At 71.6% G+C, this 48,986-nt stretch carries 39 protein-coding genes, 1 tRNA gene and 2 pseudogenes; 30 read left to right on the forward strand and 12 right to left on the reverse strand.

Going from position 1 to position 48,986, the window contains the following annotated elements; all coding sequences use genetic code 11:
* From FDO69_RS39875 to FDO69_RS39930, 12 genes and pseudogenes are all read left to right on the forward strand, one after another.
* Positions 1–320: pseudogene (locus FDO69_RS39875) on the forward strand (hypothetical protein); the annotation flags it as partial.
* Between the two features lie 349 nt (positions 321–669).
* Positions 670–2,871, forward strand: a complete 2,202-nt coding sequence (locus FDO69_RS39880; RefSeq protein WP_104788910.1) for a bifunctional polysaccharide deacetylase/glycosyltransferase family 2 protein — start codon at positions 670–672, stop codon at positions 2,869–2,871.
* On the forward strand, positions 2,868–4,157 hold the full coding sequence (locus tag FDO69_RS39885) for an acyltransferase family protein (protein ID WP_104788912.1): 1,290 nt from the start codon (positions 2,868–2,870) through the stop codon (positions 4,155–4,157). The genes FDO69_RS39880 and FDO69_RS39885 overlap by 4 nt, the downstream gene beginning before the upstream one ends.
* A gap of 102 nt (positions 4,158–4,259) precedes the next feature.
* A complete protein-coding gene (locus tag FDO69_RS39890; protein ID WP_104788915.1) occupies positions 4,260–5,267 on the forward strand; it encodes a hypothetical protein in 1,008 nt (335 codons plus the stop codon).
* 156 nt (positions 5,268–5,423) lie between these two features.
* Positions 5,424–6,809, forward strand: coding sequence for a nitrate/nitrite transporter (locus FDO69_RS39895; RefSeq protein WP_104788918.1), 1,386 nt, complete (start codon positions 5,424–5,426; stop codon positions 6,807–6,809).
* Positions 6,810–6,926: 117 nt separating this feature from the next.
* Positions 6,927–8,075, forward strand: coding sequence for a uroporphyrinogen-III synthase (locus FDO69_RS39900; RefSeq protein WP_104788920.1), 1,149 nt, complete (start codon positions 6,927–6,929; stop codon positions 8,073–8,075).
* A 281-nt stretch (positions 8,076–8,356) separates the two neighbouring features.
* On the forward strand, positions 8,357–8,947 hold the full coding sequence (locus FDO69_RS39905) for a CGNR zinc finger domain-containing protein (protein ID WP_104788922.1): 591 nt from the start codon (positions 8,357–8,359) through the stop codon (positions 8,945–8,947).
* Between the two features lie 352 nt (positions 8,948–9,299).
* Positions 9,300–9,821 carry a sigma-70 family RNA polymerase sigma factor gene (locus FDO69_RS39910; protein WP_010039908.1) on the forward strand — a complete coding sequence of 174 codons (522 nt, stop codon included), beginning with the start codon at positions 9,300–9,302 and terminating at the stop codon, positions 9,819–9,821.
* The gene (locus tag FDO69_RS39915; protein WP_104788925.1) at positions 9,821–10,654 is read left to right on the forward strand and encodes an anti-sigma factor family protein; all 834 of its coding nucleotides are present in this window, start codon (positions 9,821–9,823) and stop codon (positions 10,652–10,654) included. Before FDO69_RS39910 ends, FDO69_RS39915 begins: the two co-directional genes overlap by 1 nt.
* Positions 10,655–10,753: 99 nt before the next feature.
* On the forward strand, positions 10,754–13,078 hold the full coding sequence (locus FDO69_RS39920; RefSeq protein ID WP_420878585.1) for a HelD family protein: 2,325 nt from the start codon (positions 10,754–10,756) through the stop codon (positions 13,076–13,078).
* A gap of 352 nt (positions 13,079–13,430) precedes the next feature.
* On the forward strand, positions 13,431–14,864 hold the full coding sequence (locus FDO69_RS39925; RefSeq protein WP_104788930.1) for an NAD-dependent malic enzyme: 1,434 nt from the start codon (positions 13,431–13,433) through the stop codon (positions 14,862–14,864).
* 330 nt (positions 14,865–15,194) lie between these two features.
* A complete protein-coding gene (locus tag FDO69_RS39930; protein WP_003990598.1) occupies positions 15,195–15,476 on the forward strand; it encodes an HU family DNA-binding protein in 282 nt (93 codons plus the stop codon).
* 589 nt (positions 15,477–16,065) lie between these two features.
* On the opposite strand, the gene murA is transcribed toward FDO69_RS39930, so the two are convergent.
* Positions 16,066–17,406 carry a UDP-N-acetylglucosamine 1-carboxyvinyltransferase gene (gene murA / locus FDO69_RS39935; RefSeq protein WP_104788933.1) on the reverse strand — a complete coding sequence of 447 codons (1,341 nt, stop codon included), beginning with the start codon at positions 17,404–17,406 and terminating at the stop codon, positions 16,066–16,068.
* A 253-nt stretch (positions 17,407–17,659) separates the two neighbouring features.
* Between murA and FDO69_RS39940 the strand changes: the two genes are divergently transcribed.
* The 10 genes from FDO69_RS39940 (at position 17,660) to FDO69_RS39985 (ending at position 30,762) form a co-directional block, all read left to right on the forward strand.
* Positions 17,660–18,232 (forward strand): YqgE/AlgH family protein, encoded by a 573-nt coding sequence (locus FDO69_RS39940; RefSeq protein WP_167526778.1) that lies wholly within the window; start codon positions 17,660–17,662, stop codon positions 18,230–18,232.
* A 29-nt stretch (positions 18,233–18,261) separates the two neighbouring features.
* Positions 18,262–18,543 (forward strand): DUF3039 domain-containing protein, encoded by a 282-nt coding sequence (locus FDO69_RS39945; RefSeq protein ID WP_104788937.1) that lies wholly within the window; start codon positions 18,262–18,264, stop codon positions 18,541–18,543.
* Positions 18,544–18,754: 211 nt separating this feature from the next.
* The gene (locus FDO69_RS39950; RefSeq protein WP_104788940.1) at positions 18,755–20,053 is read left to right on the forward strand and encodes an extracellular solute-binding protein; all 1,299 of its coding nucleotides are present in this window, start codon (positions 18,755–18,757) and stop codon (positions 20,051–20,053) included.
* Positions 20,054–20,058: 5 nt separating this feature from the next.
* Positions 20,059–21,057 carry a carbohydrate ABC transporter permease gene (locus FDO69_RS39955; RefSeq protein ID WP_420878583.1) on the forward strand — a complete coding sequence of 333 codons (999 nt, stop codon included), beginning with the start codon at positions 20,059–20,061 and terminating at the stop codon, positions 21,055–21,057.
* Positions 21,054–21,899, forward strand: a complete 846-nt coding sequence (locus FDO69_RS39960) for a carbohydrate ABC transporter permease (RefSeq protein ID WP_104788943.1) — start codon at positions 21,054–21,056, stop codon at positions 21,897–21,899. Before FDO69_RS39955 ends, FDO69_RS39960 begins: the two co-directional genes overlap by 4 nt.
* Before the next feature lies 1 nt (position 21,900).
* Complete coding sequence (locus tag FDO69_RS39965) at positions 21,901–23,523, forward strand: beta-N-acetylhexosaminidase (protein WP_104788946.1); 1,623 nt, start codon at positions 21,901–21,903, stop codon at positions 23,521–23,523.
* A gap of 259 nt (positions 23,524–23,782) precedes the next feature.
* Complete coding sequence (locus FDO69_RS39970; RefSeq protein ID WP_053669840.1) at positions 23,783–24,676, forward strand: FAD binding domain-containing protein; 894 nt, start codon at positions 23,783–23,785, stop codon at positions 24,674–24,676.
* Positions 24,673–26,985, forward strand: coding sequence for a (2Fe-2S)-binding protein (locus FDO69_RS39975; RefSeq protein ID WP_104788948.1), 2,313 nt, complete (start codon positions 24,673–24,675; stop codon positions 26,983–26,985). The genes FDO69_RS39970 and FDO69_RS39975 overlap by 4 nt, the downstream gene beginning before the upstream one ends.
* Positions 26,982–29,300, forward strand: coding sequence for a xanthine dehydrogenase family protein molybdopterin-binding subunit (locus FDO69_RS39980; RefSeq protein WP_104788950.1), 2,319 nt, complete (start codon positions 26,982–26,984; stop codon positions 29,298–29,300). Before FDO69_RS39975 ends, FDO69_RS39980 begins: the two co-directional genes overlap by 4 nt.
* A gap of 295 nt (positions 29,301–29,595) precedes the next feature.
* Positions 29,596–30,762 carry an SUKH-4 family immunity protein gene (locus FDO69_RS39985; RefSeq protein ID WP_104788953.1) on the forward strand — a complete coding sequence of 389 codons (1,167 nt, stop codon included), beginning with the start codon at positions 29,596–29,598 and terminating at the stop codon, positions 30,760–30,762.
* 100 nt (positions 30,763–30,862) lie between these two features.
* Here FDO69_RS39985 and FDO69_RS39990 read toward each other — a convergent pair whose 3' ends face one another.
* Positions 30,863–32,089 (reverse strand): LPXTG cell wall anchor domain-containing protein, encoded by a 1,227-nt coding sequence (locus tag FDO69_RS39990; RefSeq protein ID WP_234388308.1) that lies wholly within the window; start codon positions 32,087–32,089, stop codon positions 30,863–30,865.
* 224 nt (positions 32,090–32,313) lie between these two features.
* On the opposite strand from FDO69_RS39990, the gene FDO69_RS39995 reads away from it, so the two are divergent.
* A complete protein-coding gene (locus FDO69_RS39995) occupies positions 32,314–32,802 on the forward strand; it encodes a DUF6083 domain-containing protein (protein WP_104788988.1) in 489 nt (162 codons plus the stop codon).
* A 180-nt stretch (positions 32,803–32,982) separates the two neighbouring features.
* On the opposite strand, the gene FDO69_RS40000 is transcribed toward FDO69_RS39995, so the two are convergent.
* Entirely contained in the window at positions 32,983–33,714 is a 732-nt protein-coding gene (locus FDO69_RS40000) for a DUF4365 domain-containing protein (RefSeq protein ID WP_104788990.1), read from the reverse strand.
* A 226-nt stretch (positions 33,715–33,940) separates the two neighbouring features.
* Positions 33,941–34,012: transfer RNA gene (locus tag FDO69_RS40005), tRNA-Cys, on the reverse strand.
* 271 nt (positions 34,013–34,283) lie between these two features.
* On the opposite strand from FDO69_RS40005, the pseudogene FDO69_RS43205 reads away from it, so the two are divergent.
* The 4 genes and pseudogenes from FDO69_RS43205 (at position 34,284) to FDO69_RS40030 (ending at position 39,586) form a co-directional block, all read left to right on the forward strand.
* Positions 34,284–35,551: pseudogene (locus FDO69_RS43205) on the forward strand (MFS transporter).
* 259 nt (positions 35,552–35,810) lie between these two features.
* Complete coding sequence (locus FDO69_RS40020) at positions 35,811–37,610, forward strand: DEAD/DEAH box helicase (RefSeq protein WP_104788958.1); 1,800 nt, start codon at positions 35,811–35,813, stop codon at positions 37,608–37,610.
* 340 nt (positions 37,611–37,950) lie between these two features.
* Positions 37,951–38,592, forward strand: a complete 642-nt coding sequence (locus FDO69_RS40025) for an IclR family transcriptional regulator (RefSeq protein WP_104788961.1) — start codon at positions 37,951–37,953, stop codon at positions 38,590–38,592.
* Positions 38,593–38,794: 202 nt separating this feature from the next.
* Positions 38,795–39,586 carry a S16 family serine protease gene (locus FDO69_RS40030; RefSeq protein WP_104788964.1) on the forward strand — a complete coding sequence of 264 codons (792 nt, stop codon included), beginning with the start codon at positions 38,795–38,797 and terminating at the stop codon, positions 39,584–39,586.
* Here the strand turns inward: FDO69_RS40030 and FDO69_RS41495 are convergent.
* From FDO69_RS41495 to FDO69_RS40060, 7 genes are read right to left on the reverse strand one after another with little or no spacing between them, the layout of a single operon-like run.
* Positions 39,583–39,753 (reverse strand): hypothetical protein, encoded by a 171-nt coding sequence (locus FDO69_RS41495; protein WP_167526779.1) that lies wholly within the window; start codon positions 39,751–39,753, stop codon positions 39,583–39,585. The two genes, FDO69_RS40030 and FDO69_RS41495, sit on opposite strands and share 4 nt — an antisense overlap.
* A gap of 11 nt (positions 39,754–39,764) precedes the next feature.
* Positions 39,765–40,340 carry an ArsR/SmtB family transcription factor gene (locus FDO69_RS40035; protein ID WP_104788966.1) on the reverse strand — a complete coding sequence of 192 codons (576 nt, stop codon included), beginning with the start codon at positions 40,338–40,340 and terminating at the stop codon, positions 39,765–39,767.
* A 51-nt stretch (positions 40,341–40,391) separates the two neighbouring features.
* Entirely contained in the window at positions 40,392–41,354 is a 963-nt protein-coding gene (locus tag FDO69_RS40040) for a glycine betaine ABC transporter substrate-binding protein (protein WP_104788969.1), read from the reverse strand.
* Positions 41,351–42,151, reverse strand: coding sequence for an ABC transporter permease (locus FDO69_RS40045; RefSeq protein WP_420878584.1), 801 nt, complete (start codon positions 42,149–42,151; stop codon positions 41,351–41,353). The genes FDO69_RS40040 and FDO69_RS40045 overlap by 4 nt, the downstream gene beginning before the upstream one ends.
* On the reverse strand, positions 42,148–43,407 hold the full coding sequence (locus tag FDO69_RS40050; RefSeq protein WP_104788971.1) for a betaine/proline/choline family ABC transporter ATP-binding protein: 1,260 nt from the start codon (positions 43,405–43,407) through the stop codon (positions 42,148–42,150). Before FDO69_RS40050 ends, FDO69_RS40045 begins: the two co-directional genes overlap by 4 nt.
* The gene (locus tag FDO69_RS40055; RefSeq protein WP_104788973.1) at positions 43,400–44,047 is read right to left on the reverse strand and encodes an ABC transporter permease; all 648 of its coding nucleotides are present in this window, start codon (positions 44,045–44,047) and stop codon (positions 43,400–43,402) included. Before FDO69_RS40055 ends, FDO69_RS40050 begins: the two co-directional genes overlap by 8 nt.
* A 19-nt stretch (positions 44,048–44,066) precedes the next feature.
* Positions 44,067–44,537 carry an Lrp/AsnC family transcriptional regulator gene (locus FDO69_RS40060; protein WP_104788976.1) on the reverse strand — a complete coding sequence of 157 codons (471 nt, stop codon included), beginning with the start codon at positions 44,535–44,537 and terminating at the stop codon, positions 44,067–44,069.
* 123 nt (positions 44,538–44,660) lie between these two features.
* Between FDO69_RS40060 and hppD the strand changes: the two genes are divergently transcribed.
* Positions 44,661–45,806: a 4-hydroxyphenylpyruvate dioxygenase gene (hppD, locus tag FDO69_RS40065; protein WP_104788978.1), complete on the forward strand. Its 1,146-nt coding sequence runs from the start codon at positions 44,661–44,663 to the stop codon at positions 45,804–45,806.
* Positions 45,807–45,948: 142 nt separating this feature from the next.
* Entirely contained in the window at positions 45,949–47,364 is a 1,416-nt protein-coding gene (locus FDO69_RS40070; protein ID WP_104788981.1) for an FAD-binding oxidoreductase, read from the forward strand.
* 11 nt (positions 47,365–47,375) lie between these two features.
* On the opposite strand, the gene FDO69_RS40075 is transcribed toward FDO69_RS40070, so the two are convergent.
* Complete coding sequence (locus tag FDO69_RS40075) at positions 47,376–47,786, reverse strand: SsgA family sporulation/cell division regulator (RefSeq protein WP_104788983.1); 411 nt, start codon at positions 47,784–47,786, stop codon at positions 47,376–47,378.
* A 246-nt stretch (positions 47,787–48,032) separates the two neighbouring features.
* Between FDO69_RS40075 and FDO69_RS40080 the strand changes: the two genes are divergently transcribed.
* On the forward strand, positions 48,033–48,986 hold a 954-nt coding region (locus FDO69_RS40080), incomplete at its 3' end, for a DUF2510 domain-containing protein (protein ID WP_138430294.1).

The raw sequence follows: 48,986 nt of genomic DNA on the forward strand, positions 1-48,986 counted from the left end.
GCCCCAGCGCCGCGGCGCCCGCCGCCGGCGTCGACCCCGGCACGCGCCCCGGCGCGTCCGCCAAGCCCTCGCCGACCGCGACCCGGACCACCCCGAAACCGGGCACCAAGGCCACCGACCCGGCCCCGACCCAACCGGCGGACCCGCCGAGCACGCCGGTCACCGACCCGACACCCACGGGCGAGGCCACCCCCAAGCCCACCGAGACGACGGGCACCGGTGGCGACGGCGGCACCGTCGCGGAAGGGCCGGCCGAGCCGCAGCCCGTCGCGGAGGCCCCGGCCGAACCGCAGCCCGCCGCCGAGACGCCCGCCGCCTAGACCGCGTCGCCGTCCGGGTCGCGTCGTCGCCTGAACCGCGTCGCCGCCCGGGCCGCGTCGCACGTGCGGCGCCCGCCGCTCCGGGCGCCGCACCACCGCTTCCGGCCGGGCGCACCTCTCCCACCGGATTCCGCCGGCCCGGAGGAAGTCGAGTCCTCAGGGCCGGAATCCTCGCGATCAGCCGCTCCATCGGTCCCGCCCCGCTCACGCGGCGAGAGGCCCCTTGAGGACGTCGCGGACACCGCGCGCAGCCGCGACGGCCCCGCCCGGCCCGGCCCTGCTCGCCACACCGTCCGCCCGCCCCGTCCCCGTGCCATCCCATCCCGCACCACCCGGAGTACCACCACTCATGGCATCCCGTACTCGCCGTTTTGGGCCCGCGTCCCGAGCCCCTGGCGGCTCCAGGCGCCGGCGCCTGCCCATGCGTCTGTTGCTGCCCCTGCTCGTGCTCGTCGCGCTGGGGGCGATGCTCATGCTGCGCGGATACGTGCACAGCGAGATCCTCGCCGACCACCGGGTCAGGCCGCCCGCCGCCACCGACCGGGTGCCGGAGGAGATCATGAGCGGCGGGCCCGTCATCGATGCCCGCAGCGGCCGCACCGAGAGCATGCGTGTGCCCGACCACCACCTGGTGCTCACCTTCGACGACGGCCCCGACCCGATCTGGACGCCGAAAGTCCTGGACGTTCTGAAGGAGCACGACGCACACGCGGTCTTCTTCGTCACCGGCACCATGGCCTCGCGCTACCCCGACCTGGTCCGGCGTATGGTCGAGGAAGGCCACGAGGTCGGTCTGCACACCTTCAACCACCCCGACCTGTCCTACCAGTCCAAGAAGCGCATCGACTGGGAACTGTCCCAGAACCAGCTCGCCCTCTCGGGCGCGGCGGGCATCCGTACCTCCCTCTTCCGGCCGCCGTACTCCTCCTTCGCCGACGCCATGGACGACAGGTCCTGGCCGGTGACCGAGTACATCGGCGAGCGCGGCTACATCACCGTCGTCAACAACACCGACAGCGAGGACTGGCGCAAGCCAGGCGTCGCCGAGATCGTCCGACGTGCCACGCCCAAGGGCGGCAAGGGCGCGATCGTCCTGATGCACGACTCCGGCGGCGACCGCCACCAGACCGTCGAGGCACTGGACCGCATGCTGCCCGGCCTGCGCGAGCAGGGCTACGAGTTCAGCAACCTCACCGAGGCCCTCGACGCCCCGAGCGCGCACTCCCGGGTCACCGGCCTCGACCGGTGGAAGGGCGCGGCGTGGATCTTCCTGGTCCAGGCCTCGGAGCACCTCACCGACGGGCTGGTCGTCGGACTCTCGATCGTCGGCACCCTCGTCATCGGCCGTTTCGTGCTGATGCTGCTGCTCTCCGGGGTGCACGCACGCCGGGTGCGCCGCCGCGGCTTCCGCTGGGGAGCGCCGATCACCGAACCGGTGTCGGTTCTCGTCCCGGCGTACAACGAGGCCAAATGCATCGAGAACACGGTCCGTTCTCTCGCCGACAGTGACCACCCCATCGAGGTCCTCGTCATCGACGACGGCTCCTCCGACGGCACGTCACGGATCGTCGAGGCCATGGGCCTGCCGAACGTCCGGGTGGTCCGCCAGCTCAACGCGGGCAAGCCGGCCGCGCTCAACCGCGGTGTGGCCAACGCCCGGTACGACCTGATCGTGATGATGGACGGCGACACGGTCTTCGAACCGTCCACCGTGCGCGAACTGGTGCAGCCCTTCGGCGACCCGCGCGTGGGCGCGGTGGCGGGCAACGCCAAGGTCGGCAACAAGGACACCCTCATCGGCGCCTGGCAGCACATCGAATACGTGATGGGCTTCAACCTCGACCGCCGGATGTACGACGTACTGCGCTGCATGCCGACGATCCCCGGCGCGGTCGGCGCCTTCCGCCGCAGTGCGCTGGAACGGGTCGGCGGCATGAGTGACGACACGCTCGCAGAGGACACCGACATCACCATGGCCCTGCACCGCGACGGCTGGCGCGTGGTCTACGCGGAGAACGCCCGTGCCTGGACCGAGGCGCCGGAGACGGTCCAGCAGCTGTGGTCCCAGCGCTACCGCTGGTCCTACGGCACGATGCAGGCCATCTGGAAACACCGCCGGGCCCTGGTGGACAAGGGCCCCTCGGGCCGCTTCGGCCGCGTCGGCCTGCCCCTGGTGTCCCTCTTCATGGTCCTGGCGCCCCTGCTGGCCCCGCTGATCGACGTGTTCCTCGTCTACGGCCTCGTGTTCGGCCCCACCCAGAAGACGATCATGGCGTGGCTCGGCGTCCTGGCGATCCAGGCGGTCTGCGCGGCCTACGCCTTCCGGCTCGACCGCGAGCGCATGATCCACCTCGTCTCGCTGCCTCTGCAGCAGATCCTGTACCGCCAGCTGATGTACGTCGTACTGCTCCAGTCCTGGATCACCGCCCTCACCGGCGGCCGGCTGCGCTGGCAGAAGCTGCGGCGCACCGGTGTGGTCGACGCGCCCGGCGGCGGCCCCGTGCCGCGCCAGCGGTCCCAGAGCAGCTCCGAGCGGAGGCCGGTGGCATGACCCACGGAAACCCGATCCACACGTCATCGGCGGCGTCCGGTATGCCGGGGGCGTCCTACGGCATGCCACAGCAGCGCACGACCGACCCCGCACCGACGGGCGGAACCGCCACCGCGACCGCCCCCGCCGCGGCGGCGCGCCAGGGCGGCGGCCGTGACCGCTACCTCGACCTGCTGCGCTCGATCGCCCTGGTCCGTGTCGTCGTCTACCACCTGTTCGGCTGGGCGTGGCTGACGGTGCTGTTCCCGTCGATGGGCGTGATGTTCGCGCTGGCGGGCTCCCTGATGGCGCGCTCGCTGGACCGCCCGGCCCTCGGTGTGATCCGGGGCCGGATCCGCCGGCTCCTGCCCCCGCTCTGGGTGTTCGGCGTGGTGGTGCTGGCGATGATGTTCGCGGCCGGCTGGAATCCGCTGAAGGACCCGCACCACGGCGGTGCCTGGGGCCTCGTCGATCTGGCCAACTACTTCTTCCCCGTCGGCGCCCCGCCCTTCCCCTGGCACCTCGGAGCCAAGTCCGGCCTGCTGGAGGAGACCTGGGCGGTGCAGGCGGCCGGTCCCCTGTGGTACCTGCGGGCTTACCTCTGGTTCGTCATCGCCTCCCCGCTGTTGTTGTGGGCGTTCCGCCGGGCACCCTGGCCGACGCTGCTGGCACCGCTGGGCCTCACGGCGGTCGTCGGCACGGGCCTGGTGAAGATCCCCGGCGAGACGGGCAACGCGGTGACCGACTTCGCGGTCTACGGCGGCTGCTGGGTCCTGGGCTTCGCCCACCACGAGGGCCTGCTCAAGCGAATCCCCCGCTACCTGGCGATCTCCTGCGCGGCCCTGCTCATGGCCTTCGGCCTGTGGTGGGCGTCGGGTCATCTGGGCCCCGACGGCTGGGACCTCAACGACATCCCCCTGGCCCAGGCGGCCTGGTCCTTCGGCTTCGTGGTGATCCTGCTCCAGTACTCCCCGTCCTGGCGCGAACTCCCTGGCCGCCTGGCCAGGTGGGACAAGCTCGTGACCCTCTCCAACAACCGCGCCGTCACGATCTACCTCTGGCACAACCTCCTCATCATGGCCACCGTCCCGATCCTCGACCTGTTGTACGAGCTGCCGTTCCTCCAGAGCGACAGCGCGGTGTCCGCCCTGGACAGCACCTACACCCTCTGGATGTTCGCCCTGGTCTGGCCGCTGATCGGCGCGGCGATCCTCATGTTCGGCTGGGTCGAGGACATCGCGGCGAAGCGATCGCCGCGGTGGTGGCCGAACGGGCGAGGCGGCAAGAGCCGGAGGCGCCGGCGGTAGGGGGTGGGCCGGCGCGGGGGAGGGCCCGTTCCCCGGGGTTTTGCGCGTGTGCAAAACTGCCCGAGTTGCGTCTGTGAACGGGTGGCCCGGGGGAGCGGTGGAATGAGCAAGCGGCAGACACAGAAGATGCTTCGGCTGATGGCGAGCGGGGAACCGGTCGAGCTGACCAGCCCGATGGCGTCCGTGAAGAAGCTCGCCCGGCTGGCCTTCGTGGCCCAGCAGTTCGGCTACGAGTACGCCGACGTCCGCCAGAGCAGCGGCCGCAACGGCGCGCTCATCATGCTGCTCGTGCCCGACCCGAGCCCGCAGGCCCGGGCCCGGGCCGGGCAGAACTGGGCGCAGTATCCCAACGCGGCCGACGGCGTCTCCCTGCCGCCCCTCGTGCCGGACGCGTTCGAACTCCTCAAGGCCCGTATCAACTTCGACCTCACCGGCAAGAGCGCCGAGAAGCGCATGGGGTACGGGGCTCTGGGCGTCACCGTCGGCTGTGTGATCCTCGCCTTCCGTTCCGGGGGCGAGTCCACCGACTTCGTCGCGGCCGGTGTGGTGTGGCTGCTGCTCATGGCGGTCTTCGGCATCGGTTTCCTGGTGACGCGCAAGCGCAACGCCAAGTTCGCGGCCCGGCTGCGGGCGGCGGGCTTCATGCCGGTGAACGACGAGACCGGGCGGCTGCGCTATCTGCCGCCGGGGGCGCAGCAGCCCGGGCAGGGCAACCCGTTCGCGGGTGGGCCGTACGGGGCCGCGCCCGGCCAGCCCGGTCCGGCGATGGGGGCGCCGGCGGCCTACGGGCAGCAGACGCCCGGCCCGTACGCCCAGCCGGCACCCGGCCCGTACCCCGGCCAGCCCGCGCAGGCTCCTTACGGCGGCCAGCCCGCGCAGGCTCCTTACGGCGGCCAGCCCGCACAGGCTCCTCACGGAGGCCAGCCCGCGCAAGCCCCGTACCCCGGTCAGCCCGCGCAGGGCCCCTACCCCGGTCAGCCCGCGCAGGCCCCGTACCCGGGTCAGCCCGCGCCCGGCCCCTACGGTGGGCAGCCCCCGGGCCCGTACGCCCAGCCGTACCACCAGCCCCACCCCCAGCAGAACCCCCACGGGCAGCCCCCGCAGCGCTGAGCGGAACCCCCCGGAACCTCTCATCCCGCCCGAGCCCGGGGTGAGAGCGAAGTTCCCTCGCGGTCACTCGGTGCCACACGGCAGGAAACGCGTCCTCCCTACCTTCGGGATCAGTCAGTCGGAGTACGACAGAGCCCGGAGCACAGTGGAGGCGTCATGACAGGTCCTGGCACAGCACCCGCACCCCCGAGCAAGGGCGGACGCTGGATCCGGCACTGGGACCCGGAGAACGAGACGTTCTGGAAGGAGACCGGGGAGAAGGTCGCCCGCCGGAACCTCTTCTTCTCCGTGCTGTCCGAGCACATCGGCTTCTCGATCTGGACCCTGTGGTCCGTGCTGGTGCTGTTCATGGGTCCGGAGTACGGGCTGACCCCCGCCGACAAGTTCATGCTGACCTCGATGGTCACGCTGGTCGGCGCCGTCGTCCGGGTCCCCTACACCTTCGCCGTGGCGATCTTCGGCGGACGGAACTGGACGATCATCTCCGCGACGCTCCTGCTGGTCCCGACGGTCGCCGCGTTCGTCGTGATGGAGCCGGGGACCTCCTTCTCCACGTTCCTCCTGGTCGGCCTCCTCGCCGGCATCGGCGGCGGCAACTTCGCCTCGTCCATGACCAACATCAACGCCTTCTTCCCGCTGCGGAAGAAGGGCTGGGCCCTCGGCCTGAACGCGGGCGGCGGCAACATCGGCGTGCCGGTGATCCAGCTGGCCGCTCTCGCGATCATCGGCGCCGGCGGCGGGCCGCGTGTGCTGCTCGGGATCTACATCCCGCTGATCCTCGTCGCCGCCGTCATGGCCGCGCTCTTCATGGACAACCTCGAGCACGTGAAGAACGACACCGGTGCCGCCAAGGACGCCGCGCGGGACGCCCACACGTGGATCATGTCCTTCCTCTACATCGGCACGTTCGGTTCGTTCATCGGCTACAGCTTCGCCTTCGGCCAGGTCCTCCAGAACCAGTTCGGACGCACCCCGCTGGAGGCGGCGTACGTCACCTTCATCGGCCCGCTCCTCGGCTCGCTGATCCGGCCCCTGGGCGGCTGGATGGCCGACAAGTACGGCGGGGCGAAGATCAGCCTGTGGAACTACGTCGCCATGGGCGTCGCCACGGCGGTCCTGATCGGCGCCTCCATGGAGAAGTCGCTGGCACTGTTCACCGGGGCGTTCGTGGTGCTGTTCGTACTCAGCGGGCTCGGCAACGGCTCGACGTTCAAGATGATCCCGGGCATCTTCCAGAACAAGGCCCTGGCCAAGGGCTTGGAGGGCGAGGAGGCCGCGGCGTACGGGCGGCGGCTGTCCGGGGCCTCCATGGGCCTGATCGGCGCGGTGGGCGCGCTCGGCGGCGTCGGCATCAACCTCGCCTTCCGCCAGTCCTTCCTCTCCTACGGTTCGGGCACCGGGGCGTTCGTCGCCTTCCTCGCCTTCTACGCGGTCTGCTTCGCGGTCACCTGGTCCGTATACCTTCGTCGTACGGCCCCCCGGGTAGCCGCCACCACGGCGGCCTCGGACGCGGAGCCGCAGCTCAGCTACGCCAAGGTCTGACGTAACACCAGCGACATCACGCCGATCCGAGCCTGTCACGAGCCGTTGACAGGCTCGATCGGCATGTAGGTACGCCGTACCCACGAAGTACGACGACTCGAGTGCGGGACGAGAGCCATGTACGAAGAACAGCGACCGGACCACGGGCCCCTGGCGGGTTTCACCGTGGGTGTGACGGCCGCGCGCCGGGCCGACGAGCTCGGGGTGCTGTTGCAGCGACGCGGTGCCGCCGTCCTGCACGCCCCTGCCCTGCGGATCGTGCCGCTCGCCGATGACAGCGAGCTGCTGGCCGCGACGAAGGACATCATCGAGCAGGTGCCGGACATCGCCGTGGCCACGACCGCGATCGGCTTCCGGGGCTGGGTCGAGGCCGCCGACGGCTGGGGGCTGGGGGAGGAGTTGCTGTCGCGGCTGGGCGGCGTACGGATCCTGGCGCGCGGGCCGAAGGTCAAGGGCGCGGTCAGGGCGGCCGGGCTGACCGAGGAGTGGTCGCCGTCGTCGGAGTCCATGGCGGAGGTACTGGACCGGCTCCTGGAGGAGGGGGTCGAGGGGCTGCGGATCGCGATCCAGCTGCACGGTGAGCCGCTGCCCGGGTTCGTGGAGGCGCTGCGGGAGGGCGGCGCCGAGGTGGTCGGGGTGCCCGTCTACCGCTGGATGCCACCGGAGGACATCACCCCGGTCGACCGTCTGCTGGACGCGACGGTCGCCCGGGCCCTGGACGCGGTCACCTTCACCAGTGCCCCGGCCGCGGCCTCCCTCCTCTCCCGGGCGAAGGACCGCGGACTGCTCGACGAGGTGCTGGCGGCTCTGAGCCACGACGTCCTGCCGGCCTGCGTGGGACCGGTCACCGCCCTGCCCCTGCAGTCCAGCGGCATCGACACGATCCAGCCCGAACGCTTCCGGCTCGGCCCTCTGGTGCAGCTGCTGTGTCAGGAACTGCCCGGGAGGGCCCGCTCGCTGCCCGTCGCCGGGCACCGCGTGGAGATCCGCGGCCACGCCGTCGTGGTCGACGATGAACTCAAGCCCGTTCCGCCCGCCGGCATGGCCCTCCTGCGCGCCCTCTCGCGGCGCCCCGGCTGGGTCGTCGCCCGCGCGGACCTCCTGCGGGCCCTCCCCGGCTCCGGCCGCGACGAACACGCGGTGGAGACCGCCATGGCCCGCCTGCGCACGGCCCTCGGCACCCCGAAGCTGATCCAGACGGTGGTCAAGCGGGGCTACCGCCTGGCCCTGGACCCGAGCGCGGAGACGAAGTACGCGGACGCGTGAGCCCGCCCGGGGGTTGAGCCGGAATCCGCCTCTGCCGGCCCGATCCTGAGCGGGACGCTTCGCAGTGGCCCGGCGGGCCCCGGCAGGAGCCCGACGGCCGGCTCCGGTGGCGGACCGGTCGTGCGGCGCGGCCGGGACACCCGTCGCGTCGGCGTGTGCGCGGGGGGTTTCCGGAGCCGTGGCGGGCAGGCACTGTAGGGGGGAGCGGTCCACCGGCCCTCTCACCGGCGTCTCACCGAAGCCCTCGCGACCGGGGTGAACCCCTAGGCGGTGACAGGCACATGGCACTGAGTACGGCCACGCCCAACGAGCTGCGCTTCGACACCGGGCGGATCTGTCTGGACCTGCTGACCACCACGCACCCCGAGGAACGGCTCGACTCCGTGGACGTGTTGCGCGCCTGGATCACCGGCTCCGGGCTCGTCCCGGCGGACACCGCCCTGGCCCACGCCGACACCGGCTGGCTGCTCGCCTTCCGTGAACTGCGCGCCCAGGTCGACCGGTTGGTGCGCTGCCGGCCGAGACCCGGAGTCGCGACGTACGACCTGGCCCTCGCCCGTGTGAACGACCTGGCCCGCACCGCACCTCCGGCGCTTCGCGCGGTCCGCGGTGAGGACGGCCGGCTGCTGCGACGGCTGGACGGCCCGCCCTGCTGCGCCGCCCTGCTCGCGGCCGTCGCCCGGGATGCCGTGGACCTGCTGACCGACCCCGTCGCCCGCGCGGCCCTGCGCCAGTGCGAAGGGGACAACTGCCCCATCGTGTACCTCGACACCTCCCGCGGACGCAGGAGGCGCTGGTGCTCCAGTGAGGTCTGCGGGAACCGCGAACGTGTCGCCCGGCATCGCCGCCGCGCGGCACTCGCCCGCGCGTGAAACGGAATTGAGTGGTCCGTGCACTCAATCTCCTTGTCCTAAATGCTACTTCTGCGACCACGTCGGCAAAGTGATTTCGGTTACATGCCGTTTACCTACGCCACCGTAGGGAAGGCCTGGCTTGATCTTGCCGATGTGGCGGAAATGTAAAGAACGCGGGGTGGGAATGTGACCTCATGTCCCGCTCGTCACGTCATCTTGAAGAAAACTGTCGGGTCTCTTTGAACGCCCAACCGCTCGTTTCCGTACGGCATGTGGAGCGACCGACTGGGGGAACCCCCGGACACCGGAGGTGGGCGTGCGCAAGGATTCCGTCGTGGCCAATGAACGTGCACCGAGGGCCCGACATCGCATGTCCCAGCCCTCGGAACCCGATGAGGAGCTGATGCGTGCGCTCTATCGCGAACACGCCGGACCCCTGCTCGCATACGTCCTGCGCCTGGTCGCCGGAGACCGGCAGCGCGCCGAGGACGTCGTGCAGGAGACGCTCATCCGTGCCTGGAAGAACGCCGGTCAGCTCAACAGAGCGACCGGATCGGTACGCCCCTGGCTGGTGACGGTCGCCCGGCGCATCGTCATCGACGGCCACCGCAGCCGGCAGGCCCGGCCGCAGGAGGTCGACCCGTCGCCGCTGGAGGTCATCCCCGCGGAGGACGAGATCGACAAGGCGCTGTGGCTGATGACTCTCTCGGACGCACTCGACGACCTGACCCCCGCCCACCGGGAGGTGCTCGTCGAGACGTACTTCAAGGGGCGTACCGTCAATGAGGCGGCCGAGACCCTGGGCATACCCAGCGGCACCGTCCGCTCCAGGGTGTTCTACGCCCTGCGTTCGATGAAGCTGGCACTGGAGGAGCGGGGGGTGACGGCGTGATGAGTGTTTACGGGGGTAACCAGGGGTTCGGTACGGGAGGCATGGGTATGTCTGGTCCCATGCAGGAATCTCCGGTGCCGAACGAGCACGAGACCGTCGGCGCCTACGCTCTCGGCATCCTCGACGACGCCGAGGCGACCGCTTTTGAAGCCCACCTCGCGACCTGCGAATGGTGCGCCCAGCAGCTCGACGAACTGGCCGGCATGGAGCCGATGCTCGCCGCCCTCGCCGATCTGCCCGGCTCGGGCAGCACCCCCGCGATCGGCGAGTCGCTGTCCGCGAAGCCCCGGCCGCGCCTGGTGGAGAAGCTGGTCGACGAGGTCGCCGACCGCCGCGCCCAGAAGCGCCGCCGCAGCTTCTACATGGTGGCCGCGGCCGGTGCGCTGATCATCGGCGGCCCCTTCGTCGCGGTCGCGACGAACGGCGGCGACGGCGGCAGCGGTGGCGCCGAGAACCGCCCGCTCGCGGCGAGCCCCGCGAAGGCCGCCTTCGAGGGCATCTCCGACAAGATCACCGCCACCGACCCGAACACCAAGGTCTCCGCCACCGTCGCCCTCCAGAAGAAGGACTGGGGCACGGGCATGGTCCTTGAGCTGAAGAACGTCAAGGGCCCGCTCAAGTGCGCCCTCGTCGCGGTCGGCAAGAACGGCGAGCGCGAGACCCTGTCCTCCTGGTCCGTCCCGGAGTGGGGCTACGGCCTCCCGGACGCCAAGTCCGACAAGGCCAAGGAGCCCCTGTACGTCCAGGGCGGCGCCGCCTTCGAGCCGAACGAGATCGACCACTTCGAGGTCGTCACCTTCGACGGCAAGCGGCTGGTCGAGGTCGACGCATAGGACTGTTCGGCCGTACGGCGGGCGCCATTGGGGCAACAGGTCCCGCGCCTGCCCGCCGGCCCGTAGCTTCCAGGGGTCCCCTTCGCGTACGGTTGACGGCTGCCCAGCACGTCAGAAGGGGGCCCGGTGGCCGTTCAGGCTCACAGACAAGGCGCGGTCGGTTCGGTGCACGATTCGGTTCGTGACCGGGAGATCAGCGTCGAACAGGAACACCTGGACCGGGTGTACCGGCGCCTCGAGGAGAAGATCCACGAGGCGGAGTTCCTCATGCAGGACGCGGCCCGGCGCGGCCAGGTCGGCACCCCCGGCGCACTCGCCGAGCGGGACGCCCAGGTCTTCCGCGCGGGCGTCCACCTCAACCGGCTCAACAACGAGTTCGAGGACTTCCTCTTCGGCCGTATCGACCTGCTGACCGGCAAGGACGGCAAGAAGGGCCCCGACGGGGCGTACACCGCCGTCGAGCCGGCGGAGGGCGCCGTACGCCCCGACAGCACCGCCGACATCGCCGAGACCCTGCACATCGGTCGCATCGGCGTCCTCGACCAGGACTACACGCCGCTGGTCATCGACTGGCGGGCCCCGGCCGCCGCCCCGTTCTACCGCTCCACCCCGGTCGACCCCGGCCGTGTCGTCCGGCGCCGCGTCATCCGCTCCAAGGGCCGCCAGGTGCTGGGCGTCGAGGACGACCTGATGCGCCCCGAGCTGACGGCGTACCTCGACGGCGACGAGCTGCCCGTCATCGGCGACGGCGCCCTGATGGCCGCGCTCGGCCAGGCCCGCAGCCACACCATGCGCGACATCGTCGCCTCCATCCAGGCCGAGCAGGACCTGGTCATCCGCGCCCCCGCCGCCTCCGTGACGTACGTCGAGGGGGGCCCGGGCACCGGCAAGACCGCCGTGGCCCTGCACCGCGCCGCCTACCTCCTCTACCAGGACCGGCGCCGCTACGCGGGCGGCATCCTGATCGTCTCCCCGACCCCGCTGCTCGTGGCCTACACCGAGGGTGTGCTGCCCTCCCTCGGCGAGGAGGGCCAGGTCGCCATCCGTGCCATCGGCTCCCTGGTCGAGGGCAGCGAGGCCACGCTCTACGACTCGCCGTCCGTGGCCCGCGCCAAGGGCTCCTCCCGCATGCTCCGGGTGCTGCGCAAGGCCGCGCGCGGCGCCCTGGAGCTGAACGATCCACCGGCCCGGCTGCGCGTGGTCGCCTTCGGCCGCCGCCTGGAGCTGGAGGCCCGGGAGCTGGACGGCATCCGCCGCTCCGCCCTCGGCGGCACCGCTCCCGTGAACCTGCTGCGCCCGCGCGCCCGCAAGCTCCTCCTGGACGCCCTGTGGGAGCAGTCCGGCGCGGCCGGCCGGCACTCCGATCCCGAACTCGCGGCCGAGCTGCGCTCCTCCTTCGACGAGGACATCACCTCCGAGGACGCCTTCATCGCCTTCCTCGACGCCTGGTGGCCGGAGCTGACCCCGGCGGCCGTCCTGGACGCCATGGCCGACGAACGCCGCCTCGGCCGCTGGGCCCGCCGGATCCTCAACCCCGGCGAGGTCCGCAAGGTCGCCCGCTCCTTCAAGCGCGAGGGCCGCTCGGTGCACGACATCGCCCTGCTCGACGAGCTCCAGGCCGTCCTCGGCGCCCCGGCCCGCCCCCGCAGGAAGCGCGAACTCGACCCGCTCGACCAGCTCACCGGCCTGGAGGAGCTGATGCCGGTGCGCGAGGAGTCGCAGCGCGAGCGCGCCGAACGCCTCGCCCAGGAACGCGTCGAGTACGCCCACGTCATCGTCGACGAGGCACAGGACCTCACCCCGATGCAGTGGCGCATGGTCGGCCGCCGCGGCCGGCACGCCACCTGGACGGTCGTCGGCGACCCGGCCCAGTCCTCCTGGTCCGACCCGGACGAGGCCGCCGAGGCCCGCGACGAGGCGCTCGGCACCCGCCCCCGCCGCCGCTTCGAGCTCACGGTGAACTACCGCAACCCGGCCGAGATCGCCGAGCTGGCCGCGAAGGTCCTCGCCCTCGCCATGCCCGGCTCCGTGTCGCCGAAGGCGGTCCGCTCCACCGGCGTCGAACCCCGCTTCACCGTCGTGGAGGACACGCTGGGCGCCACCGTCCGCGACGAGGCCGCCCGGCTGCTGGAGCGCGTCGACGGCACGGTCGGCGTGGTCGTCGCCATGCAGCGCCGCGAGGAGGCCCGCCGCTGGCTCGCCGGTCTCGGCGACCGGGTCGTGGCCCTCGGCAGCCTGGAGGCCAAGGGCCTGGAGTACGACGCGACGGTGGTGGTCTCCCCGGCGGAGATCGCCGACGAGTCCCCGGCCGGCCTGCGCGTCCTCTACGTCGCGCTGACCCGCGCCACCCAGCAGCTCACGGTCGTCTCGGCCGACCGGGACGAGCCCGACGCGGCGGGAGTTCCGGATCTCCTCAGGGACTGAGGCCCGATACCCACTTGCCGGCGAAATGAACTACCGATACGGGAATGGCCTTACGGGATCTGTTTGTTAGCCTGGATGTGGCACCGGCTCGATCCAAGCCCCCGGGCCCAACCTTCGTCGCTACGAGCGACCACTTGCCGCGAGGCGAGCATGGCGGGTCGGTGCCACTTCTCTTCGAAGAGACCCACGTCCACGTGACGTGGGTCTCTTTTGCTGGCTTCCTCCTGGCCCTTTCCGCGCCCTTTCCGCGAACAAAACGTTCGCAATCGAGGGCGGCTACCTGCTACTCAGCGGTAGGTGCGACGATCGGACGGCACAACTCAGGCTCAGGTGAAAGCAGAGGAAGTCGGCCATGGCAACGGCGCCCAGCGTCTCCTACTCGATGACGGTCCGGCTGGAGGTGCCCGCGAGCGGAACCGCCGTCTCGCAGCTCACCACCGCCGTGGAGTCCTCCGGAGGCTCGGTGACCGGCCTCGACGTCACCGCTTCCGGTCACGAGAAGCTCCGCATCGACGTCACCATCGCGGCGACGTCGACCGCGCACGCGGACGAGATCGTCGAGGAACTCCGCGGCATCGAGGGCGTCACCCTGGGCAAGGTCTCGGACCGGACCTTCCTCATGCACCTCGGCGGCAAGATCGAGATGGCGTCCAAGCACCCCATCCGCAACCGTGACGACCTGTCCATGGTCTACACGCCGGGCGTGGCGCGGGTGTGCATGGCGATCGCCGAGAACCCCGAGGACGCCCGCCGCCTCACCATCAAGCGCAACTCCGTTGCGGTCGTGACGGACGGCTCCGCGGTGCTGGGCCTGGGCAACATCGGCCCCAAGGCCGCGCTGCCCGTCATGGAGGGCAAGGCGGCCCTCTTCAAGCGGTTCGCCGGCATCGACGCCTGGCCGATCTGCCTCGACACCCAGGACACCGACGCGATCGTCGAGATCGTCAAGGCGATCGCCCCGGGCTTCGCGGGCATCAACCTCGAGGACATCTCCGCCCCGCGCTGCTTCGAGATCGAGGCCCGGCTGCGCGAGGCCCTCGACATCCCCGTCTTCCACGACGACCAGCACGGCACCGCGATCGTCGTCCTCGCCGCCCTGACGAACGCCCTGCGCGTCACCGGCAAGGCCATGGAGAACATCCGCGTCGTCATGTCCGGCGCAGGCGCTGCCGGCACGGCCATCCTGAAGCTGCTGCTCGCCGCGGGTGTCAAGAACGCCGTCGTCGCCGACATCCACGGTGTGGTGCACGCGGGCCGCGAGGACCTGGTGGATGCCGCCCCCGATTCGGCGCTGCGCTGGATCGCCGACAACACCAACCCCGAGGGCCTCACCGGCACCCTCAAGGAGGCCGTGCGCGGCGCCGACGTCTTCATCGGCGTCTCGGCCCCGAACGTCCTCGACGGCGACGACGTGGCCGCCATGGCCGAGGGCGCCATCGTGTTCGCGCTTGCGAACCCGGACCCCGAGGTGGACCCGGCGATCGCCCGCCAGACCGCGGCCGTTGTCGCCACCGGCCGCTCGGACTTCCCGAACCAGATCAACAACGTGCTGGTCTTCCCGGGTGTCTTCCGCGGTCTGCTGGACGCGCAGTCCCGCACGGTCAACACCGAGATGATGCTGGCCGCCGCGACCGCCCTCGCGGACGTGGTGACCGAGGACGAGCTGAACCCGAACTACATCATCCCGAGCGTCTTCAACGACAAGGTCGCGGGCGCGGTCGCCGGTGCCGTGCGGGAGGCCGCGAAGGCGGTCGGCGCGACGGCGGGCAGCCCGTCCGGCGTCTGAGGCCGAGGCCGGGCCGGGCCCCGACGGGGCCCGGCCCCCGGACTGTGAGTAACCCCACGGCCGCCGGGAACCCGGCGCGTCGCAAGACCCCTGTCAGCAGCGCAGCTATCGTGGCGCCAGGCTCAGGCCCTCTTTTCGTGTGACTCCCCAAGGGTGTTCTCACGACTCCTGCGGGTGCCGGATTGGCTTTCCCGCCGCAGGTAGGGGCAGGATGCGTCCCTGGGCGCGAGGGTCTGACGACGGACCCGGGTCCGGGGACTCATCGAGGACCCTGGCAGCATCGGCTTCGATCTGACGCCTCAACGGCAAGATGAACACGGGAGTAAGAACATGAACCGCAGTGAGCTGGTGGCCGCGCTGGCCGACCGCGCCGAGGTGACTCGCAAGGACGCCGACGCCGTGCTGGCCGCGTTCGCCGACGTCGTCGGCGACATCGTCTCCAAGGGCGACGAGAAGGTCACCATCCCCGGCTTCCTGACCTTCGAGCGCACCCACCGTGCCGCTCGCACCGCCCGCAACCCGCAGACCGGCGAGCCCATCCAGATCCCCGCCGGCTACAGCGTGAAGGTCTCCGCGGGCTCGAAGCTCAAGGAAGCGGCCAAGGGTAAGTAAGCGGCCCGTTGCGTGCGCCGTGGGCAACTGCGGGCCGCCTGTGGCCGGTCGCGCAGTTCCCCGCGCCCCTTCGGGGCGCGCCAAGCAGAGCCGCATGAAACGCCGAGGGGCGGCCACCTGATCCAGGTGGCCGCCCCTCGGCGTGTTGCGGTGTGGGACTACCCGAGCGGCCAGCCGGACGGGCGGGGCCGCGGGGGCCGGGATCAGCCGAGCGCCTTGCCCGGCAGCTCGACCTTCGCGCCGGGCTCCACGAGTTTCTCCATGCTGTGCCTGCCCGGGGGATGACCCCCGGACCCCCAGCCGGACGGGCGGGGCCGCGGGGGCCGGATCAGCCGAGCGCCTTGCCCGGCAGCTCGACCTTCGCGCCGGGCTCCACGAGTTTCTCCATGCTGTGCCTGCCCGGGGGATGACCCCCGGACCCCCAGCCGGACGGGCGGGGCCGCGGGGGCCGGATCAGCCGAGCGCCTTGCCCGGCAGCTCGACCTTCGCGCCGCCTTCGCGCCGGGCTCCACGAGTTTCTCCATGCTGTGCCTGCCCGGGGGATGACCCCCGGACCCCCAGCCGGACGGGCGGGGCCGCGGGGGCCGGATCAGCCGAGCGCCTTGCCCGGCAGCTCGACCTTCGCGCCGAGCTCCACGAGTTTCTCCATGAAGTTCTCGTAGCCGCGGTTGATGAGGCCGATGCCGTGGACGCGGGACGTGCCCTGGGCCGCCAGGGCCGCGATCAGGTACGAGAAGCCGCCGCGGAGGTCGGGGATGACCAGGTCCGCGCCCTGCAGCTTGGTCGGGCCCGAGACGACGGCCGAGTGCAGGAAGTTGCGCTGGCCGAAGCGGCAGTTCGAGCCGCCCAGGCACTCGCGGTAGAGCTGGATGTGCGCGCCCATCTGGTTCAGCGCGGACGTGAAGCCGAGGCGGGACTCGTAGACCGTCTCGTGGATGATCGACAGGCCGGTGGCCTGGGTCAGGGCCACGACCAGCGGCTGCTGCCAGTCCGTCTGGAAACCGGGGTGCACGTCCGTCTCGAGCGCGATGGACTTCAGCTGGCCACCGGGGTGCCAGAAGCGGATGCCCTCGTCGTCGATCTCGAAGGCACCGCCCACCTTCCGGTAGGTGTTCAGGAACGTCATCATCGAGCGCTGCAACGCGCCGCGGACGTAGATGTTGCCCTCGGTCGCCAGCGCCGCCGACGCCCAGGACGCGGCCTCCAGGCGGTCCGGGAGAGCGCGGTGGTTGTAGCCGCCGAGCTGGTCCACACCCGTGATGCGGATCGTCCGGTCGGTGTCCATCGCGATGATCGCGCCCATCTTCTGCAGTACGCAGATGAGGTCCTCGATCTCCGGCTCGACGGCCGCGTTGGACAGCTCCGTGACGCCCTCCGCGAGGACGGCCGTCAGCAGCACCTGCTCGGTCGCGCCGACGGACGGGTACGGCAGCGCGATCTTCGTACCGCGCAGCCGCCGGGGCGCCTCCAGGTACTGACCGTCCGCCCGCTTCTCGATCTTCGCGCCGAACTGCCGCAGCACCTCGAAGTGGAAGTCGATGGGCCGGCCGCCGATGTCGCAGCCGCCGAGACCGGGGATGAACGCGTGGCCGAGGCGGTGCAGCAGAGGCCCGCAGAACAGGATCGGGATACGGCTCGAACCGGCGTGGGCATCGATGTCAGCGACGTTCGCGCTTTCCACGCGCGTCGGATCCATCACCAGTTCGCCGGGCTCGTCACCCGGACGGACCGTCACACCGTGCAGCTGCAGCAGACCCCGCACGACCCGGACGTCGCGGATGTCAGGAACGTTGCGCAGCCGGCTCGGAGCGCTGCCCAGCAGCGCTGCGACCATGGCCTTCGGTACGAGGTTCTTCGCACCGCGGACACGGATCTCGCCCTCCAGCGGGGTTCCGCCGTGGACAAGCAGGACATCGTCGTTGACGGTCATGAATCTCGCGTTCCATGGAGTCGGGCAGGGGCCAGAAGGGAAAGGGTAATCGCCCACCACCCCCCTTCTGTAAGCCTGAGTGAGACCCAGCCACGTCACCGCTCTGTCACAACACGAACCGTTCCGGGCCGGGCACATGGGGTCACGGCCGGTTTCGTGCGCGTGGGACGCTTCGGTGCGCCCTGAGCTGCGGCCCCCGCCCCGTGCCGCATTGCCTCCCCACGCGCGGGGAGAATGCGGGATCATGTCTGCCATGACCGAGGTGTCCTCGCTCACAGGGCGGTTGCTCGTGGCCACCCCCGCCCTGGCGGACCCGAACTTCGACCGTGCGGTGGTGCTGCTCCTCGACCACGACGAGGAGGGCTCGCTCGGCGTCGTCCTCAACCGCCCCACCCCGGTGGACGTGGGGGACATCCTGGAGGGCTGGGGGGATCTCGCCGTGGAGCCGGGTGTCGTGTTCCAGGGCGGCCCGGTGTCGCTGGACTCCGCCCTCGGGGTGGCGGTCGTCCCCGGCGGCGCCTCCGGCGAGGCCGCCCCACTGGGCTGGCGCCGGGTGCACGGCGCGATCGGCCTGGTCGATCTGGAGGCCCCGCCGGAGCTGCTGGCCTCCGCCCTCGGCTCCCTGCGCATCTTCGCCGGGTACGCCGGCTGGGGCCCGGGTCAGCTGGAGGACGAGCTGGCGGACGGCGCCTGGTACGTGGTCGAGTCGGAGCCCGGTGACGTCTCGTCCCCCTCTCCCGAGGGGCTCTGGCGCGAGGTGCTGCGCCGCCAGCGCAGCGAGCTGGCGATGGTGGCGACGTACCCGGACGACCCTTCGCTCAACTGATGCGTGTGAGCTTCAGTACCCTTGGCCCTATGAGCACTCTCGAGCCCGAGCGCGGGACTGGTACGGGGACCCTCGTTGAGCCGACGCCGCAGACCTCCCACGGTGACGGTGACCACGAGCGCTTCGCCCATTACGTCCAGAAGGACAAGATCATGGCGAGCGCCCTCGACGGCACCCCCGTCGTGGCGCTGTGCGGCAAAGTCTGGGTACCGGGCCGCGACCCGAAGAAGTACCCCGTTTGTCCCATGTGCAAGGAGATCTACGAGTCCATGAGCTCCGGCGACGACGACAACGGCAAGGGCGACAAGTAGGCCTGACCCGCGGGGCGTGAGGCCCCCAGGGTGCGTTTCGCGCGCCCTGGGGGCTTTTGTGCTGTCCGGGCGTTGCGCAGGGTGCTCCTGCCGGTCACAGAGTGGTTGAGACCTCTTGTGGGCGTGTTCATGAAGTCCCTAGCCTCCAATGTGTTGTGCACAGCGAAACCCCCATTGCGCATGTTGCAACGCTCCCTCGGAGGATCACTTCATGAAGCTGTCCGTCCGTGGTGCCGGGCTCACCGCCCTCGCCGCTCTCCTGGCCACCGCCTGCGTGCCCCAGACCTCCTCGAACTCCTCCTCCGGCAAGGACGAGAAGACCGGCACACTGCGCGTGTGGCTCTTCCAGGAGGTCGGCAACGCCCCCAAGGAGAAGGTCGTCGACTCCGTCGTCGCCGGGTTCGAGAAAGCCCACAAGGGCACGAAGGTCGAGGTCGAGTACATCCCGGTCGAGACCCGCGCCCAGCGCGTCAAGGCCGCCTTCAACGACCCCGGCTCCGCGCCCGACGTGATGGAGTACGGCAACACCGACACGGCCGGCTATGTGAAGGACGGCGGACTCCTCGACGTCACGAAGGAGTTCGGCGACTGGACCGAGGCGAAGGACACCGACCCGACGGCGAAACAGTCGGTGACGGTGGACGGCAGGCTCTACGGCGCCCCGTTCTACGTCGGCGTCCGCGCCCTGTACTACCGCACGGACGTGTTCGAGGAGCTCGGCCTGTCCGCCCCGAGGACGATGGACGAACTCGCCTCCACCGCCCGGAAGATACGCGCCGCGAAACCCGAGCTGTACGGGCTGGCGGTCGGCGGTGCCTACACCTACGGCGCGATGCCGTTCGTCTGGGCCAACGGCGGTGAACTGGCCAACGGCAAGAGCGGCTCGTACGCGTCCGGCATCGACAGCCCCGAGGCCCGCAAGGGCATCAAGGCGTACACGTCCCTCTTCGGTGACGACAACTGCCCGGCCGCCAAGTGCGCGGGCATGGGCGGCAACGACACCGTCAGCGCCTTCGCCGCCGGCAAGGCGGGCATGGCGATCGGCGGCGACTTCAGCCACACCGCCGTCGAGGCCGGGAAGGTCAAGGGCAAGTACGCCGTCGTCCCGCTGCCGGGGGTCACGTCCGGCTCCATCGCTCCCGCCTTCGCGGGCGGCAACAACATCGGCGTCCTGAAGAGCACCTCGCACCGCACGCTCGCCGTCCGGCTGATGGAACAGCTCGCCTCGAAGAAGACGCAGGGCGAACTCTTCGACGCCATGGGCTTCCTGCCGACCTTCACGGACGTCCGGACGCAGGCCGCGGCGAATGAGCCGTTCGTGAAGCCCTTCGTGCGGACCCTCTCCGCCGGAACCAGGTTCGTGCCCGCCTCACCCGCCTGGGCCCAGATCGACTCCTCCCTCGTCCTGCCGACGATGTTCCAGGAGGTCATCAGCGGCAAGAAAGACGTCACGAAGGCCTCCGAGGACGCCGCGAAGAAGATGAACTCGGCGTTCGGCTCCGCGGGGTGAGCCGGGTGAACGACCGCGGTTTCGTGAAAACCCCCGCGGCCGCCACGGCACCGACCGTGCCGTCCCCCCGGCCCCCGCGCGAGGCCACCGACGATCAGGGCGGCCGCACCGCGCGCCGGGCCGCCCGTGGTACCGGCGGCTGGACCCCCTGGCTGTATCTCGCGCCCGCGCTGGTCGTGCTCGGGGGACTGCTCGTGTACCCGATCTGCCAACTCGGCCTGATCTCCCTCTTCCAGTACACCCAGGCGCAGGTCAGTGGCGGTGAGCCGGCCACCTTCGAGGGGTTCGGGAACTACGCCCGCCTGTTCGGGGACCCGCAGTTCTGGCAGGTGCTGCTCGCCACCGTGCTGTTCGCGGCGGCCTGTGTCGTCTCGACGCTCGCCGTCGGCTGCGCCCTGGCCGTGCTCCTCACCCGCGTCCGGGCCGTACCGCGGCTCGCGTTGATGCTGGCCGCCCTCGGCGCGTGGGCGACCCCGGCCGTCACCGGCTCCACGGTGTGGCTGTTCCTCTTCGACCCGGACTTCGGCCCGGTCAACCGGATGCTGGGCCTCGGCGACCACGCGTGGACCTACGGCCGCCTGAGTGCCTTCTTCCTGGTGCTGCTCGAAGTGGTGTGGTGCTCCTTCCCGTTCGTCATGGTGACCGTCTACGCGGGGATCCGCGCCGTACCCACCGAAGTGCTGGAGGCCGCCTCCCTGGACGGCGCCTCACAGTGGCGCATCTGGCGTTCCGTGCTCGCCCCGATCCTCCGGCCGATCCTGGTCGTCGTCACCATCCAGTCGGTCATCTGGGACTTCAAGGTCTTCACCCAGATCTACGTCATGACGAACGGCGGCGGCATCGCCGGACAGAACCTGGTCCTGAACGTCTACGCCTACCAGCAGGCCTTCGCGTCCTCGCAGTACGGCCTCGGCTCCGCGATCGGCGTCGTGACGCTGCTGATCCTGCTCGCCGTCACGCTGGTGTACCTGCGGCTGCTGCGCCGGCAGGGGGAGGAACTGTGAATCCGCTGCGCGCCGGTGTGCGCCGTCCGGGCCGACTGGCCGCCGAGGCCTGCGCCCTGCTGATCGCGGTCGTCGTCGCCTTTCCCCTCTACTGGATGGTCCTCAGCGCCTTCAAACCGGCCGGGGAGATCGAGTCGAGCGAACCCCGGCCCTGGACGCTCGCGCCCTCCCTGGATTCCTTCCGGCGTGTCTTCGGGCAGCAGGAATTCGGCCGCTACTTCCTCAACAGCCTCGTCGTGGCGGGCTGTGTCGTGATCGCCTCCGGGCTGATCGCGTTTCTCGCCGCGACCGCCGTCACACGATTCCGCTTCCGCCTCCGGACCACCCTTCTGATCATGTTTCTGGTGGCCCAGATGGTGCCCGTGGAAGCCCTGACCATCCCCCTCTTCTTCCTCCTGCGGGACGCCGGTCAGCTGAACACGTTGGGCTCGCTGATCCTGCCCCACATCGCCTTCTCACTGCCCTTCGCGATCTGGATGCTGCGAGGGTTCGTGAAAGCCGTCCCGGAGGCGCTGGAGGAGGCCGCGTACATCGACGGGGCGAGCCGGGCGCGATTCCTCTGGCAGATCCTTTTCCCGCTCGTCCTGCCGGGTCTCGTGGCCACCAGCGTGTTTTCGTTCATCTCCGCCTGGAACGACTTCCTGTTCGCCAAGTCGTTCATCATCAGCGACACCTCGCAGTCGACGCTGCCGATGGCCCTGCTCGTCTTCTACAAGCCCGACGACCCGGACTGGGGCGGAGTCATGGCCGCCTCCACGGTCATGACGATCCCGGTCCTGGTCTTCTTCGTACTCGTACAGCGGCGCCTGGTCTCCGGACTGGGCGGAGCGGTGAAGGACTGACGTGACCGAACTGATCCCCGCGCCCCGCAGTGCCGTCGCCGGTTCCGGCGAGGTGCGGCTGACACGGCACTCCCGGCTCTACGCCGACCCCGCGACGGAAGGCGTCGGCCACTGGCTGAGCGCGGCACTTCGGCAGGCCACCGGCCTGCCGCTGCGCGAGGGGCGGGAGCTCGACGAGGCCGAGGGCGGCATCGGGCTGCAACTCGACCCCGGCCTCGGCCCCGAGGAGTACCGCCTCGTCAGCGACCACTTCGGCGTCCTCATCGAGGGCGGCGACGCGGCCGGTGTCTTCTGGGGCGCCCAGACCCTGCGGCAGCTTCTCGGCCCGGACGCCTACCGCAGGGCCCCGCTCGATCGCGACCGCGTCTGGAGCGTGCCGTACCTCAGGATCGAGGACGCCCCCCGATTCCGCTGGCGCGGCCTGATGCTCGACGTCGCCCGGCACTTCACGCCCAAGGAAGGCGTGCTGCGTCATCTCGATCTGATGGCGGCGCACAAACTCAACGTCTTCCACTTCCATCTGACGGACGACCAGGGCTGGCGCATCGAGATCGAGCGGCATCCACGGCTGACCGAGATCGGCTCCTGGCGCGCCCGCACGAAAACCGGCCACCGTGCCTCGCCGTTGTGGGAGGACAAGCCGCACGGCGGCTACTACACCCAGGACGACATCCGGGAGATCGTCGCCTACGCCGCCGAGCGGCATATCACCGTCGTCCCCGAAATCGACGTACCGGGCCACTCGCAGGCCGCCATCGCCGCCTACCCGGAACTCGGCAACACCGACGTCATCGACACCACCGCCCTCTCCGTCTGGGACACCTGGGGAATCAACCCGAACGTACTCGCCCCCACTGACAACACCCTGCGCTTCTACGAGGGCGTCTTCGAGGAAGTGCTCCGGTTGTTCCCCTCGGAGTTCGTGCACATCGGCGGCGACGAATGCCCCAAGGACCAGTGGCGGCACTCGGAGACGGCCCAGGCGCGCATCAGGGAACTCGGGCTCGCGGACGAGGACGAGCTCCAGTCCTGGTTCATCGGGCACTTCGACACCTGGCTCGCCGCGCGCGGACGGCGGCTGATCGGCTGGGACGAGATCCTGGAGGGCGGTCTGGCGAAGGGCGCGGCCGTGTCGTCCTGGCGCGGTTACGCCGGAGGCATCGCCGCCGCCCGGGCCGGCCACGACGTGGTCATGTGCCCCGAGCAGCAGGTGTACCTGGACCACCGTCAGGACCCGGGCCCCGAGGAGCCGGTACCGATCGGGTGGGTGCGCACCCTGGAGGACGTCTACCGGTTCGAGCCCGTTCCACCGGAGCTGACGCCCGAGGAGGCCCGGCACGTGCTGGGCACCCAGGCCAACCTGTGGACCGAGGTGATGGAGGACCCCGCACGCGTGGACTACCAGGCCTTCCCCCGCCTCGCTGCCTTCGCCGAAGTCGCCTGGAGCGCCCTGCCCGCCCCGGCGGAACGGGATTTCGCCGAGTTCCAGCGCCGTATGACCGCCCACTACCGGCGGCTCGACGCCCTGGGCGTCGCCTACCGGCCTCCGGCGGGCCCGCTGCCCTGGCAGCGGCGCCCCGGGGTACTGGGCCGCCCGAAGGACGGTCCGCCGCCCAGCCGGTAGCGCCGGCCGCCCCGACCGAACAGCTCGAACAGGCCACGGAAAAAGCGCACAAGGGTCACCGAAAGTGCCAATCGGCATGCATTGGCGAACCCGTGCGAAAACGGACCATCTCGCCGATGAGGTGGGCGAATGCCTCCTAGCGGACCCGTGTCTTCGGCTCTCGCCAAGATGTGCCAGAGTTGCCACGTCCGCCCTGTCAGCACGTACCGTACGGCAGCACAGGTGGGACCAGGTGGGGCAGCGGGAAGGGGTAGCCGGTTTGACCACGCACGCACCGCAGGCGGCGCAGGCCGTCACGCTGCCCACGACGCTGGACGAGGCCGTCGCGGCGCTCACCGCCGTGCCCGCCGCCGTGCCCGTCGCGGGCGGCACCGACCTGATGGCCGCCGTCAACTCCGGGCAGCTCAGGCCCGCCGCGCTGGTGGGACTCGGCCGGATTAGCGAGATCCGCGGCTGGCAGTACCTGGACGGTCACGCGCTGCTCGGCGCGGGCCTCACGCACGCGCGCATGGGCCGCCCCGACTTCGCGGCCCTGATCCCGGCGCTCGCCGCCGCCGCGCGCGCCGCGGGCCCGCCGCACATCCGCAACGCGGGCACCCTGGGCGGCAACATCGCCTCGGCCGCCCCCACCGGCGACGCGCTGCCGGTGCTGGCCGCCCTGGAGGCGACCCTGATCATCGCGGGACCGGGCGGAGCCCGCCGGGAGATCCCCGTCTCGCACCTGCTGGCCGGGATGGACATGCTGCGCGCCGGCGAACTCATCGGCTTCGTGCGCGTGCCGCTGCTGCACGCCCCGCAGGTCTTCCTGAAGGCGACCGGCCGGACCGGCCCGGGACGCGCGGTGGCGTCCGTGGCCCTGGTCCTGGACCCGGCGCGCCGGGGTGTGCGCTGCGCGGTGGGCGCCATAGCGCCGATGGCGCTGCGGCCCCTGGAGGCCGAGCAGTGGGTGGCCGGCCTCATCGACTGGGACAACAACCGCGCGCTCGTCCCGGAGGCGCTGAACGCCTTCGGGGAGTACGTCGCCGCGGCCTGTATCCCCGACGCGGCGCCGGCCGAGGACGGCTCGGTCGCACCGCTTCCGCCTGCCGTACTGCACCTGCGGCGCACCGTCGCCGCGCTGGCCCGACGAGCACTGGGGAGGGCGCTGTCGTGACCGACGACCAGCACGGAGAGGGCACGCCCCGGGGCGGGAGCCGCTGGGACCCGCTGCCCCAGGGCGAGTACGACGACGGCGCCACCGCCTTCGTCGAACTGCCCGAGGGGGGCGTCGACGCCCTGCTGGCCGCCGACAGCCCGCTGGCCGCGCCCGGCCACGGCTACGTACCGCCGCAGATAACGGTCAACCCCGCGACGACGGCCGGCGCCGACCCGGCGGCCGCGGGCGCGTGGCCGGTGCCCGGCGCGCCGGTCGACGGGGCGCAGTGGCACGACCCGAACGCCGCGCACCAGCAGCACGGTCACGAGCACGGCGCGCACCAGCAGCAGGGCCACGACGTGCCCGAGCAGCCCTACGGCGGCCCCGAAGCGCCGTACGCCCCCGGGACCCCCTACGGCTCCGGCGAGACGGCGCCGCAGTACGGCGGGGACGACCGGTTCACGTACAACCCCCCGGTGACCGGCCAGTGGAACTTCGAGGAGGCCGCGGCGGCGGCCGAGGCCGCGCCCGGCCATGACGTGACCGGGCAGTGGTCCATCCCCGTCGCCGGGGGTGACCTTCCGGACGAGTCGGGCGAATTCACCACGTCCTCGCTGGTCGAACAGTGGGGCGGCACCCCGCCGGCCACGCTGCCCGGCGGCGCGCCCGCGCCCTGGGCGACCCAGGCCGCGGGCCGGCCGTGGGGGCAGCAGGACCCGCAGGACACAGCGGGGCAGGAGGTGGCCCACCCGGGCCATCCCCACGAGCACGGGCACGACCAGGGCCACGCGCACGACCGGACTCACGCGCAGCGGCCCGACGCCGGACCGGCCTCCGCATACGCGCCGGAGCAGCAGGCGGGCCCGGACGAGCCGGCGCCCCGGCACCCGCAGGACGTGCATGCGCCGGGGGTCCACGAGGACACCGGCCCCGCGCATCCCGGGCGGTTCGGCCACGCGCCGGAGACGCCCGGCACGCCTCACGCGCCTCAGCCGTCGGACTACGCACCGGCGGAACCCGGGCAGGCCGGTCACCCGACGGACCCGTCCCGGTTCGCCGAGCAGGGGCCGGAGCAGGTCGAGTACGCGGAGCAGGGGCCCGATCAGGGCGAGTTCGCCGAGCGGGCCGAGTACGCCGATCACGGGCCCGAGCGGGCCGAGTACGCCGATCACGGGCCCGAGCGGGCCGAATACGCCGATCACGGGCCCGAGCGGGCCGAGTACGCCGACCAGGGGCCAGCGGCCGCCGACCTCCCCGGGCACGGGCCCGAGCCGTCCCGCTCCGCCGGTCACCCGATGCCCGCCGCCCACCCGCCCGAGACCCCGTACGCCGAGGCACCCGGCGAGTTCCCGGGCGAGTTCCCCGGGGAACCCCTGCCCGAGCCGCGCCCGGAAGCCGCCCCGCTCCCGCAGGACGCCTACGAAGCCTCACAGGCCGCTCCCGGAGCCGGTGAGGACGCCGAGGACGCACCGGACGCTCCAGGGGCCCCGGAGGCCGCCGACAGCCCCTCCGAGCCCGCTGCAGGGCCCCTGCCGGCGGAGGCGGACGCCGACGCCGACACCGGCCAGGAGACCGCGGACGGCGGACCCCAGGACGATCCGGCCCCGGTCGAGGACCCGGAGACCCACCCGGCCGACGCCCCGGACGCCCCGTCCGGCACCGTCCCCCAGGAGGAACACCCCCTCGCCTCGTACGTCCTGCGCGTCAACGGCACCGAACGCCCCGTCGCCGACGCGTGGATCGGCGAGTCCCTGCTGTACGTGCTGCGCGAGCGGCTCGGACTCGCGGGCGCCAAGGACGGCTGCTCGCAGGGCGAGTGCGGCGCGTGCAACGTCCAGGTCGACGGGCGGCTCGTGGCGTCCTGCCTGGTCCCGGCCGTGACCGCAGCCGGCAGCGAGGTCCGTACCGTCGAGGGCCTGGCCGAGGACGGCCGGCCGTCGGACGTACAGCGGGCGCTCGCGCGCTGCGGCGCCGTGCAGTGCGGCTTCTGCGTCCCCGGCATGGCGATGACCGTGCACGACCTGCTGGAGGGCAACCCGGCGCCCACCGAGCTGGAAACCCGCCAGGCGCTGTGCGGCAACCTGTGCCGCTGCTCCGGCTACCGGGGCGTGGTGGACGCCGTCAAGGAAGTCGTCGCCGAACGCGAGGCCCACTCCGCGCCGGGCGACGGCGACAGCGAAGAGGCCCGCATCCCGCGCCAGGCGGGCCCGGGCACCGGTGGCGTGAACGCGTCGGCCTTCGGGGCGCCCCCGCAACCGCACACCCCCCACCCGCACTCCCCAGAAGCGCACGACCAGCCCTACGGCCAGGACGGAGGCCCCGCGTGAGCAACGAAGCAGCCACCGCCCAGGCCGCACAGGCCGCGGAGGCCGCCCCGGCCCCGGAACCGCTCCCGCACGGCATCGGCGCCTCGCTCCCGCCCGCCGACGCCCGCGCCAAGACGGAGGGCACCTTCCCCTACGCCGCCGACCTGTGGGCCGAAGGCCTGCTGTGGGCGGCCGTGCTGCGCTCACCGCACCCGCACGCGCGCATCGTGTCCATCGACACCAGCCACGCGCGCGAGATGGTCGGCGTCCGCGCCGTCGTCACCCACGAGGACGTCCCCGGCAGCCCGTTCCACGGTCGCGGCACGGCCGACCGCCCGGTCTTCGCCTCCGAGGTCGTGCGCCACCACGGCGAGCCCATCGCCGCCGTCGCCGCCGACCACCCGGACACCGCGCGCATGGCGGCGGCGGCCGTCATCGTCGAGTACGAGGTGCTCGACCCGGTGACCGACCCGGAGCAGGCCTTCGAGGCCGAGCCGCTGCACCCCGACGGCAACCTGATCCGGCACATCCCGCTGAGCCACGGCGACCCCGAGGCGGCCGGCGAGATCGTCGTCGAGGGCCTGTACCGCATCGGCCGTCAGGACCCCGCGCCCATCGGCGCCGAGGCGGGCCTGGCCGTGCCGCGCCCGGACGGCGGGGTGGAGCTGTACCTCGCCTCCACCGACCCGCACGCCGACCGCGACGCGGCCGCCGCCGCCTTCGGGCTGGAACCCGAGCGCGTCAAGATCGTCGTCACCGGCGTCCCCGGCGCCACGGCCGACCGCGAGGACCAGGGATTCCAGCTTCCGCTCGGCCTGCTGGCGCTGCGCACCGGCTGCCCGGTGAAGCTCACCGCCACGCGCGAGGAGTCCTTCCTCGGCCACGTCCACCGGCACCCCACCCTGCTGCGCTACCGCCACCACGCCGACGCCGAGGGCAGACTCGTCAAGGTCGAGGCGCAGATCCTGCTCGACGCGGGCGCCTACGCCGACACCTCCGCCGAGGCCCTGGCCGCCGCCGTCGCGTTCGCCTGCGGCCCGTACGTCATCCCGAACGCCTTCATCGAAGGCTGGGCCGTACGCACCAACAATCCCCCGTCCGGCCACGTGCGCGGTGAGGGCGCCATGCAGGTCTGCGCCGCCTACGAGGCGCAGATGGACAAGATCGCCAAGAAGCTCGGCCTCGACCCGGCGGAAGTGCGGCTGCGCAACGCGCTGGCGACCGGCGACGTGCTGCCGACCGGCCAGACCGTGACCTGCCCCGCTCCGGTCGCCGAACTTCTCCAGGCCGTGCGGGACTTCGAGCTGCCGCCGCTGCCCAAGGACACGCCCGAGGACGAGTGGCTGCTGCCCGGCGGACCCGAGGGCGCGGGGGAGCCGGGCGCGGTGCGCCGGGGCGTGGGCTACGGCGTGGGCATGGTGCACATGCTCGGCGCGGAGGGCGCGGACGAGGTCTCCACGGCCACGGTGAAGGTCCACGACGGGGTCGCGACGGTCCTGTGCGCGGCCGTCGAGACCGGGCAGGGCTTCACGACGCTGGCCCGGCAGATCGTCCAGGAGACGCTCGGCATCGACGAGGTGCACGTGGCGCCCGTGGACACCGACCAGCCCCCGGCGGGCGCGGGCTGCCGCGGCCGCCACACCTGGGTCTCGGGCGGGGCGGTGGAGCGCGCGGCGAAGATGGTCCGCACGCAGCTCCTGCAGCCGCTCGCCCACAAGTTCGGCATGTCGACGGAGCTGCTCCAGATCACCGACGGCAAGATCACGTCGTACGACGGGGTCCTCTCCACGACCGTCACCGAGGCGCTGGACGGCAAGGAGCTGTGGGCCACCGCCCAGTGCCGCCCGCACCCGACCGAGCCGCTGAACGAGACCGGCCAGGGCGACGCCTTCGTGGGCATGGCCTTCTGCGCGATCCGCGCGGTGGTGGACGTCGACATCGAGATCGGCTCCGTACGGGTCGTGGAACTGGCCGTCGCCCAGGACGTGGGCCGCGTCCTGAACCCGACCCAGCTCGCCGCCCGGATCGAGGCGGGCGTGACCCAGGGCGTGGGCATCGCGCTCACCGAGAACCTCCGCACGCCGCGCGGCATCGTCCGCCACCCCGACCTGACCGGTTACGCCCTCCCGACCGCCCTCGACGCGCCCGACATCCGTATCGTCCGGCTGGTCGAGGAACGGGACGTGGTCGCCCCGTTCGGGGCCAAGGCCGTCAGCGCGGTGCCGGTGGTGACGTCCCCGGCGGCCATCGCGTCCGCCGTCCGCGCCGCGACGGGCCGCCCCGTGAACCGCCTGCCGATCCGCCCCCAGGCAGCGGTGGTCACGGAACGGGGCTGAGGCCTGCCGCCCGCAGGGCCCGCCTGGACCCCGCGCACCCGACTCCGCCCCGTCCGCGTGGAACTGACGCGGAGCCAGAGAGGGAAAGCGATTTCGGCGGAAAGGGAACGCGCGGGGGTGCTCTGAGCGTCTTGTGAAACGGACGCGTGTGGTTGCCGGGCGCGCGTCGCCGGTCCGGGGCGTTGTCAGTGGTGGCGCGTACTGTTCTGGGCAGTGGGGAACGGCTGCCGGGCTTCGCCGGGCGGTCTGCCGTGCTCCGCCAGGGGACGGTGAGCAAGCACATGCGGGGGAGCCCATGAGTACGACCGACGCCGGTTCCGCGGTGATCACCCTGACCGAGTCCGAGCTGGACCCGTGGGTGACCCACGCGTCCACGCGGCACTGGCTGACCGGCCCCGGACTCCCCGTCGACAGCGGCGTGCTGAGCTTCGCGGAGCTGAGCCGCGAGGGCCTGCGCACGGTCGCCGACTCGACCGGCGACCCGGACGACCGCCTCCCGGCCGAGCTGCGCGAGCAGTTGGTGATAGGCGGACTGCTGGGCCCCGTCGGCCTGGAGACGGAGTCGGTCCTGCTGGACGGCGTGACGGGCGAGATCTCCACGACGTACGTCCTGCACGACCGCCCCGACCTGATGGACCGCCGCCCCCTGGCCCCCTCGCTGCGGACGCTGGTCCGCTTCGCGGAGGCCACGGACGAACTGGCCGGTCTGCGCGGTCAGTTCGCCTCCTACGCGGGCCGCTACGGCCCCAAGGCGGTGGCGCAGGCCTCGCAGCACCTGCTGGCGGTGTTCCGCGACGGCGCGGACGGCGAACCGGCCCCGTTCTGGAAGATGGCGGCACTGATCCGCCCCCTTTCCCTGGTGGCAGGCCGCAGCGGCGCGTCCGGCCTTTCCCTGGACCTTCCGCATCGCCTCCTGGACCAGGAGTTCGGCCCCGGCAAGGTGGCGCGCTTCGAGGACGTCGACTTCCCCGCGACCCTCACGCACGAGCCGACCCGCCGTTTCCTGCGCGAGGTGGGCCTGCCGGAGGACGCCCACGTCTTCTCCCTGGACACGGACGTCCCCCTGGCGACGCTCGCCGAGTACTACGCCGACACCGACACCCCGGCCGAACTCCCCGTCGGGTCCCACCGCCTGATCCGCCTCGGCCACCTGGTCGAGGACAACAGCCTGGTCGTCGACGGCGCGACGGGCGCCGTCCTGAACTGGAGCGAACCGGAGGCGACGCTGTCCCCGCTCAACACGGACGTGTCGACCCTCGCCTTCACCCTCTGGCTCCTGCACCGCGAGCGTGCGATAGATGCCGAGTCGTCCCACGAGCTGACGACCGACACCTACGACCAGCTGGCCATGACGATGCTCCAGGTCCTGTCGACAGTGGACCCCACGGGCGTCACCGCGGGCACAACGGTCCGCCACTACTGGACGGACGCGTTCCAGGACGAGGCCGGCGGGGTGCTCTGACGGAGCCCCAGGACCTGCTCAGGCCCGCAGCCCGGGGCCTGCTCAGGACCGTAGCCCGGGGCCAGTGCAATACGGGTCGGCGGACCGGAATCCGGCCGCGTCAGGCGGACTTGACGGCGTTGCGGCGGCGGACGGCGAGGACCAGGCCGCCTCCCAGCACCGCGGCGGCTGCCGCGCCACCGGCGAGGAGCGGGGTGCCGTCGGAGCCGGTCGTGGCGAGGCTGCCGCCGGTGGTGCTGCCGGTCGTGGTGCCGGTGGAGCCGCCGGTCGTGGTGCCCTCCGAGGCCGACGCGGACGCCGAGGGGGAGGCGGTGGCGCCCGTGCCGCCGGCGGCCTGGCCCTCGGGGTCGTTGCCGTTGCCGCCGTTGCCGGAGCCACCGTCGGCGCCGTCCGAGGGGCTGGGGGCGGGCTCGTTGTCGCTCGGCAGGTCGATGCCGATCGAGGCGATGTTGTTGGCGCGGTTCTTGTCGTACGCGGGGGCGATGTCGTAGACGGACGACGCCTTGATCTCGCCCTCGGTGTCCTGCGCCGACTTCTTGATCTTCAGCATGAAGGTGTAGGCCAGGGACTGGCCGACGTCGAGGGTCCCGTCCTGCGGCCAGCAGACGTACTTGGGCTTGCCCGTGGTCCCCTGCGGTCCGCTCGGCCCGTCGATCCCGAACGGCGCGCAGTCCTTCGGCACCTCCACGGCGACGGTGCCCGGCGGGATCTGCACCAGCAGGCCGGGGAGGTCGTCGCTCTCCTGGTTCTGCACCCAGCCGGGGCCGTCGTTGCGCAGGGTCGCCGTGACCGACTGCTCTCCGCCCGGCAGCGCCTCCATCTCCTCACCGACGGCGACGAGGTCGGCCGTGTTGTCCGCGGTCAGGGTGAGCCTCCGGTAGCTGTCGTCGAATCCCCCGCCCGGGGCGTCACCGGTCGCGCTCGTGCCGTACTCGACGGACTCCATCAGGGCCTTGTCCAGCGCCTTGAACCGGACGGGAGTGGTGACGGAGGCGCCGGGTGCGATGACCGTGTCGAGCTCGCAGAGTGCCTGCCGTACCTGGTCCTCGACGGTCGAGTAAGTGCAGCCCTTCACCTGCTCGGGGAAGTCCAGCCCGCGCGTCAGACGCACCCGGAAGGTGACGCCGTCCACGGCGGCCGTGCCCTTGTTGGTGAGGGTGACGGACTTGTCGTAGACCTCACCCGGCTTGGGAGTGGCGGTCGGCAGGGCCGACACGACCAGCTCGGGCTCGCCCCCCTCCGCGTGCGCCAGGGGCGCGGCGACAGCGGGACCGGCGACGGCGATCACGGCAGCGGCCAGGACGGCTGCCGAGGGGCGGAGGTGCACGGTGATTCTCCTCGTCGAATTCCTCGTCGGCCCCGGAAGGCACGACGACCGGAGCGTGGGCTACCGGTCATGTTCTGGACACCTGAGAGGTGCTTGGGGTTGTGCGGGACTTCTCCCGGGCCGGACATCGAAGGGTGCGCCGGATCCGGGCGCTCGGCGGATTGCCCCGTTGCGCCCTGAACGCGCCCTTCCCGGCCTCTGAACTCCCGCACATGCTCGGGGTCATGGGGGACACGGACGAGTCGAGCATCATCCCGTTACCAGGCCCCGACGGACACCGGCAGCGGCCCCCTGATGCGCCGCGGCCGTGGGAGAACACCGACCGGGCACAGGCCGCGACGGAAGGGGCCACGGGGCCCGAGCCACCCGCTCCACCCGAATGCCCCCACTGCGGGCTGACCGGTGAGCGGCACGTCACCTACTACGGCACGCATGTCCTCCTCGAACCGGACATGCCGGTACCCGCGCACATGGTGCCCGCATGGCACCGCTGGTACGTGGACTCGGACGGCACCGCGTGGAACAGCCGCGAGGACGAGCCCGCACCCGGTGCGGTGTGCCGCGTCCCGCATCGCATCGCCTGCCCCGGTCTGAGCCCGGAGGAGGCGGGCATCTGGCGATGGCTGGACGCCGTACGCGCGGAAAACGCGCGCAGGGCCCGGCGAAAGGCCGACGGCGACACCGACCCGGCAGAGCTTCCGAACGCCGGCTGATGCCGCGAACCCGTACCGGCGGCTGGGGCGCCGGCACCATCACCACCACACCCGACACGGGCTGTTACGTCAACGAAGGCCTCCGCGCGGCGGACTGACACGGGAGGCCGTGGCGGGAACAGAGACGGCGATCCCTCACTACGGGTGGTGCTCATAGGCGGAGGCGTTGCCGTGTGTCGGTCAGGCGGAGTCGGGCTGCTCGATCGGCCGCCGCCACCATTGCGTGGATTTGAAGCAGCCCATCAGCCAGTGTGCTTCCGCGATGTCGAGGACGACGTGGCCGACCGACGGGATCGGCTGGAAGCGGAGCATCCCCTCCTGAATGGGCACGGGCTCCCACTCAAGATCGTGGTGGAGCAGGACCGCGTAAGGCCGGCCGCGGCGCTGCCAGAAGACCATGGGTTCGTAGACCTCGTTCTCGAAGGGCTTGACGATGTCGCCTGGGGCGAATTCGACATCGGCCATGTCTGCCCACCTTCCGACTCCCTCGCGTTCCCGAGCCAGGTAGTGCCGCATGCCCTGCACGAACGCGTTGAGGCTCGCGTCATTCAGTACGGACTCGCGGGAGACGACGATGGACTTCGCCGTTTTGCGCAGCGCCCTGGCTCGACGAAGCTGACGGGTCGCATTGGCCCAGAAGAGGCCGCCCCTGTCGACATCGTGGACCACGCACAGCACGGGCAGGGTGCCATCGCGCCAGTTGTCTGCGTGATCGCCGACCGGGACGCGGTGCCCGCGCCTGGTCCGGGTCGAAACCCCGCCCTTGACTTGCACGGCGATGGAATCCTCTGTCCGCTGCCCGTTCTGGACGAAGGTGACGTGCAGGTCCTCGCCGTGGTCGTTACCCCCATCGATCTCCTGCACGATGTGACCGTGCCGCTCCAGCAGAGCACGCAGCTCATTCACCGCCATGCGTCCGATACGACGGCTCTCGGGCACCCTCGGCATCGATCCCCCTCAACTTGTGTGCGGGTCAGGCTACGGCGGGCTACTGACACGCGGACTGCCTTTGAGACCGAAGGCGGTGTTCAAAGGTGTCGGGGGTGAACGACGCCGGAGACGGAAACTGAGACGGACGACAGCAGGGCGGCACCCCGTGTGGGGGTGCCGCCCTGCTGTTCACCTGTTCATCCGGTAGAGGCCGTGGCGGGATTCGAACCCACGTAACTCGCTTTGCAGGCGAGCCCCTGAACCACTCGGGCACACGGCCGTGTTGCACTCGGTGTCATGACCGTAGGCCGGGGTGGGACGGTGCTCAAGGGCATCGCGCGGGCTGCAATGTGACTGCCATACGCAGTTCATGAAGGCGGGTGGCCGAGAAGAGGGGCGTACGACCAAGGTCTCAGACGGGGACCGTCTCGGGACAGGGGTCAAAGAGGCGCGTGCACCTTACGCTGGCGGCCATGACCGCCCCGAAGCCACGTGATGCCGATGTCGAGGAAGCCGCTGGACCGCCCTCCGCGGCAGAGCGGGAAGAGGGCGTGCTGGGGGCGGCGTACCGGGCGTTGAGTGTCGGGATCGTCTCCGTCGTGCTGCTCATCGCCTTCGAGGCGACCGCCGTGGGCACGGCGATGCCCGTGGCGGCCCGGGACCTGAACGGGGTGTCCCTGTACGCGTTCGCGTTCTCCGGGTACTTCACGACCAGCCTGTTCGGGATGGTGCTCTCCGGGCAGTGGTCGGACCTGCGCGGTCCCCTGGGGCCGTTGACGGCGGGCATCGCCTCCTTCGGGGCGGGGCTGCTGCTGTCGGGTCCACCACGGCACAGACGCAGAGTCCCGACCTGCCCGTCCCCGCGGAACGGACAGCCCTCGCCGACCGGCCCGCTCCGTCCAAGCCGGTGCGGACAACTGACCGGTCCGCAGCGTCGGATCCGGTGCGGACAGCCGACCGGCCCGCCCCGTCCGCAGCGTCGGATCCGGTGCGGACAGCCGACCGGCCCGCCCCGCCGGAAGTTCCGCCTGCCTCCTTCGACCGCCGGCGCATCCGGCTCGCCCTGGCCATCTCCCTCGGCGCCGGCCTCCTCCAGTACGCCGCGCAGGACTTGCGTCCTCTTTCGCTCCTGCCGGGTGCGCTCGGCGTGGCCCTGCTCGTGCCGGCCGTGCTCGGGCTGCTTCCGCGCGGCACCTACCGGGCCGCTCGCGGGCTGCCGTCCGTCGTGCTGCTGCGCGGCGTCGCCGCCGGGTCCTTCATCGCCGCCGAGTCGTTCGTGCCGCTGATGCTGGTCACCCAGCGCGGGCTCAGCCCGACGCTGGCCGGGTTCTCGCTCGCCGCGGGCGGCGGGACGTGGGCGCTGGGGTCCTGGGTGCAGTCGCGGTCGCGGCTCGAACCGTACCGGGAGCGGTTGACGACCGTCGGCATGCTCCTGGTCGCCGCGGCCGTCGCCGCGGCGCCGAGCGTGCTCGTCGACTCCGTGCCCGTCTGGACCGTGGCCGTCGCCTGGGCCTTCGGCTGCTTCGGGATGGGGCTCGTGATCTCCTCCACGAGCGTCCTCCTGCTCAAGCTCTCCGCCCCCGAGGAGGCCGGTGCCAACTCCGCCGCCCTGCAGATCTCCGACGGCCTCTCCAACGTCGTCCTGCTGTCCGCCGGCGGGGCAGCCTTCGCCGCGCTCGGCGGCGGCACGCTCTCCCACACGACCACCCACAGCTCCGGCTCCCACCCGGCCGCCTTCACCGCGGTGTTCCTGCCGATGGCAGCGGTGGCGCTGGCCGGGGCCTGGGTGTCGACACGATTGCGGGAACGACGGCCGTAGCACCTTCCTCGCCCCCCATGGGCGTCGTCCCGGCCGGAAGGGACCACGACGTGGTCCACGCGCTGGTCGTCGACATCGCCCCCGAGGTCGAAGGGGAGGTCGGGAGGATGGCGGGGCTGTGACGTCGGTCCCACCCGCAGGTGCCCTGGCCCGGTCCGCGCATCGACCGGCTCGGGGCGCCGGTAGGGTGGCCCGGTTGTCATACGTAGCCGAGCCGTCAGGCTCCCTCGCACGAGCCGCCCGACCCCCAACGGAGACCGTGACTACCACCGCCGGCACCAGTTCCGCCTCGCACCACCTGTCCCCGGCGTTCCCCGGCCGCGCCCCCTGGGGTACCGCCAGCAAGCTGCGCGCCTGGCAGCAGGGCGCGATGGAGAAGTACATCCAGGAACAGCCGCGGGACTTCCTCGCGGTCGCCACCCCCGGCGCCGGCAAGACGACCTTCGCGCTGACGCTGGCCTCCTGGATGCTGCACCACCACGTCGTGCAGCAGGTGACCGTCGTCGCCCCGACCGAGCACCTGAAGAAGCAGTGGGCCGAGGCCGCGGCCCGCATAGGGATCAAGCTCGACCCGGAGTACAGCGCCGGGCCGCTCAGCCGGGAGTACCACGGCGTCGCCGTGACGTACGCCGGTGTCGGCGTCCGGCCCATGCTCCACCGCAACCGCGTGGAGCAGCGCAAGACGCTCGTCATCCTCGACGAGATCCACCACGCCGGTGACAGCAAGTCCTGGGGCGAGGCCTGCCTCGAGGCCTTCGAACCCGCGACCCGACGGCTCGCCCTGACCGGTACGCCCTTCCGGTCCGACACCAACCCCATCCCCTTCGTGACGTACGAGGAGGGCAACGACGGGATCCGGCGGTCCGCCGCCGACTACACCTACGGCTACGGCAACGCCCTCGCGGACAACGTCGTGCGGCCCGTCATCTTCCTCTCCTACAGCGGCAACATGCGCTGGCGCACCAAGGCCGGTGACGAGATCGCCGCCCGGCTCGGCGAGCCCATGACCAAGGACGCCATCAGCCAGGCCTGGCGGACCGCGCTGGATCCGCGCGGCGAGTGGATGCCGTCCGTGCTGCGGGCCGCCGACCAGCGGCTGACCGAGGTGCGCAAGGCCATCCCGGACGCGGGTGCGCTCGTCATCGCCGCGGACCAGGACTCCGCCCGCGCCTACGCCAAGCTGATCCGCGAGATCACCGGCAGCAAGGCCACCCTCGTGCTGTCCGACGACGCCGGCGCGTCCAAGAACATCGACGAGTTCAGCGGCAGCAACGACCGCTGGATGGTCGCGGTGCGGATGGTGTCCGAGGGCGTCGACGTGCCGCGGCTCGCGGTCGGGGTGTACGCCACCACCATCTCCACCCCCCTCTTCTTCGCGCAGGCCGTCGGGCGTTTCGTGCGGTCCCGGCGGCGCGGCGAGACCGCCTCCGTGTTCCTGCCGACCGTGCCCGACCTGCTCTCCTTCGCCAACGAGATGGAGCGCGAGCGCGACCACGTCCTCGACAAGCCCAAGAAGCAGGGCGAGGAGGATCCGTACGCCGAGTCCGAGAAGGAGATGGACGAGGCGAACCGGGAGCAGGACGAGGACACCGGCGAGCAGGAGCAGTTCTCCTTCGAGGCGCTGGAGTCCGACGCCGTCTTCGACCGGGTCATGTACAACGGCGCCGAGTTCGGCATGCAGGCCCACCCGGGCAGCGAGGAGGAGCAGGACTACCTCGGCATCCCGGGTCTGCTGGAACCCGACCAGGTGCAGCTGTTGCTCCAGAAGCGGCAGGCCAAACAGATCTCGCACAGCCGCAAGAAGCCGGACGAGGAAGCCGACCTGCTCGAAGTGCCCGCCGAGCGGCGGCCCGTGGTCTCCCACAAGGAGATGATGGAGCTGCGGCGCCAGCTCAACACGATGGTCGGCGCCTACGTCCACCAGAGCGGCAAGCCGCACGGGGTGATCCACACGGAGCTGCGGCGCGTCTGCGGGGGGCCTCCGGCGGCGGAGGCGACGGCTGGGCAGCTGCGGCAGCGGATCGCCAAGGTGCAGGAGTGGGCCACCCGGATGAAGTGACGCCCCTCGCCGAGGCTGCGACGCCGGCTTCCGGATGTGTGGGTGTCGTGTGTGCTCGCGGTGCGGAGCGAGTCCCCCTGTTGCACGTATGCGGGCAAACGGAGCCACCCGTGCCCGGATTCTGGACGGAGACTTCCGCTCAGCGAACCTGCTTCGCTACTGTCCGGCTACGCACACGCCCCGTGGCAGCGCCGCCGCGGGGCGCAGCCGTGAAGCGACGCGGTCCGGACAGGCCGGGCCGCCGACCGATCGGCGGCCTCTGAAGCGCGTCACCGACGGGACTCGGTGACGCAACCGCCGACCAGGGAGCCGCCGACCTCACCACTAAGGAGTGGGCGTCGTGACCGCGGAGACCTCCCAGACGCTCGACCGGGGACTGCGTGTCCTCAAGCTGCTCGCCGACACGGACCACGGGCTGACCGTGACCGAACTCTCCCTCCGGCTGGGAGTGAACCGGACCGTCGTGTACCGGTTGCTCGCCACGCTGGAACAGCACGCCCTCATACGCCGTGACCTCGGCGGACGTGCCCGGGTCGGGCTCGGTGTGCTGCGTCTGGGGCGCCAGGTCCATCCGCTGGTGCGGGAGGCCGCGATGCCGGCGCTGCGGTCACTGGCCGAGGACATCGGCGCGACGGCGCATCTGACCATGGTCGACGGGGCGGACGCGCTGGCCGTGGCCGTCGTGGAGCCGACCTGGACGGACTATCACGTCGCCTACCGCGCCGGGTTCCGTCATCCCCTGGACCGGGGCGCCGCCGGCAAGGCGATACTCGCGGCCCGGCAGCACCCGATGGCCGAACCCGGGTACATGCTGACCCACGGGGAGCTGGAGGCGGGCGCCTGGGGGGCCGCCGCACCGCTGCTGGGCGTGACGGGCGTCGAGGGCAGCGTGGGCGTGGTGATGCTGGCCGAGGCGGTGCCGGAACGCGTCGGGCCGCGGGTCGTCGAAGCGGCCCGGGAGGTCGCGGAGGCACTGCGCTGAGGGCCGGACACCCGGGTGGCGGACGCCCTCGCGCTGAGGACCGGAGGCTTCCGCGCACCGGCGCGGGGTGCCGTGCGCCGACAGTTGGCCGCCTGCCCGTACCGGTGGCCGGACGCTGTGCGCCTACAGTCGGCGGCCTCTCCGCTCGGGCCCCGGACGCCCTGGTCCCGGCGGTATCTCCCTCCCGCGTTAGATTGATCCCGTGTTCTCTCGCCTCACGCGCCCCCAGGCCGTCGCCGTCTGCGCCCTGCCCGTCGTGGCCCTGCTCGCGACGGCGGTGTTCGCGCCGCTGCCGTTCTCGGTGGCGCAGCCGGGGCTGACGGCGAACGTGCTCGGAGAGAACAAGGGCACTCAGGTGATCACCATCTCCGGTGCGCCGGTCCGGGACGCCCGGGGCCAGCTGCGGATGACCACCATCGAGGCGACCTCCCCGGACACCCGGGTCTCGCTCCCCGACGTCATCGACAGCTGGTTCCGTACCGACCAGGCGGTCATGCCGCGCGACTCCGTCTACCCGAGCGGGAACAACGTCAAGGAGATCGAGCAGCACAACGAGCAGCAGATGAAGGAGTCCCAGGACGCGGCGACGCAGGCCGCGCTGGGGTACCTCGGCCTCGACGACAAGGACGTCGAGGTCAGCCTGAAGCTCGCCGATGTGGGCGGCCCCAGTGCGGGGCTGCTCTTCTCCCTCGGCATCATCGACAAGCTCGACGGCGACGGCACCGGCGGGGACCTCACCGGCGGCCGGGTCATCGCCGGTACGGGGACGATCGACGCGGCCGGCCGGGTCGGTGCGGTGGGGGGCGTCGCCCTCAAGACCCAGGCCGCGAAGCGGGACGGGGCGACGGTGTTCCTGGTCCCCAAGGCGGAGTGCGCGGACGCTCGCGCCGAGCTTCCGAAGGGGCTGCGGCTGATTCCGGTGACCACGCTGAAGAGCACGGTGAGCTCACTGGTGGCCCTGGAGACGGGGAAGGGTTCCGTCCCCGGCTGCTAGTGGGCGGGCACCGGTCCGGGCCGGGCGGCGAGCTTCAGCCCGACCTCGATGAGGGCCCAGCCCAGACGCGTACGGAGTTCGGGACGGTGCGCCGGACGGGGTTCGGTCTCGGCACGGAGTTCGGCGGCGCGGGCGTGGTGCAGGGTGAGGTGGATGTCCGGGTGCATGTGTGTGCCTTTCACAGCGTCGTCTGGCTGGGGAAGACGTGCGTGTGGACGCGTACCGTCTCGGCGTCCGGAGTGCCCTCGGGCAGGGGGCGGTAGCTCTGGATGAGCTCGTGCATCTTGCCGACGAGCTCACGCGCGAGTTCGGGAGTGAGCCGCAGCGTGAAGTCGCTGAGGTCGGTGGCGCCGTCCCATTCCTCGCCCCAGTCGCTCGTGTTGCCGAGCCAGGTCGAGATCTCCTGGGTGTGCACGTTGGCGATCTCGTACCGGAACAGGGCGACGGCTCCCCGCACGGCCGGGTCCGGGTCCTGGATCAGGGTCTCGTCGATCTGGACGCCCCGGTCCACGGCCTTCCACCAGCGCTCCCGTCCCTTGCCCAGTTCCGGGTCGTCGGCGACGAAACCGTGCGCGGCGAGTTGCCGTAGGTGGTAACTGGTCGCGCCGCTGGACTCACCCAGTTTCTCCGCCAGTTGGGAAGCAGTGGCAGGGCCCCCGCGCCGCAGTGCGACCAGCAGCTGCATCCGCAGGGGATGAGCCAGGCCGCGCAGCGAGCGGGCGTCGAGCAGGCGGGGCGTCGGTTCGTCGGGCATGCACGCAAAGGTAGCGTTGCAAAGCCTCCTTTGCAACGGTCTCTTTGTAACTCACTCCTCGGCGAACCCCTCCTCCACCATCCAGTCCAGCGCCACCTGGTGCGGATCCTCCCCGTCCACATCCACCTTCGCGTTCAGCGTCTGCGCCACGGAGTTGTTCAGCTTCTCCGTCACCGGGTTCAGGACCTCCGCGATCGCCGGCCACTCCTTCAGCGACTTCGCGTTGATCATCGGCGCGACGTTGTAGTTGGGGAAGAACTTCTTGTCGTCGTCCATCACGACCAGGTTCATGGACTTGATGCGCCCGTCGGTGGTGAACACCTCCCCGTACGTGCAGTTGCCCTTCGCGGTCTGCGTGTAGATGATCCCGGTGTCCATCTGCGTGATGTTCCGTGCCGGGACGTTCATGCCGTAGGCCTTCTGCATGCCCGGCAACCCGTCCGCCCGGTTCGCGAACTCGACCTCCACGCACAGCTTCACGGCCCCCGGATCGGACTTCGCCAGCTTCGCCACCTCCGACATCGTCTTCGTGCCGTACTTCTTCGCGTTCTGCCGGTTCATCGCCAGCGCGTACGTGTTGTCGAGTTTCGACGGCGGCAGCCAGACCAGCCCGTTGCCCGCGTCCTCCTTCTTCACCGCCTCCCACTGCTCCTGCGGATCGGCGATCGGCCTGCCGTGCCCGAGGTATGTGATCCAGGCCGTGCCGGTGTACTCGTACCCGGCGTCCGCGTCGCCCTTGCGGACCGCCTCGCGACTGCCGATGGAGCCCTGGATGCCGGTGCGGTCGATGACGTCCCCGCCGGCCGCCTCGAAGGCGATGCCCATGATCGAGCCGAGGATCAGCTGCTCGGTGAACGACTTCGACGTGACCGTCAGATGCGCGCCCTCCAGCGGCTCACCCCGGCCGATCGAGCCCGGCTTCACGTCGTCGGTCAGGGGAGAGCCGCTGGTCAGGCCGCAGCCGGCCGCTGCCAGGAGCAGGCCGACGGACGCCAGGCACGTAGGTCTTCTCACGGCTGCAACCCGCGCGGGCGCAGCAGCAGTTCGACGATCGACGCCAGCCAGTCCACCAGCAGCGCCAGCACCACCGTGAGGACCGACCCCAGCACCAGCACCGGCATCCGCTGGTTGGTGATCCCGGTCGTGATCAGCACACCGAGGCCGCCGCCCCCGCCGAAGACCGCCAGGGTCGCCGTACCGACGTTCAGGACGAGGGCCGTGCGTACGCCCGCGAGGATCAGCGGGACCGCGAGCGGGAGTTCCACCCGCCTCAGCACCCCCATGGGGGACATGCCGATGCCGCGGGCCGCCTCCAGCAGGGTCGGGTCGTTCGCCTTCAGGCCCGTGATCGTGTTGGACAGCACCGGCAGGATGGCGTAGGCGATCATGCCGATCAGGGCGGCCCTGCGGCCGATGCCCAGCCAGATCACCAGGAGGGCGAGCAGGCCGATCGCCGGGGTCGCCTGACCCGTGTTGGCGAACGCCATCACCACCGGGGTGGCCCTGCTCGCCGCCCCGCGGGTCAGCACGATGCCCAAGGGGATCGCGATGATCAGCACGAAGAACGTGGAGATCGCGGTCAGCTGGATGTGCTGCCACAGTGCCTTGGTGACCTGGCCGCCCGACAGGGCGTTGCGGGTGAGCGCGTCCAGGTCGGCCTGCTGGAACCAGAGCCAGGTGGCGAGCAGCACGGCGATCAGGGCGACCGGCAGGAACGTCAGCTTCTGCCAGGTCAGACGGGCGGGCGGGCGCTCAGTCGGGGGCGCCTTCGCCACGGGCTCGGAGGTCTCCCCGACCTCCGTGGCCGTCACCGCTCCCCTCCCGGGCCGCCCACGCCCGCCGGGCCCGCGGCCCCCTCCTGCTCGGCGTGCGTCTGCGAGGCCCGCAGCGACTGAAGTTCGTGCTGGTGCTCCAACGCGTCGAGCCGGTCCGCCTCCAGCATCTCGTGCACGGAGTTCATCAGGGTCTCCATGTCGACGACGCCCGTGTACTCGCCGCGCCGCCCGGTCACCGCCACCCGCCCGGCGTTGTCGGTGAGCACCGCCTCCAGCGCGTCGCGCAGGGTCGCGTCCCGGGTGACCGTGTCGTTCACCAGGGTCCCGGCACGGGCCAGTGAGCCCCTGGCCCGCATCAGGTCGCCGCGCCGCAGCCACTTGTAGGGACGGCCGCGCCGGTCGAGCAGCAGGATCTCGTTGCTGCCGCTGGTCCGCAGCTCGTTGAAGATCTGCTGCAACGGGTCGTCGACCGTGACCGTCGGATAGTCGGTGATCTCCACGTCCCGTACGCGGGTCAGGTTCAGGCGCTTCAGCGCCGCACCGGCGCCCACGAACCCGGACACGAAGTCGTCCGCCGGGTTGGTGAGGATCGCCTCGGGGGTGTCGAACTGCGCGATGTGCGACCGCTCGCGCAGCACGGCGATCCGGTCGCCGATCTTGATCGCCTCGTCGAAGTCGTGGGTGACGAAGACGATCGTCTTGTGCAGCTCGTGCTGCAAGCGGATCAGCTCGTCCTGGAGGTGGTCCCGGGTGATCGGGTCCACCGCCCCGAACGGCTCGTCCATCAGCAGCACCGGCGGATCGGCGGCCAGCGCCCGGGCCACGCCCACGCGCTGCTGCTGGCCCCCGGAGAGCCGGCGCGGGTAGCGGCCCTGGAACTCCCCGGGGTCGAGGCCGACGAGGTCGAGGAGCTCCTCGGTCCGCTCCTTGATCCGTGCCCTCGGCCAGCCGAGCATCCTCGGGACGATCCCGATGTTCTGCGCGACCGTCATGTGCGGGAAGAGCCCGGCGGACTGGATGGCGTAGCCGACCTTGCGGCGCAGCTTGACCGGGTCCATGTCGGTGACGTCCTCGCCGCCGATCCGGATGCGGCCGCCGGTCGGCTCGATCAGCCGGTTGATCATCTTGAGCGTGGTCGACTTCCCGCAACCCGAGGGGCCGACGAAGACGACGACCTCGCCCGCCTTGATCTCCATGCTCACGTTGTCCACGGCCGGCTGCGCACTGCCGGGATAGCGCTTGGTCAGGCTCTCCAGCTCGATGGAGGCGCCGTGGTCACCGGTCTCAGGCACGGATCCCCCTGGGAATGGTCAGCCGTCCGATCAGGACGTACGCGGCGTCGAACAGCAGCGCCAGGATGACGATGCCGAGCGTGCCCGCGAGGACCTGGTTGAGCGCGTTGGCGCTGCCCAGCGAGGCCAGGCCGCGGAAGATGACGTTGCCGAGGCCCGGGCCGGAGGCGTACGCGGCGATGGCCGCGATGCCCATCAGCATCTGGGTGGAGACGCGGATGCCGGTCAGGATCGGCGGCCACGCCAGCGGCAGCTCGATCCGCAGCAGCCGGGACGGCCGGGACATCCCGATGCCGGTGGCCGCGTCCACCAGCGCCGGATCGACCCCGCGCAGCCCGACGATCGCGTTGCGCACGACCGGCAGCAGCCCGTACAGCGTCAGCGCGATCACCGTGGGCGGCACTCCGAGGCCCACGAGGGGGATGAGCAGACCGATCAGGGCGAGCGCCGGCACGGTCAGGACGGTGGCGGTCGTCGTGGTCGCGAGGTTCCCGGCCCACTCGCTGCGGTAGGTGACCACGCCGATCAGCACCCCGAGCGCCGTCGCGACGACCATGCACTGGAAGACCACACTCGCGTGCTGGTAGGCGTCCGTGAGCAGCTGCTGGTGCCGGTTGACCAGGTACTCCCAGAAGTTCACACGCGCTCACCCCTACACGTCAGGTCTCCTCCGCGGCCTGCTCCACGAGCGGGATGATCCGCAGCGGAACGGGGTTCTCCATGACGATCGCCGTGGAGGCCCGGACGATGCCATCAAAACCGACGACCCGGTCGATCACACGCTGGAGATCGGCGTTGGAGCGGGCCACGAGCCGGCACAGCATGTCCCCGGTGCCGGTGGTGGTGTGCAGCTCCAGCACCTCCGGCACGGTCGCCAAGTGCGCCCGTACGTCGGGCCCTTGCCCCTGCCGGATCTGCAGCGTGGCGAACGCCGTGACGGGGTAGCCGAGCGCGGCCGGGTCCACCTCGGGACCGAATCCGCGGATGACTCCGTTCGACTGAAGCCGGTCCAGCCGCGCCTGCGCGGTGCCCCGGGCCACCCCCAGCCGCCGGGACATCTCCAGCACCCCGATCCGCGGCTCCCGGGCCAGCAGCAGGATGATCCGGCCGTCCAGACGATCGATCGCCACAGCAGCCTCCCGGCATGGTCATCCTGTACAGAAGAGCCGACGATACGGCCGTATTGCTGAACAGATTGCCCAGCCAAAACACAAACTATTGCGCACCTTGCCGGGCAGGGAGACCCTGCGGCTATGACGCAGACCACACACCACACTCCCGACACCGCCCGGCAGGCCGACCCCTTCCCGGTCAAGGGAATGGACGCGGTCGTCTTCGCCGTGGGCAACGCCAAGCAGGCGGCGCACTACTACTCCACCGCCTTCGGCATGAAGCTGGTCGCCTACTCCGGACCGGAGAACGGCAGCCGCGAGACCGCCGCGTACGTCCTGGAGAACGGCTCCGCCCGCTTCGTCCTCACCTCGGTCATCAAGCCCACCACCGACTGGGGCCACTTCCTCGCCAAGCACGTGGCCGAGCACGGCGACGGTGTCGTCGACCTCGCCATCGAGGTCCCGGACGCGCGCGCCGCCTACGCCTACGCCCTGGAGCACGGGGCCCGCTCGGTCGCCGAGCCGTACGAGCGAAAGGACGAGCACGGCACGGTCGTCCTGGCCGCCATCGCCACCTACGGCGAGACCCGCCACACCCTCGTCGAGCGCTCCGGCTACGACGGCCCGTACCTGCCCGGCTTCGTCGCGGCCGAGCCGATGGTCGAGCCGCCCGCGCAGCGCACCTTCCAGGCGATCGACCACTGCGTCGGCAACGTCGAGCTCGGCAAGATGAACGAGTGGGTCGGCTTCTACAACAAGGTGATGGGCTTCACGAACATGAAGGAGTTCGTGGGCGACGACATCGCCACCGAGTACAGCGCGCTGATGTCCAAGGTCGTCGCCGACGGCACGCTCAAGGTCAAGTTCCCGATCAACGAGCCGGCCATCGCCAAGAAGAAGTCCCAGATCGACGAGTACCTGGAGTTCTACGGCGGCGCGGGCGTGCAGCACATCGCGCTCAACACGGGCGACATCGTCCAGACGGTCCGCACGATGCGGGCGGCCGGCGTCGAGTTCCTCAACACGCCCGACTCCTACTACGACACGCTGGGGGAGTGGGTCGGCGAGACCCGGGTCCCGATCGACACCCTGCGCGAACTGAAGATCCTGGCCGACCGCGACGAGGACGGCTACCTGCTGCAGATCTTCACCAAGCCGGTCCAGGACCGTCCGACCGTCTTCTTCGAGATCATCGAACGCCACGGCTCGATGGGCTTCGGCAAGGGCAACTTCAAGGCCCTGTTCGAGGCGATCGAGCGCGAGCAGGAGCGCCGCGGCAACCTGTAGCCGCCGGTGCCGCGGGTCGTGGGGTGTCACGGTCGTGCGGGTGTCACGGGGCACCTGCACGACCCGCCCCCGCCGTCCCGGCACCCGGGCAGCCCAAGGCTTCCGCCGACGGGTTCACACCGGTGGCCCCGGGTGCGAACCTGTGATCATGAGCCGTATCGAAGCGCCCCGCTCGAAGGACACCGCAGCGACCGGCGACCTCGTGGATCTGCTGCTGGGCGGCCTGCCCGCCGAAGCGGTCCTCACCGACCCCGACGTCACGGCCTCCTACGCCAACGACATGGCGAGCTTCTGCCCGGCCGGCAGCCCGGCCGTGGTCGTGCTGCCCCGCACGACCGAGCAGGTCCAGCACGTGATGCGCACGGCCACCGCCCTGCGCGTCCCCGTCGTCCCGCAGGGCGCCCGCACCGGACTGTCCGGCGCCGCCAACGCCTCCGACGGCTGCATCGTGCTGTCCCTGACGAAGATGGACCGGATCCTGGAGATCAACCCGGTCGACCGCATCGCCGTCGTCGAGCCCGGCGTGGTCAACGCCGCCCTGTCCAGGGCCGTCGGCGAACACGGCCTCTCCTACCCGCCGGACCCCTCCAGCTGGGAGATGTGCACCATCGGCGGCAACATCGGCACCGCCTCCGGAGGCCTGTGCTGCGTCAAGTACGGGGTGACCGCCGAGTACGTCCTCGGCCTCGACGTCGTCCTCGCCGACGGGCGCCTGATGTCCACCGGCCGCCGCACCGCCAAGGGCGTCGCCGGCTACGACCTCACCCGGCTGTTCGTCGGCTCCGAGGGCTCGCTCGGCATCGTCGTACGGGCCGTCCTCGGGCTGCGCCCCAAGCCGCCCGAGCAGCTGGTGCTGGCCGCCGAGTTCGCCTCGGCCGCCGCGGCCTGCGACGCCGTGTGCCGGATCATGGAGGGCGGCCACGTCCCGTCACTCCTCGAACTCATGGACCGTACGACGGTCAAGGCCGTCAACGCGATGGCGCGGATGGGCCTGCCCGAGAGCACCGAGGCGCTGCTGCTGGCCGCGTTCGACACCACCGCCCCGGCCGCCGACCTCGCCGCCGTCGGCGCCCTGTGCGAGGCGGCCGGTGCCACCCAGGTCGTGCCCGCCGACGACGTGACCGAGTCCGAACTGCTCCTCCGGGCCCGGCGGTCGTCGCTCACCGCGCTGGAGGCGGTCAAGGGCGTGACGATGATCGACGACGTGTGCGTGCCCCGCTCCCGGCTCGCCGAGATGCTCGAAGGGGTCGACCGGATCGCCGAGAAGTACCAGCTCACCATCGGTGTCGTCGCCCACGCGGGCGACGGCAACACCCACCCGACGGTCTGTTTCGACCCGGCGGACCCCGACGAGTCCCGGCGCGCCCGCGAGTCCTTCGACGAGATCATGGCCCTCGGCCTGGAACTCGGCGGCACCATCACCGGCGAGCACGGCGTCGGCGTCCTGAAGAAGGAATGGCTGGCGCGCGAGATCGGCCCCGTGGGCATGGAGATGCAGCGGGCCGTCAAGCAGGCCTTCGACCCGCTGAACATCCTGAACCCGGGCAAGCTCTTCTGAGGCCCGGCCCCTCACTGGGCGAGCAACTGGGCCAGCTCGTCGTCCAGCCCGAGCTGCTCACCCTCCGCCCCCGGCGGCACCACCCGCAGCGTGCGCTCCAGCCAGGCCGACACCGCCGCCGCCGGAGCCTCCAGCAGGGCGTCGCCGTCGGGTGAGCTCAGCGCCATCAGCACGACGCTGCGCCCCTCGGTCTTCGTCGGCCACACCCGCACGTCCCCCTGCCCGCAGGGCCGGAACACGCCCTCCACCAGCAGGTCCCGGGCGAACGTCCAGTACACCGGGTGCTCGGTGTCGGTGTGGAAGGTGACGTGGACGGCGTAGGGGTCGGCGGTGAGGTACCCGAGCCGGGCGGGCACCGGGATCCTCCGCTCGGGCGACAGGACGAGCTTCAGCTCCAGTTCCCGCTCCACGACGGTGTGCATGGCGGTCTTCCCTTCTCCTGACGGCTGCCCGTTGAGGGCCGGTCACCTGGAGAGAGCGGGGCGCCGCCGCGGCATTACGCGCCTTGCCGGAAGTTTTTTCGCAGGGGGAACGGCCGCAGGGGCGCGGTGCGTAGCACATCGGTGCTCGAAAGGGGCGGGTCCGGTGGGAGCGGCCGTGGGGCTTGCGCACGTCTGATAGATGTGGAGGCCCCCATTTGGCCCCCGAGCAGATACGGGACGACGGACATGAGCGCCCCAACCCCGGCCCCCGGTGACGACCGGCCCCGCGAAGGGTATTACCCGGACCCTTCCATTCCTGGATATGTCCGGTACTGGAACGGTGCCTCCTGGGTGCCGGGCACCAGCCGGCCGGCGCCCGGGGACGGCGAGTCGCTCGCGCCGCCGCCCGGAGCGGGGGCGGCGCAGCCCGCCTCGGTCGAGGAGACCGGCCCGCACTTCTTCGATGAGGACCCGGCCGAGGAGCCGTCCGCAGCCGACGCGCAGCACGGCAGCCGTCCCGAACCGGCCTCCGTCTGGGGCGCCGACCGCTCCCGGCAGACGGGCTTCGGCGGCGACCAGGACCGCCGTGTCTCGTGGGGCGCTCCGCAGGGGGCGCAGGGCGCGGCCCCGCAGGGCGCTCAGGGTGGCGACCCGAGGCAGCCGCACGCCGACCGGCGGCCCGACGCAGGGCCCGCCGGCGCCGACGGCACGGCGGACGTCCCCCCGGCCGACCGGGAGGCGCAGGCCGCGGCGGGGGGCAGCACGTTCGTGTTCCGCCGCCCGGCGGGGAAGCCCGGGGGAGAGGCGGCCTCGGCCGATGCCCCCGACGACGGCACGATGACGTTCCGCGCGGTGTCCCCACGCCCGGGCCCGGCCGGTGGGCCGGGGGCCGGGGACCGCGGCGCGCCCGGGACCGGGTTCGGCGCGCAGGGCGGCGCCGGGGGCTCCGGGGCCGGCGGTTCCGGCTTCGGGCCGGCCGGGTCCGGTGGCGACTCGGCGGCGCCCGTTTCCGGGGGGCAGGCCGGGGCGGTCGGCGGCGGCTTCGGTCCGGTCGGCTCCGGCAGTGGCCCGGCGGCATCCGCCTTCGGCGGCCCGCCCGGTTCGGCGGGGCCCGGCGGGAGCCCGTCGGGACCCGCGTTCGGCGCGCAGGCCGGGCCGACCGGTTCCGGGAGCGGCTCCGCGGCGCCCGGTTTCGGCGCC

This window comes from Streptomyces tibetensis (assembly GCF_007655005.1).
Lineage (GTDB): Bacteria > Actinomycetota > Actinomycetes > Streptomycetales > Streptomycetaceae > Streptomyces > Streptomyces tibetensis.

What these genes read in the sequence shown, in the direction of transcription:
- FDO69_RS39925 (WP_104788930.1), top strand. Translation starts at nt 13,431, where the DNA reads ATGGCAACGGCGCCCAGCGTCTCCTACTCGATGACGGTCCGGCTGGAG.
- murA (WP_104788933.1), bottom strand. Translation starts at nt 17,406, where the DNA reads ATGACCGTCAACGACGATGTCCTGCTTGTCCACGGCGGAACCCCGCTG.
- FDO69_RS39885 (WP_104788912.1), top strand. Translation starts at nt 2,868, where the DNA reads ATGACCCACGGAAACCCGATCCACACGTCATCGGCGGCGTCCGGTATG.
- FDO69_RS40075 (WP_104788983.1), bottom strand. Translation starts at nt 47,786, where the DNA reads ATGCACACCGTCGTGGAGCGGGAACTGGAGCTGAAGCTCGTCCTGTCG.
- FDO69_RS39880 (WP_104788910.1), top strand. Translation starts at nt 670, where the DNA reads ATGGCATCCCGTACTCGCCGTTTTGGGCCCGCGTCCCGAGCCCCTGGC.
- FDO69_RS39985 (WP_104788953.1), top strand. Translation starts at nt 29,596, where the DNA reads ATGAGTACGACCGACGCCGGTTCCGCGGTGATCACCCTGACCGAGTCC.
- FDO69_RS39940 (WP_167526778.1), top strand. Translation starts at nt 17,660, where the DNA reads ATGACCGAGGTGTCCTCGCTCACAGGGCGGTTGCTCGTGGCCACCCCC.
- FDO69_RS39895 (WP_104788918.1), top strand. Translation starts at nt 5,424, where the DNA reads ATGACAGGTCCTGGCACAGCACCCGCACCCCCGAGCAAGGGCGGACGC.
- FDO69_RS39945 (WP_104788937.1), top strand. Translation starts at nt 18,262, where the DNA reads ATGAGCACTCTCGAGCCCGAGCGCGGGACTGGTACGGGGACCCTCGTT.
- FDO69_RS39915 (WP_104788925.1), top strand. Translation starts at nt 9,821, where the DNA reads ATGAGTGTTTACGGGGGTAACCAGGGGTTCGGTACGGGAGGCATGGGT.
- FDO69_RS41495 (WP_167526779.1), bottom strand. Translation starts at nt 39,753, where the DNA reads ATGCACCCGGACATCCACCTCACCCTGCACCACGCCCGCGCCGCCGAA.
- FDO69_RS40000 (WP_104788990.1), bottom strand. Translation starts at nt 33,714, where the DNA reads ATGGCGGTGAATGAGCTGCGTGCTCTGCTGGAGCGGCACGGTCACATC.
- FDO69_RS39910 (WP_010039908.1), top strand. Translation starts at nt 9,300, where the DNA reads ATGTCCCAGCCCTCGGAACCCGATGAGGAGCTGATGCGTGCGCTCTAT.
- hppD (WP_104788978.1), top strand. Translation starts at nt 44,661, where the DNA reads ATGACGCAGACCACACACCACACTCCCGACACCGCCCGGCAGGCCGAC.
- FDO69_RS39995 (WP_104788988.1), top strand. Translation starts at nt 32,314, where the DNA reads ATGGGGGACACGGACGAGTCGAGCATCATCCCGTTACCAGGCCCCGAC.
- FDO69_RS39900 (WP_104788920.1), top strand. Translation starts at nt 6,927, where the DNA reads ATGTACGAAGAACAGCGACCGGACCACGGGCCCCTGGCGGGTTTCACC.
- FDO69_RS39930 (WP_003990598.1), top strand. Translation starts at nt 15,195, where the DNA reads ATGAACCGCAGTGAGCTGGTGGCCGCGCTGGCCGACCGCGCCGAGGTG.
- FDO69_RS39905 (WP_104788922.1), top strand. Translation starts at nt 8,357, where the DNA reads ATGGCACTGAGTACGGCCACGCCCAACGAGCTGCGCTTCGACACCGGG.
- FDO69_RS39950 (WP_104788940.1), top strand. Translation starts at nt 18,755, where the DNA reads ATGAAGCTGTCCGTCCGTGGTGCCGGGCTCACCGCCCTCGCCGCTCTC.
- FDO69_RS39890 (WP_104788915.1), top strand. Translation starts at nt 4,260, where the DNA reads ATGAGCAAGCGGCAGACACAGAAGATGCTTCGGCTGATGGCGAGCGGG.
- FDO69_RS40035 (WP_104788966.1), bottom strand. Translation starts at nt 40,340, where the DNA reads ATGCCCGACGAACCGACGCCCCGCCTGCTCGACGCCCGCTCGCTGCGC.